Source organism: Aliidiomarina halalkaliphila (assembly GCF_007096385.1).
GTDB classification, from domain to species: domain Bacteria; phylum Pseudomonadota; class Gammaproteobacteria; order Enterobacterales; family Alteromonadaceae; genus Aliidiomarina; species Aliidiomarina halalkaliphila.
This window is the reverse complement of the sequence record NZ_VJWL01000002.1, coordinates 57,672-115,342: the sequence shown is the minus strand read 5'-3', so window position 1 is coordinate 115,342 and position 57,671 is coordinate 57,672. Positions and strand designations below refer to the sequence as shown.

The window sequence follows — 57,671 nt, the reverse complement described above, 5'->3', positions numbered from 1 at the left end:
CCGCGCTGCCGATTTTTACCAACCTGCTCTGAATATGCCATGGTTGCCCTAAAGCGCCACGGTCCGTTTAAAGGCAGTTTGCTCGCCATACGTCGCATAAGTAAATGTCATCCCGGGCATCCGGGTGGTTTTGATCCGGTTCCCGAGAATAAAAGCAACGCGGAAACCCCAAGAACGCAACGAGAGACAAAGTAACTATGGATTCGCAACGTACAATTCTGGTTATTGCCTTACTGGTTTTATCATTTTTTATGTACCAGCAATGGCTAATCAAAGACGCAGCTACAACCCCTGGGATTGACCCTACGTCTGCACCAGCAGAACAAATTCAGCCTCGTGACGCCGACGTGCCAATGGCCGACGCCGATGTTCCAGTTGCTGAAGGTGCTGACTCAAGCGTTCCTGGTGGTGTTGACACAACTGCCGTTACTGGCCGCAGCATTGTTGTAGTCACCGATACTCAGCGCTTTGAAATTAGCCTGCGCGGTGGTGACATCATTCGTACCGAGTTACTTAATCATGCAGAAACTCTGGGCGAAGACGAACGCTATACCATTCTTTTCCAACGTCCTGGTGAATTGCATGTTGCCCAAAGTGGCCTTATTGGCCCAGATGGCATCGATAATCGCGAAGAACGTCCTCTCTATCGTGTCGACCAAACCGAGTTCGCCCTACAAGGCGATACCTTAACGGTGCCCATGTACTACACCCTCGACGATGGCACCGAAATTACTAAATTTTTCACGTTCAATCGTGGCGATTATGCAGTGAAAGTTGGCTATCGTGTCGAGAACAATAGCGAAAATACAAAAACTGTATCGATCTATGGTCAGCTCAAGCAAACCATGCTCAACGGCGGCCGTGGCAGTATGTTTATGCCCACGTATCGAGGTGCTGCTTACTCGAGCGACGGGAACCGTTACCGCAAGTACAGCTTTGGCGATATTCGCGACCGGAATCTAAGCCAGAATACACCAGCCGGTTGGGTCGCTATGCTCGAGCATTACTTCGTAACCGCTTGGGTACCAGACCAAAACGTCACGAATCGTTTGTACAGCAACAGCAATGCCCTAAATGAAGCCATGATCGGCTTTATTGGCCCACAAACCACTGTGGCGCCAGGTGATGTGCTTGAACTCAACAGCGTGCTGTACACGGGCCCGAAAGACCAAGCCCGTTTGCGTGAAATTGCGCAGCATTTGAACCTTACCGTGGATTACGGCTTCTTGTGGTGGTTAGCGCAACCGATTTACTGGCTCCTCTCGTTCTTACAATCCTTTGTGCATAACTGGGGCTTGGCGATTATTTTGGTGACTATTGTTGTGAAGAGCTTGCTCTATCCGCTCACCAAAGCCCAATACGTGTCGATGGCGAAGATGCGAATGATCGCCCCGCGCATGAAAGAAATGAAAGAGCGTTTTGGCGATGATCGGCAAAAGATGTCGCAAGCCATGATGAAAATGTACAAAGAGGAAAAAGTAAATCCTCTCGGTGGCTGTTTGCCAATGTTGTTGCAGTTACCTATATTCTTGGCATTGTACTGGGTACTTCTGGAAAGTCCGGAAATCCGCCACGCTGATTTCATGCTGTGGATTAACGACTTGTCGAGCCGCGACCCGTATTTTATATTGCCGCTACTGATGGGCGCGAGCATGTATCTCATGCAACGCCTGCAGCCAACGCCAGTGACGGATCCGATGCAAGCGAAGATCCTACAGTACATGCCTGTCGTATTTACAGTATTCTTCCTGTTCTTCCCTGCGGGTCTGGTATTATACTGGTTAGTAAGTAACCTGATTTCGATTTCCCAGATGACGTACATCTATCGGCAAATCGATAAGAAAGGATTAGGAACAAAGAAAAAAGCCTGATCGGACGCAACTTAAGTAGTAGAGCCCGGCGGGAAGCCGGGCTTTTTTACATCAAGAGGATGAATGGGGTGAAACATACAATTGCAAATGGATTCATTGCAGGACTCTGTAGCCTGCTTATTGCTATGAGCGCGGGCTCAACTCATGCATCGGAGCGTGAAATTGTAATTGGTACGCTAAGTGACGTCGACTCGTCACATCCTACTTTCCAATTGGTCCAGGAAGCCTATCGCCGTATTGGCGTGAGCACCCGCCTGTTATCACTGCCTTATGAGCGCAGCGAATATGAAGCCAACCGCGGCCGCATTGTCGACGCTGAACTGGCTCGTACGTCTGAAGCGGAGACTCTGTTCCCAAATTTAGTAAAAATAGACGTACCACTGCAGCCCGTTACGGTTACCGTATTCACCAGTAACCCTAATCTGGTGGTGAATTCCTACCGAGATTTACAAAACCTTCGCATTGATACCGTACGCGGTATGCAAGTGGTAGTGAGCCGCTTGGGTGATTTGCCCTTCACCGAGGTGGCCACCATAGAGCAAACCTTTAAGCGTTTAGAAAGCGGTCGTAGCGACGTTGCCGTATTACCCGGCGACGTGGCGAGCACCGTACTTGAGCGCATGGACATTCGCGGTATATATAAGTTATCACCCAACCTCGAAGAGCTGTTGCTATATCATTGGTTACATCAGCAACATGCCGATTTAGCCGAGCCCTTGGCAAACGCTTTAAGAGAAGTGATTCAAGAACGCGATGCGCAGCAGCGTTTATCAAAATCGAACAAGCCATGAGTGAAATAGATTTACTCAACGACACCATTGTTGCCCAAGCGACCCCTCCTGGCAAAGGCGGTGTCGGCATCGTTCGGGTGAGCGGACCCCAGGCACAAACCATTGCCGAAACCTTGCTCGGCCATTGCCCTAAGCCACGTTACGCCGACTATACCGGCTTTCATGATGGCCAAGGCCAACTGATCGACCAAGGCATCGCTCTTTATTTTGCCGGCCCTAACTCCTTTACCGGCGAAGATGTGCTGGAGTTACAAGGTCATGGTGGTCCTGTGGTGATCGACATGATTATCAAGGCTATTTTAACCACCGGATTAGCTCGCCTCGCCCGCCCCGGTGAGTTTAGTGAGCGCGCCTTTCTTAACGACAAACTCGACCTCGCGCAAGCCGAGGCCATCGCCGATTTGATTGACACCACCTCTGAACAAGCCGCCCGTATGGCGCTGCAAAGTTTGCAAGGTGAGTTTTCCCATCGTATCGATCAACTCGTGGATGCGGTGATTCACTTGCGTATGTACGTGGAAGCCGCCATCGATTTCCCCGACGAAGAAGTCGATTTTCTCAGCGACGGTAAAGTCGCCGCTGATCTGCAAGAAATTATCGATTCGTTACTCCGCGTAGAAGCCGAAGCCAAACAAGGCAGCTTGCTGCGGGAAGGGATGCGAGTGGTGATTGCCGGTCGCCCCAATGCCGGTAAATCGTCGCTACTGAACGCCTTAGCGGGCCGAGAATCAGCGATTGTCACTGATATCGCCGGCACCACTCGTGATGTCTTGCGGGAACATATTCAAATCGATGGTATGCCGCTACATATTATTGATACCGCGGGATTGCGCGATAGCCCAGATAAAGTCGAACAAATTGGTATTGAGCGGGCCTGGGCGGAAATTGAACAAGCCGACCGCGTACTCTTTATGGTCGACAGTACGGAAACCGATGCCATTCATCCCGACGATATTTGGCCTGAGTTTTTTGCGCGCTTACCGGCACACCTGCCCTTTACGGTGATTCGTAACAAGATTGACCAAACTCAGGAAACTAAAGGTTTTCACGAGCACCAAGGCATCCCCGTGGTTGCCCTCAGCGCGTCTACCGGTGCCGGTATTGAATCTTTGCGGGAGCACCTCAAAGCCTGCATGGGCTTTAATAACAACATGGAAGGCGGCTTCATGGCGCGGCGTCGTCATCTCGATGCCATCGAGCGCGCTAAAGCCCACTTGCTCTCAGGCAAAGAACAGCTTGAACACTATATGGCCGGTGAACTCCTTGCCGAAGAGCTGCGCCTGACCCAGCACCACCTCAACGAAATCACCGGTGAATTCACCAGCGACGATCTCCTCGGCAAGATCTTTGGCTCGTTTTGTATCGGCAAGTGAGTTGTTTCCTGCCGTTCAGGTCGATGGAATGAGCGTCCTGCACACCACAGCCTTTTACTTCAAATTTATGCGTGATACCTAGCTTTCTGGGTTGTATCAGACCATAGTTATTATGAGCCTTGCGTTCATAGGTTGACGATGGAGTAATGGATGAAAGACTCTCGCCCACAAAGAAACCACCACAGCCTCGTTGTTGAAGGCGGCGCCATGCGCGGGATTTTCGCCGCAGGCGTGCTCGATGCCTTTGTTGAACGGGATTTCTATCCGTTTCATTCGGCAATTGGCGTATCTGCCGGCAGCACTAATTTGATTGGTTATTTGGCGGGCAACCACAAGCGCAGCTATCGAATTATTACCGATCATGCCCGCCGCGATGAGTTTATGAATATCCGTCGTTATCTACGCGGTGGTCACTTTTGTGATGTCAGTTGGTTATGGCACTGCTCCCTCGATGAGCTACCTCTGAATATTGGCAAATTTTTAGAGCGCGATATTCCACTAACCGTAGTGACCTGCAGTATCGTCACCGGTCAGGCCTGCTATTTTGAAGTCGACGAACATAATATGAATGATTTGTTTCCGGCGTCTTGCGCAATGCCCGTGGTATTTCGCGATTTCCCAGCCATTGATGATGAACCCATGACCGATGGTGGACTCGCCGATTCTATCCCCGTGATTCGTGCCTACGAGCAAGGAGCACGGGATATTACGGTGATTTTATCGCAACCTTTGGGCTTTAAGAAGCAGCCATCACGTTTTCCTAACCTCTTAAAACCGCTCTTTTCCGAGCACCCAGCTCTGTTTGATGCTGTCACGCGAAGAACCGATCAATACAACGCGGCGCTCGATTTTATTGCCTCACCTCCAAGTGATTGCCAGGTGCACATTATTGCCCCACCCGGAAATTTTCCCGTGTCGCGCTTTACCACAGACCTCGATTCCCTCAATATGGGCTACAACCAAGGCGTAAATGCGGGTAATCGTTACATCGCAGAAGCCTTAATCAGGTCGGATGCTGCACACGCGTGAACCATGCTATGATGCCAGCACTGACCTCAACACAATAACAACGAGATCTATCCATGGCACTTATCATTAAACTGCTTGCGGGTATCCTGCTCGGTACCTTTATCGGCCTATATGCCCCCCATTGGTTCACCCAATTACTGCTCACCTTTAAAGTTCTATTTGGTCAGCTGCTGTTCTTCACCATTCCCTTGCTGATTTTCTTCTTTATCACCAGTGGAATTGCCAGCTTGCCGCAAAACTCCGGCAGATTACTCGGGAAAACCTTAGGTATTGCCTATATTTCGACAATAATCGCGGGTATTTTGGCATTTTTCGCAGCAAGTGCGGTGGTGCCTATGTTGGCGCCGGAGCCTGCCGATGTCGCGGGCATGTCGGGCATCCTTCTGGAACCATTTATCCAGCTGGAAATCCCGCCTGTCTTTAACGTGATGACCGCTCTCGCTCTGGCTTTTATCTTTGGTTTAGGCATTGCTGCGACGCAAGCAACCGCTCTCAAGAATTTGAGCGATCAAGGGCGCGACGTGATCAAAGTCCTCCTTGAGAAAGTTATCATCCCCTTCTTGCCATTGTACATCGCTGGTGTGTTTGCCGAGATGGCCGCTGCCGGAACCGTATTTGAAACATTGAAAACCTTCGCGGTTATTCTGTTGCTGGCGGTAGTGCTGCATTGGCTCTATATCGTGGGTATGTTTGTGCTTGCAGGTATCAAAGCAGGTAAGTCACCGTTTGCTCTGATTAAGAACATGCTCCCTGCTTATTTCACAGCCTTGGGTACGATGTCGAGTGCAGCCACGATTCCAGTGACCTTACAAAGTGTGAAAAACAATAAAGTACGCGATGAAGTGGCGGATTTCACCGTCCCTCTTTGCGCAACAACACACTTAGCCGGCTCAACCATTACCATTGTGGCCACCACTGTAGCGGTGATGGTATTGCATAACGCGCTAGTGATTCCGTCCTTTATGACCATGCTGCCCTTTATTATGATGCTGGCCATCGTGATGCTTGCGGCCCCTGGCGTGCCAGGTGGGGCAGTGATGGCGGCTGTGGGCCTTCTCGGCTCTATGCTTGGCTTTGGCGAAACGGCCATTGCCTTAATGATTGCCCTGTACATGGCGCAAGATAGCTTTGGTACGGCGTGTAATGTTACCGGTGACGGTGCTATTGCCGTATTAGTCGACGACCAAGCCAAACAAGAAGAGTAAGCCCACCTTGGGAGCAGTACGGATGAAACACCCTAAATACCCGGTGAATATCGTGCTGCTCTTTGTTGCCCTCGGGCCACCACTGGGGGCGCTAACGCTTTGCGTTATCCTTGCCGGATGGATGCTCCTAAGTTACTCACTCACAGATGTTGCCACCTCGTTTTTGTTGATCATGCTTTTTGCGCTACCTATGAGCTATATTGTCGGTGGTATTCAAGCTCTGATCATAGGCATTATCGCGGGTTTCTACGTGCGCGAACGGCAAACCCTTTCTTATCGCTTTATGATCATACTTTCACTGCTTGCGGCGGCACTGTACTTCGGAAACTTCTACGGCAACTTGCTCGGGTTTGACCACACCGATGTTATTCTCATCGTTGCTCTATGCCTTGCCCATGTTCTGCCCACCATAGTGCTCACCCGCAGTGTTCGAAATAACTATAGGAGATCACATGCCCTTTGAAATTAAGCAACTAAGCTGGCATAAGCGCCGACGCCCAACTGAGGTTCCGCAGCCTGTCGATATTCAGGTCGACGATTTTCGCCAAGAAGTAAATCATGCCTGCGAGGTTACGGTCACCTTCGATAACGGTGAGGTTTTACAGATGCACGGACGGGTCATTCAGAACCCAATCACGGGTGTTTGGTCGGTGACTGCGATTAATGGTACGGGGCAGTCAGTATTAGCGAGATATGTAGGGGTTTAATATGTAAGTGATTACTCACTCTTACTTTGAGGCTTGATAACTGGAGGTTTATTCGCTTTACTTCGAATCCAATTGAGTGCCCGTAACACCCCTCGCTGACGTAATACCCACTTCTCCAACTCATATTTTCCAGGCACATCAGAGACCACCACAGCAATAAGAATCGTGAGCAGGCCCTGACCGGGCAGAATCAACATCGCCACCCCGGCAATAAAGAGTACAAAGGCCAATACATTGCGGCCCACATACAAGGCAACACGCGTCCAGGTCCAATGACGATGACGCTTACGATGAGCAAAGTAATCCGCGGGCATCCGAATGATGAGCAAAGGAATCGCGATCATCGACACCAATGCCATAACAAGACTGACACTGATTAGCCAAGGTAAAAAAGGCCTCACTAATTCAATCATACATTCGATGTATGCAAGCACTGTCGATACTCCAAAAAACTACTGTCTTAGGGTTTTCTTTCTCGTTCCGCCTGGCAGTCGATGCACACCATCGCTACCGGATCTGCCTCCAAGCGGCGCTCTGATATTGCCTCGCCGCAATCAATACAAATCCCATACTCCCCTTTTTCTAATCGCACTAATGCGGCTTTAATCTGTTTCAGTAGTAATTGTCGACGTTGCTCATTGGCTTGTGCCATTGCTTGTCCTTGCATGGCGTCCATGCGCGACAACCGACCTACGCTTTGCTGATCAAGCTGAACCGGCTTCTGCGAGTCTTCCGCAGATTCGCTCATAGCCGTGAGTTCCGCCTCCATAGCGCGCAGTTTTTTCTCTATGTTTTGCTGTTTCATCGTTCTGTACTCCAACAAAAAAGCCAGAGCATTACCCATGCTCTGGCTTTCTATCATAACAGAACTTACTGCAAGCTAGCGCAACAGCAATAAGGGTACCTTGGCACTAGAAATGAGTTTGTTGGTATGGCTACCCACAAAGAATTCACGAATACGCGAATGCCCGTAGGCTCCCATCACCATTACGCTCATATTCTGCTCTTGCGCATAGGCGTTAAGCGTCGTTTCTACGTCGCCAGATATCAGCGCCGTGGTCACATCGGTAAAGCCTTTATCACGCAATGCCTTAGCAGCGTTTTCTAACTGCTCCTGATGATCGCCAGTTTCCGCCGCCACCATCACCACATGCACTGGCATTCCAGCGAACAGTGGGCTTCCTGCCACCATATCTACCGCTTTTTGCGAGGTAGCACTGTGATCGTAAGCAATCATTACCCGTTCCGGTGTTTTAAAGGAATCGGAGATCACCCAAATTGGACGATGCATGGTGCGAATGACGCGCTCCACTTGATGACCAATATATTGACCAATTTGTGATGGTGTCTTCGTGGCGCGCTTGCCTTGACGGCCAATCACTAACAAACGAATATCGTTTTCGATATCCGCCAGTGTATCCACCAAGTCACCATGGCGTTGGCGTAGCAGTGGCTCGGAATACACGTCTTTAATGTGCTTTTCCGCCGCTTCTAAAAACAAATGACCTTGCTGACGCGCTAACTTAGCCCGCTTTTCTTCCAGGTCGGTAAACTCCGTGAGCAACCGTTGACGCTCGTCCATGCCAATCTGGCCACTGTAATCCGACTCATCCCCTTTACGCACGTCATCCAGTACATTTAATAATACCAGTTGATTATCTAAGCGCTTTGCCGACCACGCCGCATAATCGGCTACCGCGTCGGATAAGGCAGAACCATCGATACAACCTACCGTATGTTTTGTCATTGTTTCGATCTCCTAGTGGCCCATGAGCTTATCAGCAGCATCTGGTTTATCCGATACGCCAAACTTATCCACCACAGTCGCCGTTGCTTTATTCATTCCGATCACTTCAACCTCAGCGCCTTCACGGCGGAACTTGAGGATGACCTTATCTAAAGCAGCAACTGAAGTAATATCCCAGAAATGGGCCCGATCCACATCAATGGTTACCTTATCAAGAGCTTCTTTAAAATCAAAGGATTCCACAAACTTCTCAGACGACGTGAAGAACACCTGACCTATTACTTTATAGGTACGATGGGTACCTTCTTTGTTCAAGATTGAAGACACATGCATGTAGCTGCCCACTTTCGCGGCAAAGAACAGTGCCGCCAGCAACACGCCTACAAACACGCCAATCGCCAAGTTATGGGTCCATACCACCACAACCACGGTGGCAATCATCACGATATTCGTGCTCATTGGATGCTTCTTCAAATCCCGCACCGACTGCCAACTAAAGGTACCGATCGACACCATAATCATCACCGCCACCAAGGCTGCCATGGGAATTTGCCGCACCCACTCTGCTAGGAACACAACCATCACAATCAACACCACACCGGCTGCAAACATAGACAAGCGACCGCGTCCGCCTGATTTAATGTTAATCACCGACTGACCAATCATGGCACAACCGGCCATACCGCCCATTAAACCAGAACCTACGTTGGCGATACCCTGAGCACGACATTCTTTGTTCCGGTCTGATTTAGTATCGGTTAAATCGTCAACGATGGTTTGCGTCATCATCGATTCCAGCAAACCAACAACCGCCAATGGCAATGCATAAGGCAGGATAATCATTAAGGTTTCTAAATTCAGCGGAATGTCCGGCCATAAGAACACTGGCAAGCTATCGGGCAATTCACCCATATCACCCACGGTACGCACATCGACACCCATAAACATGACAAACGCGGTGATTACCACAATGGCCACCAATGGTGATGGAATTGCTTTGCTCACATAAGGTAGGCCATAAATAATACCTAAACCGGCAGCGGTAAGTGCATACACATGCCAAGTGACATTCGTCAGTTCAGGTAATTGCGCAAGGAAAATCAAAATGGCGAGGGCGTTTACGAAGCCGGTGACTACCGAGCGCGACACAAAGCGCATCAAGGAACCCAGCTTTAACAAGCCAAATACCAGCTGAATCAAACCCGTGAGTAGGGTCGCCGCAAGCAAGTACTCTAAACCATGGTCGCGTACTAGAGTCACCATCAGCAACGCCATAGCACCAGTAGCCGCCGATATTTGTCCCGGACGACCACCGACAAACGCGGTGATCACACAAATACAGAACGAGGCGTACAAACCAACCTTGGGGTCAACACCGGCAATGATCGAGAAGGCAATGGCTTCTGGAATCAGTGCCAAAGCCACCACCATCCCCGCCAAAATATCGGCCCGAATATTACCGAACCATTCGAGTTTCCACGTTTTACCCATGATTTAGTTCCTGTTTACTGATGCTTTACGCCCAAATTGTAGGCGTAAACTTGCAACTTGACGATTTTTTATACATAAAGGCTCCATGGCTCGCGTCAGTTAATCTGCTGCCTTCAGCAGATTTTCGACGTTCGTCATAGAGTATTTATGCGAAAATAAAGAATTCGAAATAAAAACTATATAAACCGCTTAGAATAACGACTTTAATAGTCGAAAAAGCGCTTTTTTTGCGATGAAATCGCGACGGATAGACTCCGAGAGGGCGAGATATTAACGGGATTTAGGCGATTTTTCAAGCGAATCTCTGGGAACTTTTTTGCGTTTTGCGCTCAAAGTATTAAAAGATACACTTTGAATTCCCCAACCAACCTATATGCTTCGATTACAGGGACCCTTATGCATTTCCATATCTTGATTGGTACTACGTCTGGCAACACGGAATACCTCGCAGACGAAGTCAGTAAAGCATTAATAGAGGAGGGCCATCAAGCCACCCTTCACGACCAACCCAGCGACACTGAAGTACCAATGAAAAATGCTCACTGGCTACTTTGCATTGCCACCCACGGGGCTGGTGAATATGCCGATTCCATTTATCCCTTTATGCAGTCCCTAACAGATAACCGCCCAGATCTATCGAGCATTCACTACGCATTAATCGGTATCGGCGACTCCAGTTACGATACCTTTTGCCAAGCGGCTCAAGATGCCGATGCATTGTTATCAGGCCTCGGTGCCCGCCGGATCTGTGAAAGCCTAACGATCGATATGTTCAACGATTTAGATCCTGAAGCCAACGCCGTGAATTGGCTATCCACATGGAAATCAGCCCGCAGTGAATAAGGTTATGCACCGCGCAACTCTGCTGTCTGCCTATCTAGAGAAAAGTTATCCGGATCTTATACACAGCTTACTGGGATCCTTACCCACCGATTTCAAAAGCTGGGGATAACCAGCGATCAATGCTGTGATCGGATCCGGGGATAGATCTGGGGATAACTTCCATTGTGGATAAGCACGAAGTTATCCCACTGTTTATGCGCCAATAAGATGCCTGTTTATGCACATCAATACGATCCTCTTAAGTGAATGATTTTATTAAATTAAAAATCACTATCCACAGATCTTGACCGAGCTAATAATAGACATAATAAAGAGATCTTAAAAAAATATAGATCTATATATTACCCAACCCCTGGCATGATCAAAGCCAACTGCAAATAGCCATCAAAAGCATTTTGAGAAGACCATAAAAGTGCTACAATAATCGGCTCTCTGTGGAAATTACTGATACACGAGATCCTTATGATCAGCATGGGATCCATATGCGGTACACCACAGACTAGATTTATTGACGCTTAAAGATCGAGGTTCAGATCGTCATGGCAACAGATTTACGGTTCGATGTGATTGTAATTGGTGGTGGACACGCAGGTACCGAAGCGGCACTTGCTGCTGCGCGTATGGGCAAGCAAACCCTTCTCATCACTCACAACATCGATACCTTAGGACAAATGTCCTGTAACCCCGCCATAGGTGGTATTGGTAAAGGCCACTTGGTCAAAGAAATTGATGCCCTTGGCGGTATTATGGGCCGAGCTGCTGACCGCGCTGGTATTCAATTTCGAACCTTAAACGCGTCCAAAGGTCCTGCAGTTCGTGCAACACGCGCCCAAGCAGATCGCCAACTCTACAAAGCCTTTATTCGGCAAACACTAGAATCACAACCGAATTTAAAAATATTCCAACAAGCAGCAGATGATTTAATTGTGGCAGAAACAGGCACTGGAGCTCGCGTAGAGGGGGTAGTCACACAAATGGGGTTGAAGTTTTATGCCCCAGCTGTCGTGCTCACAACCGGCACCTTTTTGGGTGGACAAATTCATATTGGTTTATCTAATTTTAGTGGTGGCCGTGCCGGTGATCCGCCATCCATTGCCCTTGCCCGTCGTTTACGTGAGTTACCGCTGCGTGTTGATCGCTTAAAAACCGGAACCCCACCCCGTATTGATGCCAATACCGTTGATTTTTCAGTGATGCAGGAACAACCTGGTGATTCGCCACGTCCGGTATTCTCGTTTATTGGCAGTACCGACGATCATCCTGAGCAAATAAGTTGTTACATCACTCATACCAACGATCAAACCCACGATATTATTAAATCTGGATTAGATCGCTCGCCTATGTATTCTGGGGTGATTGAAGGTATTGGTCCGCGCTACTGTCCGTCGATTGAAGATAAAGTGGTGCGTTTTGCCGATAAAAATTCTCATCAAATCTTTGTTGAGCCAGAAGGGTTGAATACCCACGAGCTGTATCCTAACGGAATTAGCACCAGCTTGCCGTTTGATGTGCAAATGGCCTTGGTGCATTCCATTCGTGGTTTTGAAAACGCACATATTACACGCCCAGGTTATGCCATCGAGTATGATTTCTTTGATCCGCGGGATCTGAAGCAATCGTTGGAAACCAAATATATTCAAGGCTTGTATTTTGCTGGTCAGATTAATGGCACCACCGGTTACGAAGAAGCTGCGGCTCAGGGATTAATCGCCGGTATGAACGCGGCGCTAGCGGTCTCCGGTCAAGAAGCTTGGACACCACGTCGTGACCAAGCCTATACCGGTGTTTTGATCGATGATTTAGCCACTTTGGGCACCAAAGAACCCTATCGGATGTTTACTTCACGTGCCGAATATCGCCTATTGCTGCGGGAAGATAACGCCGATATGCGCTTAACTGAGCAAGGCCGTAAATTGGGCTTGGTAGACGATGAGCGCTGGGCAAAATTTAACACCAAGATGGAAGCGGTGGAGCAAGAACAACAGCGCTTGCGCTCTACCTGGATTCATAAAGACCATGCGGCGGTAGAAGCAGTGAATCCATTGCTAAAAACACCTATTAGCAAAGAAGCCAGTTTGGAAGAACTATTGCGTCGCCCCGAAGTGACCTACGACGCCTTGATGAAAATTGAAGCATTGGGCCCAGCGTTAACGGATCCAAAAGCCGCGGAACAAGTGGAAATTCGGGTGAAATATGCAGGCTATATCAAGCGGCAGGAAGAAGAAATCGCCAAGCAGCTGCGCCACGAAAACACCAAGTTGCCGAAGGAATTCCAGTATCAAACGATTTCTGGGTTATCTAATGAAGTGATTGCCAAGCTTAATGAGCATCGCCCAGATACTATTGGTCAGGCGGCACGAATCAGCGGTATTACCCCAGCGGCTATTTCCATGTTGTTGGTACACCTGAAGAAGCAAGGCTTACTGCGTAAAAGCGCGTAGCTTTTTCGGTAACCGTTGGATAAAGGGATTGTTATGGCGAAATTACGGCCATTTCCGGAAACAGAATTAAAGAAAAAGCTATCTGAGCTGCTACAAGACACCGAATTATCCGTGAGCGACAGCCAGCAACAGCAACTTATCCAATTACTGGGCTTGCTGTACAAGTGGAACGGGGCCTACAACCTCACGTCGGTGCGCGACCCGAAAGATATGCTGATTCGTCACATTATGGACAGCATTGTGGTGGGCCCTTACTTACACGGCACACATATTATTGATGTCGGCACTGGTCCTGGGCTACCGGGATTACCCTTAGCGATTTGTAACCCCGATCAGCAATTTGTGTTGCTTGATAGCCTCACCAAGCGGGTAACTTTTATTCGTCAGGTGGTGCATACCCTTGGGCTCACCAATGTAACGCCAGTGTTGGCGCGGGTGCAGGATTTTCAACCGGGCGATGTGGGATTAACAGGTTTTGACTCGGTGATTAGTCGGGCGTTTGCGTCACTTGCAGATATGCTTGCCTGGTGTCATCATCTTCCTTCTGAGCAAGGGCGATTTTTAGCCCTAAAAGGGGCACCAACAGAAGAAGAATTAGAGAGCGTTCCCGCGCCATTTCGGATCCATGCAGTACATCAATTGCAGGTTCCAAATCTTGATGCCATGCGGCACATCGTTGATGTTCGCGTAACAAATTAAGCCCCGCACAAGGGGCCTACAAAACAATAAAATTGAGGAAACCTCGTGGGGAAAGTCGTTGCAATAGCCAATCAAAAAGGCGGCGTTGGTAAAACTACCACCGCAGTAAATCTTGCAGCCTCAATGGCCGCTACTCGACGCAAGGTGTTGTTGATTGATCTGGATCCCCAGGGCAACGCCACCATGGGTAGCGGTGTCGATAAATACGAAGTGCCTCACACGGTGTACGACTTACTCGTTGACGAGAAACCTGCCAGCATTGTGATTCAAACTGAAACGTCTGGAAATTATCATTTGATTGCAGCGAATGGTGATGTAACCGCTGCAGAAATCAAATTGATGGAAGTTTTTTCTCGGGAAACGCGCTTGCGTCGTGCTCTTGACCCTGTGCGCGACCACTATGATTTTATCTTTATTGATTGCCCACCTTCACTAAATCTTTTAACCGTGAACGCAATGGCGGCATCAGATTCGGTATTAGTGCCCATGCAGTGCGAATATTATGCGCTGGAAGGCCTTACTGCTTTGATGGATACCATCGATCAACTCGCATCTATTGTAAATCCTGGGCTGTATATCGAGGGCTTGTTGCGCACCATGTATGATCCGCGCAATCGCCTCGCAAACGACGTATCGGAACAATTGAAGAATCACTTTGGTGATAAGGTATATCGCACCGTGATTCCTCGTAACGTGCGCTTGGCGGAGGCTCCGAGTTTTGGTTCGCCCGCGATGTACTATGATAAATCATCCACAGGCTCAAAGGCTTATTTAGCCCTTGCCGGTGAAGTGATTCGCCGCGCCGAAACAAGCGCAAATGCTTCATAAGGAACTATGATTATGACTGCAAAAAAACGAGGTTTAGGACGCGGCTTAGATGCCCTGCTCGCCACTAGCGCAAATGCGGTAGCGCGACAAGAATCTCAGCGTGTTGATCTAGCGGAGGCGCTCGATAAAGGTGATTTGCGTAAACTTCCCGTCGAATTTTTACGCCCGGGCAAATACCAACCCCGTAAAGACATGTCGCCCGAAGCCCTTGAAGACTTAGCGAATTCGGTAAAAGCCCAGGGGATTATTCAACCCATCGTGGTGCGCCCGTTGGCAGAGAAAGACAGCTTTGAAATCATTGCTGGTGAACGTCGTTGGCGTGCTGCGCAGTTGGCTCAGCTCGATACGGTTCCTTGCTTAATCAAAGATGTGCCCGACGAAGCGGCAGTAGCTATTGCCCTGATTGAGAATATTCAGCGTGAAGATCTTAATCCACTGGAAGAAGCCAATGCGCTAAAACGCCTTATGGATGAGTTTGAAATGACCCATCAAAGCGTGGCTGAAGCCGTGGGTAAATCGCGCACCACCGTGACCAACTTATTACGCCTAACCCAACTCAACAGTGATGTGAAGATCCTGCTCGAGCGAGGAGACATCGAACTTGGCCATGCCAAAGTTTTGCTTGGCGTAGAAGGCGAAATGCAAAGTGAGTTGGCGCGTATCATTGCCGCCAAAGGGATGACCGTTCGTGAAGCCGAGCAATTAGTGGCTCGCGCACTCAATCCGGTGAAAAAAGAAGAGAAGAAAGTCGACCCGGATGTGCAGCAGCTTGAGCAAAAGTTGAGTGAGACCTTAGGCGCGAAAGTTGCGATTAGTCATAATCGTAAAGGACGTGGGAAGTTGGTGATCAACTACGCCTCGCTCGACGAACTCGACGGAATTCTAGCCCATATTAAATAACTGGTCGGATGCTTATAACATCTGCAGTAGAGCGAGGTAGCATTCCTGTTCACTTCGCTCTAGTTTTCCACCGACTTCATTTGCAATTTCAGGCGAAAACTTTATAATCTGCGCAGCTTTTGCTGGGGGGCTTGTGAGCCTCGCCCATCAGAATTTTTAAAACATCGCTACTCGACCGTTCGAAAGCGGTGTTTTTTGTCAGGAAAATGAAAGGTTTCGGATATGGCGGCCCAACATCACCATGAGATGACGCATAAAGGCCGGATCCTTGCTAAGCGCCTACTACGGCTGCAAGCCATTAGCGCTGCCCTATTAATTTTCATTTTTGGCCTGACCATGGGAATGTCCGCGGGAATTACCGCCACAGCCGGTGCAATTATTGGCTTACTTCCCAATATCGTATTTGCCGCGTTCGCGTTTCGAACCGGAGGCGCCCGCGCCGCACCCGCAGTGGTGAACAGTTTCTACGTGGGCGAAGGTTTAAAGATTGCACTCACCATGTGCTTGTTTGTATTGGCTTTCGTTACGCTCGAAGGCCCTTGGTTACCGCTCTTTGTCGTATTTGCCGTAATCACACTCATGCACTGGATAGCACCAATTTTACATTTGAAAATTAACTAACTTGGGTTACTTAACATGGCTGCTGATGGAAAAATGACTCCAACGGAGTACATTTCGCACCACTTGCAGAATGCGCAGATCGGTGAAGGTTTCTGGACCGTGAATGTGGATTCTCTCGGGATGGCGATTGTACTTGGGACCTTCTTCGTATGGCTTTTTGCTTACGTTGGGCGCAAGGCAACAACAGGCGTTCCGGGAAAACTGCAATGTTTTATTGAAATGGTCGTGGAATTCGTCGATACCTCGGTGAAAGAAACTTTCCATGCCAAGAGTAAGTTGATTGCGCCATTAGCCCTCACCATTTTCGTCTGGATCTTCTTGATGAACTTGATGAAGCTGATTCCTATCGACTTCTTCCCATTGTTCTGGGGCTTGCTTGGTATCACCGTAGCTAGCGGTTTGGGCAAAGGCGAAGTATCCGAAGGTGCTGGCGTCATCGCACGGGCCATGGATCACCCATGGAGCTACATGAAAGCGGCCCCGACCACCGATTTGAACGTCACCTTGGGCCTCGCCCTCGGTGTGTTTGTTCTTATTATCTTCTACTCAGTGAAGCACAAAGGCTTAGGCGGGTTTGTAAAAGAGCTCACCTTTACGCCATTTAATCACTGGGCATTGATTCCGTTTAACTTGGTTCTCGAGCTCGTGACCTTGATTGCAAAACCAATCTCGTTGTCATTGCGTTTGTTCGGAAACTTGTATGCCGGTGAGCTGATCTTCATTCTGATCGCGATGATTGGTCTGTTCCAGCTGCCACTTCACTTCGCATGGGCGGTATTCCATATTCTGGTTATTATCTTGCAGGCGTTCATCTTTATGATGCTCACGATTGTGTACCTGAGTATGGCGAGTGAGAAACATTAGTGACGAATTTGGGCGTGGTATCACGCCCAGTGAATCCAAAGGTTTATTTGTACTTTTAACTTTAACTATCTGAAAAACTGGAGATATCAATGGAAACTGTAGTTTCGTTTACAATCTTAGCTGTAGCAATCATCATCGGTTTAGCTGCTCTGGGTACAGCAATTGGCTTCGCCATCATGGGTGGTAAGTTCTTAGAAGCAACTGCTCGTCAACCAGAAATGGCTGCGCAACTGCAAACTAAGATGTTTATCTTGGCAGGTCTTATCGACGCGATCTCAATGATCGGTGTTGGTGTGTCTCTGTTCTTCGTATTTGCGAATCCTTTTGTTGGCTTATTAGGCTAATTGAAACTCGACGGTCACCAACTTAGAGGAGATCCGTTGTGGATATCAACGCAACTCTACTAGGTCTTATGATCGCGTTTGTGGTCTTCGTACTGTTTTGTATGAAGTTCGTATGGCCACCTCTGAACAACGCTATCGAAGAACGTCAGAAGAAAATTGCTGACGGTCTGGCAGCATCAGAGCTCGCAGAGAAAGATCTAGAGCAAGCGCGCAAGCAAGCAGACGACGAGTTAAAAGCAGCAAAGCTAGAAGCTGCCACCTTAATCGACCAGGCCAAGAAACGGGCCGCTAAATTGGTTGAAGAAGAAACTCAGCGTGGCCATGCAGAGCGCGAAAAGATTATCGCTTCCGGTTATGCAGAAGTGGAAGCTGAGCGTAACCGCGTTCGTGAAGAACTGCGCAAGCAGCTGGGCGTTTTAGCCATCGCTGGTGCGTCGAAAATCATCGAGCGGGAAGTTGACGCGCAGAAGCAAAGCGACATTGTTGAAAAACTTGTCGCTGAATTGTAATCACGGGGGTAGAGCAGATGTCGGAACAAACTACGATCGCTCGCCCCTATGCCAAAGCAGCTTTTGATTTTGCTGTTGAGCAGGGTGCGATCACCGAGTGGCACGACATGTTGGAATTTGCGGCAGCAGTTGCAGTTCAAGAAGACATGCACCACTTCCTAAAAAGCGCCACTAGCCGTGACCAAGTCACCAACGTATTTGTTGGTGTCTGCGGTGAACAGCTCAACGCGAACGGCCAGAACTTAATTAAAGTAATGGCAGACAACGAACGCTTGGTAGCCTTACCTGAAGTAGCGCGTTTATTCGCCCTGCTGCGGGCAGACTACGAAAAAGAGGTCACTGTGGATGTTGTGTCTGCAGTTGAACTCAACGACGCCCTTGCGGCGAAGTTAAGCGCAGCGTTAGAAAAACGTCTCGCACGCAAAGTTAAGCTCAATTGCAGTGTAGACCCGTCTGTTATGGGCGGATTGTTGATCGAGGCCGGTGATCTGGTCATCGACGGCACACTGAAGAGTAAGCTGACACGGCTTGCCAACACACTGCAATCATAATCGGGGACGAGAGCATGCAACTGAATTCAAATGAAATTGCAGAACTGATCAAAAAACGAATTGAGAAGTTCGAAGTTGTCAGTGAAGCTCGCAATGAAGGTACTATCACCGCTGTAACAGACGGTATCATCCGGATTACCGGATTGGCCGATTGTATGCAGGGGGAGATGGTCGAGCTTCCTGGGAATCGTTATGCCATCGCACTAAACCTTGAGCGCGACTCAGTAGGTGCGGTAGTAATGGGTCCATATGGCGACCTACAAGAAGGCACTAAAGTTAAATCAACCGGTCGTATCTTAGAAGTTCCAGTAGGACGTGCGCTGTTAGGCCGCGTTGTGAACACACTAGGTATGCCAATTGATGGTAAAGGCGCAATCGACGCAGAAGGCTTTGAGCCAGTTGAGAAAATTGCACCGGGTGTAATCGAGCGTAAATCGGTAGATCAGCCAGTACAAACAGGCTACAAATCAATCGACTCGATGATTCCAATCGGCCGTGGCCAGCGTGAGCTGATCATCGGTGACCGTCAGACCGGTAAAACAGCGATGGCTGTTGACGCCATCATCAACCAGAAAGGCACTGGCATTAAGTGTGTGTACGTTGCAATTGGTCAGAAAGCATCGACCATCGCTAACGTGGTACGCAAGCTTGAAGAGCACGGCGCCCTTGAGCATACCATCATTGTTGCGGCATCTGCGTCTGAATCAGCCGCGCTGCAATACTTGGCTGCGTACTCTGGTTGTACTATGGGTGAATACTTCCGCGACCGCGGTGAAGACGCGCTAATCGTATATGATGATTTGTCGAAGCAAGCCGTTGCTTACCGTCAAATTTCATTGTTGCTGCGCCGTCCGCCAGGCCGTGAAGCATTCCCTGGTGACGTATTCTATCTACACTCGCGTTTGTTGGAGCGTGCTGCTCGCGTTAATGCTGATTACGTTGAGAAGTTCACCAATGGCGAAGTGAAAGGCAAAACCGGTTCATTAACGGCATTGCCAATCATCGAAACACAAGCAGGTGACGTATCTGCGTTCGTACCGACCAACGTAATCTCGATTACCGATGGTCAGATCTTCCTGGAAACTGACCTGTTCAACGCAGGGATTCGCCCAGCGGTAAACGCGGGTATCTCGGTTTCACGGGTAGGTGGTGCTGCGCAAACTAAGATCATCAAAAAGCTGGGCGGTGGTATTCGTCTTGCGTTGGCTCAGTATCGTGAATTGGCCGCGTTCGCGCAGTTCGCTTCTGACCTCGACGAAGCAACACGTTCACAGCTTGAGCATGGTCAGCGCGTTACCGAGCTGATGAAGCAGAACCAGTATGCGCCAATGAGCGTTGCAGAGATGGGTATCTCTATCTATGCAGCTGAAAAAGGTTTCCTGAAAGGCATTGCCATTAACAAGATTCAGGATTTCGAAGCCGCCCTGCTCTCTTACTTTAAGAGCGAGCATGCGGAGCTTATGGCGAAAATCAACGAAACAGGCGATTACAACGACACTATCGATGCGGAAATCAAAGCCGGAATCGAGAAGTTCAAATCAACTCAGAGTTGGTAAGAAGCGGGCCGCAGGAAACTGCGGCCTTCAGTCGTTGTAACGCAGGAGATTAATCATGGCCGTTGGTAAAGAGATTAAAACTCAGATCGCGAGTATTAATAATACTCAGAAGATCACCAGCGCGATGGAAATGGTCGCTGCGTCCAAAATGAAGAAGGCGCAGGAACAGATGGCGTTAAGCCGTCCGTACGCTGAGTCCATTCGCAAAGTGATCGGCCATATTGCTCAAGGTAACCTCGAGTACCGCCATTCGTGGCTGGAAGATCGCGAGGTAAAACGCGTTGGTTACATCATCGTTTCCACAGACCGCGGTTTGTGTGGCGGCTTGAACAGTAACGAGTTCCGTAAAGTAATTCGTGATGTGCAAGTTTGGCAAGAGAAAGGCGTTGATGTCAGCTTCGCTGCTTTGGGTAGTAAAGCGTCAGGCTTTTTTAAACGGTTATCTGGCAGCATCCTGTCACAAGCGTCAGCTTTCGGTGATCGTCCGAAAGTAGAAGACGTGATTGGTACGGTCACTGTTATGCTCAAGGCCTTCGAAGAAGGTGAGCTCGACAAGATCTACTTGGTGTACAACAAGTTTGTAAACACCATGACTCAGGAGCCGGTGATCAACCAGCTGTTGCCGTTGCCAAAATCAGAGACTGCCAAGCGTGAACACGCCTGGGATTATCTGTATGAACCGGATGCTAAGTCTATTCTGGACACGCTGTTGCGTCGGTTTATTGAAAGCCAGGTATATCAAGGCGTGGTAGAAAACCTCGCTAGCGAGCAGGCCGCTCGAATGGTGGCAATGAAATCCGCTACTGATAACGCTGGCCAGCTTATTGACGACCTTCAGTTGGTTTACAACAAGGCCCGTCAGGCTGCGATTACCCAGGAAATTTCAGAGATTGTTTCGGGTGCCGGTGCAGTTTAAGGCAACAGTCAGAAAGATTTGCAGAGTTAGAGGATAAGTCATGAGTCAAGGTAAGGTCGTCCAAATCATTGGCGCAGTTGTGGATATCGAATTTCCACAAACTGACGTTCCAAAGATCTACGACGCACTCCGCATCGCTGAAGGCGATCTGAAAGGGTTAACCCTGGAAGTTCAACAACAGCTTGGTGGCGGTGTTGTGCGTTCGATTGCACTAGGTACTACCGACGGTCTGCGTCGTGGTCTGAGTGTAGAAAATACAGGTGAATCAATTTTGGTTCCAGTCGGTAAAGCCACGCTAGGACGTATTATGAACGTTCTCGGTGACCCTATCGACGAAGCAGGTGATATCGGTGAAGAAGAGCGTATGTCTATTCACCGTGAAGCGCCTTCTTATGAAGAACAGTCAAGCTCAATTGAACTACTGGAAACAGGCATCAAGGTTATCGACTTGATTTGTCCGTTCGCCAAAGGTGGTAAAGTGGGTCTCTTCGGTGGTGCCGGTGTAGGTAAAACCGTAAACATGATGGAGTTGATCCGGAACATCGCGATCGAGCACAGCGGTTACTCAGTATTCGCCGGTGTTGGTGAGCGTACTCGTGAAGGTAACGACTTCTATCACGAGATGAAAGACTCTAACGTACTCGATAAAGTAGCGCTCGTGTACGGTCAGATGAATGAGCCTCCTGGAAACCGTTTGCGTGTAGCACTGACCGGTTTGACCATCGCTGAGAAATTCCGTGATGAAGGCCGCGACGTACTGTTCTTCGTTGATAACATCTATCGTTATACCCTAGCCGGTACCGAAGTATCAGCACTTCTGGGCCGTATGCCATCTGCGGTAGGTTATCAGCCTACGTTGGCAGAAGAGATGGGTGTACTGCAGGAGCGTATTACGTCAACCAAGACGGGTTCAATCACATCAATCCAGGCGGTATACGTACCTGCGGATGACTTGACTGATCCATCGCCAGCGACCACGTTTGCTCACTTGGATGCAACCGTTGTATTGTCGCGGGACATCGCGTCTTTGGGTATCTACCCAGCGGTTGACCCGTTGGACTCAACGTCACGTCAGCTGGATCCACAGGTTATCGGTTCTGAGCACTATGAGACGGCCCGTGGTGTGCAAACGGTTCTTCAGCGTTATAAAGAGCTGAAAGACATCATTGCTATCTTGGGTATGGACGAATTGTCTGAAGAAGATAAGCGCACGGTAGCGCGCGCTCGTAAGATTCAGCGCTTCTTGTCTCAGCCGTTCTTCGTAGCCGAAGTATTTACGGGCTCGCCAGGAAAGTACGTATCCCTGAAAGATACCATTGCCGGCTTTAAAGGCATTCTTGACGGTGACTACGATAGCTTACCAGAACAGGCGTTCTACATGGTTGGTACCATCGACGAAGCAGTCGAAAAAGCCAACAAAATGTAATCGAACGGGAGGTTTGTAATGGCGGTATCCACAGTACATCTGGACGTAGTAAGCGCTGAAGATCGTTTGTTCTCCGGCGACGTTCGCTCGATCCAGGTGACGGGTAGTGAGGGTGAGCTTGGTATTTTACCGGGTCACACTCCATTGCTGACCGCCCTGCAACCTGGCATGGTTCGCGTAGTAACCGCAGACGGTGAAGAAGAGTTTTTCTACATCGCCGGTGGCGTTATGGAAGTTCAACCAGAATCAGTTACCGTGTTGTCGGATACGGCAGTACGCGGTGGTGAGCTGGATGAGCAGGCAACTGAGAAAGCCATTAAAGAAGCGCGCGAAGCGCTGGCCCACTCATCGCCTGATATGTCCTACGCCGAAGCTGCAGCAGAGCTTGCCCGAGCAGTTGCCCAGTTGCGTGTATTGCAGCAACTGAAAAAGCGCAAAGGCAAATAACAGGTTCGCAAAGGCGATCAACCGATCATAAAAAAACCCGGCTGCAGTTAGCGCCGGGTTTTTCTTTTTTGCTGAAGAGCAGCATTCACTAGAAACGAAATCCGAGAGTGACGCCCCCTGCGGTAACAGAGTCAGGACGAAATGCGCCGGTATCGTATGCGGAGCGTTCACGGCCGCTCACCCATACATCTAAGCCTACATTCGACCAGTTATATCCGAGGCCACCGGTAAGTTGACCACCGCTCACGTTGCGGGAGCGCTCAAAGCCCTCTAACTGCACCCGATCTTGAAACACACCACCGCCGACATACCATTTAAACCCGGTACGGTTTAGGTTGCTTCCCCAGAGCAATAAAGCTTCTCCGGTATCGTTGCTTAACGAGCTGAAATCCTCGTGCTCGAGCTGCGCATAGTTAACGCGCAAGGCAAGCTGGGATCGGCCGGAGTCTGCCAGTGCGGCCTGAAAATTGACACCTGGGCCGCGAAATTTATTGTCGCTGTCGCCATTTTCAACATTTACACCAAAACCACCGAATCCAACTTGAAAAGGCTTTACCGTGTCTGGGAGTGCGGGCATGGCAAACATGGCCGTTGCAAACGCTGTACTGAATATCATCAATTTACGTGTCTTCATAACTACTCCTTATGTGGCTGAACTTAGACCGCCTTACTCAAAGGGTTGATGTTGAGTGGGCGTGTATTGCAAGTTCAGTGTTAATAGCCACTATTGATGGTTCAGTATTGATACTATGCGGGCATGACATGAAGTAAAGTCTCTTTGCGTTTTGTTGTCATTTCTTAGGCTTTCGAAGCCTGCTAGAATAGACGCCAATTTAGTGAAGATTAGTGAATACAAGGAATCAGGCTTTTATGACCCAGCCTTCTCTTAATGTTGTGATTCTAGCGGCAGGCAAAGGCACTCGGATGCGCTCGAGCCTACCGAAAGTGCTGCACCCAGTGGCGCAAAAACCGATGGTGGCCCATGTGCTTGATACCGCGTTGGCCCTTGGCGCTGATCACCTGCAGTTAGTGTATGGCCATGGCGCCGAACAACTCAAAGCGGCCCTGAACGAGTACGATGTTAACTGGGTGGAACAAGCCAAACAACTAGGAACCGGACACGCGGTTCAACAAGTGATTCCCCATATCCAAGATAATGAAACAGTGTTGATTTTATATGGCGACGTGCCTCTGACGCGCCCAGAAACCCTACAAGGCTTACTTGCAGCCAAGGGTAATAATGCGTTGGCACTACTCACGGTCACCTTGCCTGATCCCACCGGTTACGGTCGCATTGTGCGCACCGAGAATGGTGAGATTTCGGGTATTGTTGAGCACAAAGATGCATCGCCAGCGCAACACCGTATTCAAGAAGTAAACACCGGCATGATGGCGGCCAATGGTGCCGATCTTAAACGTTGGTTAAAAAACCTTGATAACAATAATGCCCAAGGTGAGTTTTATCTCACGGATGTCGTGGCTATGGCTGCCGCTGAAGGTGTACAAATTGCCAGTGCCCAACCAAAAGATATTCCCGAAGTGGAAGGGGCGAACAATCGCCTACAATTGGCAGGCTTAGAGCGAGCCTATCAACTTCGGCAAGCGGAAGCCTTGATGATTGCTGGCGCCACCCTACTCGACCCAGCGCGCATCGATGTTCGCGGTATGGTTCGAGTAGGTGAAGACGTAGTGATCGACGTAAACGTCGTGCTGGAAGGCAATGTATTTATCGGCGATGGTGTGGTTATCGAACCAAACTGCGTAATCCGAGATAGTCATATTGCCAATGGTGCGCGCATTAAAGCGAACTCGGTTGTGGAAGGCGCAAAAATCGGTGAACAGGCCCAAGTGGGTCCGTTCGCGCGATTACGTCCAGGCGCGGAATTAGCAAAAGATGCCGCCGTAGGCAACTTTGTGGAAATGAAGAAATCATACTTAGGTGAAGGCGCAAAAGCGGGACACCTTACCTATTTAGGTGACGCCACGATCGGCGCCGGCGCAAACATCGGTGCAGGCACCATTACCTGTAATTACGATGGCGTAAACAAACATAAAACCCAGATAGGGGCAGGTGCCTTTATCGGTTCCAACAGCTCGCTGGTTGCACCGGTGAACATCGGTGCAGGCGCCATTACCGGTGCCGGTTCAGTAATTACCACGGAAGTGCCCGACCATGCTTTAGCGGTAGGTCGCGCAAAACAACGGAATATTGAGGGCTATAAACGCCCCTCCAAAAAGGGAGAGAAGTAATTATGTGCGGTATCGTTGGAGCCACAGCTGAACGGCGGGTAGCCGGAATTTTACTCGAGGGCTTACGCCGCTTAGAGTACCGTGGATACGATTCAGCGGGGATGGCGTTACTCAACGACGATGGCTTGCAACAAGTGCGCCGCGTGGGGAAAGTACAAGCCTTGAGCGAAGCGCTGCAAGAAACCGGCGTGAACGGTATGAGCGGTATTGCCCACACCCGTTGGGCGACCCATGGCGGTGTAACCGAAGCAAACGCGCACCCACACTTCTCCAATGGCACTCTTGCGGTGGTGCATAACGGGATTATTGAAAATCACGAAAGCCTGCGTAAAAAATTGCGCGGCTTAGGCTATGCCTTTCAGTCACAAACGGATACCGAAGTGATTTCACATCTGATGCATCACGAGCTGGAAAAAGGCGTGAGCTTACTGGATGCCTTAAAGACGACCGTAAAGCAGCTTGAAGGCGCTTACGGCACCGTGATTATGGATAAGCGCTTCCCAGGCGAACTGGTTGTTGCCCGGTCAGGTAGTCCGCTGGTGATTGGCTTAGGTATTGGCGAGAATTTTATCGCTTCCGATCAGCTCGCCTTGTTGCCGGTCACGCGTGATTTTATCTATTTAGAAGAAGGCGACGTAGCTTCGGTGACCCGTGAGAGCGTGACTATTTTCGCCGCTAACGGTGAGCAAGTGGAGCGCGACATCGTGACTTCCGATTTGCAATACGATGCTGGCGGTAAAGGCGAATACCGCCACTACATGCTCAAAGAAATCCATGAGCAGCCGTTTGCTGTGCGCAACACTTTAGAAGGACGCGTGGATGGCGAGTCGATTCACGTAAACGCCTTTGGTGAAGATGCCCAAGCCATTTTCAAAGATATCCGTCATGTGCAAATTGTCGCCTGCGGCACCAGCTATCACGCTGGCATGGTGGCACGGTATTGGCTCGAGCAATACGCAGGCGTGTCGTGTAACGTGGAAATCGCCTCGGAGTTCCGCTATCGCAAATCCCATGTGTTCCCCGGAAGCTTGCTGGTTACTATTTCGCAATCGGGAGAAACGGCCGATACCTTAGCGGCACTGCGCTTAGCGAAAACGCTGGGCTATCGCTCTACCCTGACGATCTGTAACGTGGCGACGTCCTCCATGGTGCGTGAGTCCGATCTCGCATTCTTAACGCGAGCGGGTGCTGAAATAGGCGTGGCGTCGACTAAAGCCTTCACCACGCAATTGGCGGGCTTGCTCATGCTCGTGGCGGCCCTTGGCCGTTACAACAGCATGGCGGAAGGTGTAGAGGCCCGTATTGCCCATGCGTTATCGGTTCTTCCAAATCATTTAGAGCACGCGCTGAAGATCACCAAAGAAATCGAAGCCCTCGCAGAAGAATTCGCGGATAAAGAACACAGCTTGTTCTTGGGCCGCGGTGAGCAATACCCGATTGCTATGGAAGGTGCGCTTAAACTCAAAGAAATCAGCTATATTCACGCGGAGGCCTATGCCGCCGGTGAATTAAAGCATGGTCCGCTGGCGTTGATCGACGCAGAAATGCCGGTAATCGTGGTGGCACCAAACAATGAGTTGCTGGAAAAGCTGAAATCAAACGTAGAAGAAGTACGCGCCCGGGGCGGCATTATGTATGTATTTGCCGACCGCGACGCGGAATTCGCCAGCGACGAAAGTATGCGCGTGATTAACCTCGATCACGTCGACGAAATTGTCGCCCCTATCGTGTACACCATCCCGCTTCAGCTTCTGAGCTACTACGTCGCCATCATTAAAGGCACCGACGTAGACCAGCCACGGAACCTGGCGAAGAGTGTGACGGTGGAGTGATTGCCGGTTGTGAACATTAAAAGGGTGTGGTGTAGTAATAAAGTTTCATACTAAGTAATAAAGTGTCATACTAAGTAATAAAGTATCATACTGAAACCCCATTACGAACTTTGTTTGGGATGGGGTTTGCTGGTTGGCGGTAGTTTTTCTTTTTGAGCGATATCGGTGTCCAGGCGGGTAGCTATTGATGCATGTCTAAATCAAGAACAAATACCGTAATCCTCTCTCGCTGCTCATCAGTGAGTTTTTCCTCGATGGAGGAGCGTAGTTCATCGGCTGTGGAAATTTCGCTAGCAACCTTACCCGCAATTTTCTCATTGCGTCCGAACCAATATACTAAATAGATACCATATCCGCCCGCATCGGGATGTTTAGTATACAAACGTTCTAGCTGTTCTGAGCTGGCCGTGTAAAGTTCCCTATGCCACTGCCCCTTAGCTTCAATAGGAACCATTAAATTACAATTACCATCGATATACGTTACTGTAATATCACAGCGCTTCTCGTCACTCATCCGAGACTCTAGATCAATCTTAATACGGCGCGGCTGTAATGAAACTTGCATCTTGTTAGCTACTTCACGTGAGCAATCTTCCTCGTCACAGTGGCGTAGATGCGCGGTTTTTTTTCCGTCGTCAGAGTTTATTTCTTTATCATAAAAAGATTTCTTGCTATGAAGCTCCGATCCATTAAGCCTCTTTTGTAAAGCCTGTAGTTCATCAATAACAATCTCCTTTAATTGCTCCACGGAGATGATGGATTTTGAGCTAAGAAAGTCATTAAGCCTCGCTATACTCGGGGGAGTATATGAAGCATGAGCAACATTTAATCTTACTCTAGCAATAATTGATTGTATGGTTTCTTTTTCCTCTTCAAATCGAGAGTCTTTCAATAATCTTTGTAGCTCGATCAGGGTCGTACTTTCTGAAGCATCGCTCAGAGAGTGCAGTAGTTTGCGAACGCGCCGGTAGCCTTGTTCATTTTTAGGGCTTCCGGTTCCGTAGGAAAGAGGAAGCTTGCAATACGGCCAGATATCAATCAAATCACAAAGCATTTTAATCCGAAGATCAGCTGGAAGAGGTCTGGAAACATCTCCAGTATCGTTCGAACCAAAGTCATCAAGTTCAGAAAGATGAAAAATAGCAGTTTCGTCTTTTACTAATGCACTCCAGTATTTCTCTGGCTCTTGAAGGTGTTGCAAACCTCTTGTTAGCCAAAGCCGACTCTCTTTGCTTGGTTCAAAATCCTGACCGGAAGACAGGATTACATAATGGTCGGCCCGTTTTTTAATCAAAGTTATGAGCTGGGGATACACGGATACATCAAGAGCTGCTGTAAATAATTGCTGCTCAGGCCAATCGGCAGGGAGCTCAACCTGGGTCATCCATTCAATGGCTAATGCACCAAACACTTTCGCATCACTTATGATGTCTCGTATTACGTCGACATACTGCAACTGATAAGAAAGCTTGGAAAGTTGCGGTTCAATGACTTGGCGAGCAAAACGGGTTCTATCTTTGATATCAATAAATAGAAAACTTTCGATTGCGTGGATAGCGTCCAGTGTAAGCTGATCATCATCATACGTTTCGTTCGCTGAAAACGAAAGGCGTGCGTATTTGAGCGCTTCCAGAGGAATGTTATCAAACGATACTGCTCCCTTATGAGCTAAGATGACCAAGGCTCTAAGAATTAAAAGTTCCGAGGTGTCATTTAGGGCTACAAGCGCTCGCCTATCCGTCCGATCAAGCTCTGGAAATGAAGCAGCTCTGCGTAACGCGCCACTTAGAAAGCTGGCCTGGTGCGTGAGCAAACTAAAGTCATAACCATGGTCACCGAAAGGCAAATTCAATATTTTTCCAGCGACTAGTAGCAAAGCATCGCGGTTTTTGCCCGATGCGAGAGTGTTAAGCGGAAGGGGTTTGCGTTCTTGTTTAACGCAGTTCTCATCCTTAAGGTATCCCTTGCGATAGTAATATGAATATTTAGAAATATTTCTGGAGCTCCGCTCCAGCCGATACCAAACTCTGGCAAACGCAGGATCCTCTTTTGCGTGTTCCCTCATCAGGCTCCGAACTTGACTGTACTCTGGGTTCGGCCGGTTAAAATGGCGATAGACTTTCTGATACAACGCTTCCCAAAGCAAAAAATTACGGGTCTCAAACGCGGCCTGAACTAGGAATTTTTTGTCGCCCACTATCAGGCAGATGCCGCTATGGCGATGGTGGATTGAAAATGACCAAATATCACTTATTTCATCGACCGAAGAGCACTGAGAACTTGCGTAAAGAATAAATCGGCGCCGATAATCATCATTACTATTGAGTAAATTGACTGAACTCGAATTAACAATCGAGCTTTTGAAAGTATTATTAAACCGTAATGGAGAAATCCAACGAAACAGAGTTTCAAGCGGAAATGTGGTGCTGGGATCATCGTCGATACAACGATCGACAAGAATAGCAATGACTTTACTGAGACCATAATAGTCCGCTTTTTGGGCCTCGTCTTTGAAATCACGGGTTGATAACTCAAGTAGAAAATATTCTATTAAGAACTCTGCCTGCGAACGTTCTATAACATTAGCTATTTCTTTAACATAATAATGTGAGGTGGACGGTTGCCACGTCCATTTGGCATTTGAGCCATATGATCGCGCTGATTGATGAAAAAAGATGCAAAGTATCTCAAATGTGCTTAATTGAGGGTGCTCAATAATGCACTTTGCTGATAATCGTAAAGCGATGTGGGACCCTTGCTGCATCAATTCAATTGTAAAGTTTGCTAGATTGGATGCTGCGGAAGTCGAGAGTGCTCTATATGCGAGAGTACGGAAATGATCTGAGTAAGCATTAGATAAAGCAATACTTTGCAACTCACATATCAACTCAGAGCTAGCCTCTGTGCCAACAAGTAACTCCAGAACTACATCAAGCAAATGAGTTTTTCGAGACTCTGGATCAAGTAATATTTTTCGTACAGAATCTACTAGCCCAACATTTATGAAATCAAAGCTTTGTAGCTGTTTCCATCCATCAGAAGCTCGAAAATAGGGATCCTCTTTTGATAACTGCTCAATACGATTAAGTAATGTGATGCGCTCGCACGTTGAAAACAAACTAATATCGCCATCCGTTAGGATTGAATATGGTAATAGCTCTACAAGTTGTGTGCGAATGTCAGAGTCTCCTAAGCTAGCAAGCCAAGCTACTAAGCCTCGAAGATCAGGACGTACTACTTGATTAGGCGCAATTACGGTCAGGAGTTCACGGATTTTGAGGTGGGGGTTTGGAGAACTAGTGATAACGCTAACAAGGTAAGACGCTGCTCCGTACTCAGCTATGGTTCGGTGAGCTGGGCGGAATGAACCCGGCTGCGGGCCTGGGCTAAATAGAGCAGTTTTCAGAACTTCGCTTTGTAACAGTTCAGTAGTCGAAACTGATTCAACGGGTGTGAAACCTGAAAGCTGCGATGAGCTGGTTACAACGACACCTGTTTTTGCAGCAAGTAAAAGTTTAGCGAAAATCTCATGAGCATTCTGAATTCGTGCAAAAAGAGATGACTTTAGAGTATTTGTGTAGTCTTCACGTAATTCTTTAGCCATCTGTTCAGTGGCTTTTTTGAATGCATCTGTTTTTGTCGTATACGTTTCTCCTTGAGCCCAAGCTGCCGCCAAAATCAAGAGTAATTGCGGGTTATCAGTGAGCTCCCAAACGCCAGCAGTTAAGAGTTCATCTTTAAAGGTTAGATAACCTGAAACGCTTTCGACCGCATTAAATATGGCGCGCTTGTCCTCTTCGGATAGAGGTTTGAGCGTCACTGTTATAAGTTTGGCGTATTGGGCCTTCATTACGTGAGTATGTGCCATGCCCCATTCACTCGCCCGACTTGAAATAACTAGTCGATTTGGTTTTGATTTCATAGCGAAATGAATTATTTTTCGAAGCTCATTTGGATGACTTGAAGGTAATTCATCGAAGCCATCTATAAGTAAAAGGGGGCAATAGTCCTGTACAACAGAGTACTCAACGCCAGCAGCCTCAAACATTTTACCATCATGCAGATTAGCTATGTTCTTCAACAACGAGCTTTTGCCGGCACCAGGCTCTCCAAGAACTACCAAGCAGTCCCATTGCTGGTTAAAGATCTCGCTTTCAGAATGTGATTCATCTGATGTTTTGTCATGGATCAGAAGTTGTCGAGCGCAATAAATACCCAATTATGAAGTTCCCTTTATCACCTTTGCGGGCCTTTCTTAGATTGTGCGATATTACACATAATCCCGCAAACAAGTCTTAGTCATTCCGGATTGTTTGTGCTCTCTTTGTAGAACAAATATCCTAAGATATAGATCCTATGAGTAATAAAGTTGCATACTCATAACTCACTGACTAACATAGCTTAAATGCTGAGTCGGGAATAATGTATGCCCAAGAAAAACCACCATATATCCGAAAAAACGCTTCTCAAATGGGTCAACGAGGGGCGTGGCAGTGGGCACGGCTCGGAATATCGACCATGGCTCACGGTTCGAGATCTCCCCTCTCTGGGTCGAGTTCACCGCATTTTTGGCCATAAGTCAAAACGTACCCACCATCTCCTTTCTGATCTTGAACTTGCCGTATTCCTCCTACTCGAATGGCTACCTGAAGTCACCGATATTCGCGAGCAATTTCCGCTTGATAGAACGCTTACTAAACAGTTAGCGCGAGATGCAGGTATACGCCACCCTGCTCAGCAAGGCGTTGAGCATTTTATGTCGACCGACTTTTTAGTTGATACAACCGATGATTCAGAGCCCAAATACGCGCTTCAGGTGAAGTACTCCAATGCACTTGATGATGAACGCACGGTAGAAAAACTGGAGCTCGAGCGTCGCTTCTGGCTTGAAAAAGGAATCCCTTGGTACCTAGTTACTGAGCAGCAGATACCAAAAGCAGTGTTGGCCAATGTCGAATGGTTGTACCCTGCAGGTCGTCGGGATGACGAAGCCGAATTACAATTAGAGCAAATAGAGTTCTACCAACATCACTTTAGTGAAGCTGGTAATACAAAGATTATTGAAGTGTGTAAAAGACTGGATATGGCTTACGACCTTGAGCCAGGTGAGTCGCTGGGCGAAGTCAGAGTGCTTCTGGCCAAGCGCTATTTCGATTTTGATTTTTTTACGCCAATTAGAAAGTTAAAAGCTAATGAGATAAAGGCAGCGAATAGTAAACATATTCAGGAGGTGTACCGTGTTTCGAATCAATGAGGTACTACTATTCCATGAAGTTCGCTATCGAGTGTTAGAGGTACTGCCGAGACATCTGGTCTGGATAAACCTCGATAATTCAAAAGCGTTTCCTGAACTTATCACTCAAGACGAAATTCCTGAGTACATTGACAGTGGTGTTCTCGAGCGCGTTGAAGACCCATATTCAGAGCTGAAATATCAATCGCCCGCTGAAGGCACTGTTTCACGTCAAAAGCGGGACAAAAATCTTGAAATACTTGCACCGTTAATCTCGCTATCTGAATTTTACGAGCCTAAACGTCGCGGACCGATTGTTGAAAAAATCGTTTCGGATCATCAGACAACTAAACAGACGGTGTATCGACTTGCTCGTCAGTACTGGCAGCGTGGGCAAATACCAAACGCCTTACTGCCCGGCTATAAGAATTCCGGCGGTAAAGGTAAAAAGCGAGTAGCAAAAGGCAAAAAACTCGGTCGCCCCAGAAAACACCAACCAGGTGTGGGTGCCATTATCGATCAAGAAACGGAACGCCTATTCAGAATTGCCATTGATAAGTTCATTCTTAATGATAAAGAGCATTCATTTCCTTATGCACATCGTCGTCTTGAGTCGATGTACCGAACCTACTTCCCTGAGGTACCAGAGGAAGATTTTCCCAGCATTTGGCAACTGCGGCACTTTTATCAGCGCGAATACTTACAGCCAGAAATACTGAAAAAGCGGGCGTCAGCAAAAGATTTTAGTAAAGACATACGACCGCTTCACAGTACTGCAAATACTCAGGTTCAGGGGCCAGGCTCTCGTTATGAAATAGATGCTACGATTGCTGATATTTATCTAGTATCTGACTCAGATCGGCGAAATATAGTGGGTCGTCCGGTGGTGTATTTTATCATGGATGTGTTCAGTCGTATGGTTGTAGGTATGTATATCGGGTTTGAGAACCCGTCATACGCAGCGGCAATGCAAGCACTGTTCATGGCCGCAACGAGTAAGGTTGAGTATTGCCAAAAGCTTGGGTTTGAGATTACCGACGAAGATTGGCCTTGTATTGGCCTCCCAGATGCGATTTTAGCAGACCGGGGTGAATTGTTAGGTCACCAGATTGAAAACCTTGAGAACAGTCTTGCGGTGCGCCTTGAGAACACTCCACCTTACCGAGGTGATGCCAAAGGTATCGTCGAACGACATTTCAGGACCATGCATGCCTCATTCGGTGCATTTATGCCCGGTCACGTTACCGGCAACTTGGTTAAAAAGCGTGGTGGTGTTGATTACAGATTAGATGCGAAGTTAACCGTGACGGATTTCACTCAAATTGTGTTGTCGTCCGTACTTCAACACAATCAGTTTGCTGTTTTGGAAAAATACGATCGTGATAGCGATATGCCAACGGAACTTCCAAACACACCTTTGCAGCTATGGCGTTGGGGTATTCAAAATCGTACGGGTCGACTTCATCAGATAGATGGTGATGCTCTTCGTATTGCATTGCTGCCAAGAGCTCAGGTATCGGTATCAGAGCACGGCATTAGTCTTTTTGGGTTGCACTACACCTCGCAAGAAATACTTCGAATGGGCTGGACTCATCGTGGGAAAACAGTGAAACGGCCAGGCAAAATGATGGCGGCCTATGATCCGTTAGTTGCGGACCACATTTACCTGTTTTACGAAACTGGCAGCAATAAGTATTGGACATGTAGTTTGACGGACCGTTCTCGAGAGTTCAGAGGAGGCTCATTTTGGGATGTCTGGTACATTCAGGAAGAAAAGAAGAAAACTGCGGCTGAGGCAAAAGTTGTTGCTAAACAGAGCCGTCGGCAACACGAAGAGTTTGTTCTAAAGAAGCTCGCAGAAGCACAGGCTAGCAGTCCTGCAGACTCAGGCACCCCGAAAAGTGAAAAAGTTCGAGCGATTCGTGAAAACCGCGCAAATGAAAAACAGTTAGAGCGCCAGAGCAAAGCAGTTCGGACCGAGCCGCTGCAACAGAAGCCAGCAGATGTAATACCGCTGAAAGAAAGCGCACCAGAATTGGATTACCCAGACTACGTTGACGAGCTTTTTGGAGATGATGATTGATGCCGTTACCTGATAATTTCGTCGCCGCAGTTTACAAAGACCCAGGTGTTTCGCGGTATCGGGGGAACCCGCTCATTGAAGCGTTACCACCTATTATGGATTTGAAGGCACTGAAGTCTCAGTTAACGGGTACGGTCAGCTTTGATCCCAAGGATTGTTTCGCCGAGCCACATCAGCGGGCACACGAAATAGCCTCCCTGCTCGATGATTTCTTTCAACCGTTGTCGATACACCGGCAACTCGAAGAAAAACTCTCAGTGATGATAAGAGCCGGTTACGTGGGTCGAAACCCGAAGGACGGTAGCCTAAACAGTAAGATGCAAGATGGTTATCAACGAATCATGGATGGTGCTACGAACAACTTCAGGTTTGCTCAGACTAACTCCACTGCCAAATGCCTTTCTTTAATTGGCTGTTCAGGCAGTGGCAAAAGCACCACGGTTAATCGAATTTTATCAACCTACCCCTCAGTTATTTTTCACTCTGATATCAACTTTGTGCAGTTACCTTATTTGCGAATCGAATGCCCAAGCGATGGCTCCTTAAAAAGTTTGTGCTTGAATTTTTTTAGGGAGATTGATCGCACCTTGGATACAAATTACGAGCAAAAATATGCCCGAAAACGTCACAGCACAGAAGTGCTCCTTTCCTTAATGGGGCAAGTTGCAACGCAAAAAGCATTGGGTGTGCTGGTGATTGATGAAGTACAGCGCTTGGGCTTGAAGCGCTCGATAAGCAAAGAAGCGATGTTGGAGTTCTTTGTTGCTCTTGTTAACGTTATAGGCGTGCCGGTAGTGCTAGTGGGAACTCCTAAAGCCCGCCCAATCTTTGAAATGGAACTGCAAGCGGGCCGCAGGAGCGCAGGCTTTGGTTCTTTGTTCTGGGAGCCTATGCAGCGGCCGAATAAGGCACGAGTAGATAGCAATGGCAAGGTTCGTTTAAGTGAGTGGGAAGCCTTCACCAATAAGCTTTGGAAGTATCAGTGGCTTAAACAGAGAAGCGAAACGCTTGATGATGCAACTCGAGATCGCTGGTATAGCCTGTCTCAAGGGGTGTTGGATATTGTGGTTAAACTTTTTGTGCTTGCGCAGCTTCGGGCAATAGCTACTGGTATCGAGCGGGTTACCCCTGAGTTGCTGCAAAAAGTGTACGACGATGAGTTAATTCCCGTACATCCGATGCTTGATGCTCTGCGGCGTAATGATGCTGATTTAATCGTTAAATACTCTGATTTGCACCTTCCTTCAATAGATAAGCGTTTACTAGAACTGCGTCACTTAATTGAACAGCAACAAGAACAAAAGAAAAAAGAAGTGTCGTTCGGTAACAATGAAAAAGCACTGCGGTTATATAACTTGTTGCAAGCCATGGAGTGCGACTCTAGCCTACTAGCACCTCTGATAGAGCGAGTGTTTAAAGAGCATCCAAGCCTTGGGCTACCTGAACTAACGAAAATTGTACTGGCTTGGTACTCGGAATCTCAGTCGTCGCCGACGCAAACTCGATCGACTACGACGAAAAGCATTAAGCCAAATAAGTGGCATGAACTCGGCTCTGATGACTTGCGTTTTAAGTACTCTCAGAAGAGCACGAGTTTTTACAACGAGTTAAAGTTAGGTGCGGAAGTTTTTGATATTCATTCTAGGCTTAAACAGGTGAGTTAGATGCTTGGATTCCCGCTGCCTTACGAAGGTGAACTTGTCTACAGCATAATAGCCAGACATGGAGTTCATAGCGGGATAACGTCACCCAAAGAACTCCTTCAGGAAGTGTTTGGTAATACGAAAATCATTGCTACCACCGATCTTCATGGGCATTTAACCCAGATTAGCCGGCTCTACCCATCAGCGCTTGCGATCCCCCCTCGTTCGCTACTGTACAAAAACACTTTATTCCCCTTATACGCATGGTTTAATGGCGAAACCAGGCGACAAAAACTGGCTAAGCAACTAACTAGCAACGTTAAGACCACCGTGCATTTGAGTACGGGCTTTGCTGCTTCACGGGTGCGCCAGCCTGTATTTTTACGCTACTGCTCAGTGTGTATTCAGAAGCAAATTGCGCACCATGGTGAGTGTTATTGGCATCGTGAGTGGCAAATTGCTGGTGTCGATTGCTGTCCTAAGCACGGCGAATTGCATTCAAGCCTTGTACCCAGAACCAGTAGAATGCGACACAGATATTGGCAGGCATCTAATGATTCATGTCCAGAGCAACAGCAAGCACTCACCTTATGGCAAAGCCAGGTTTTACAGTCTAGCGTTCACCAACTAATGGATATGGATGAATCTAAAGTTCCGTCGCTTGAGCAGTGGGGCTGCTATTACAAGTCGCTGGCGTGTGATTTTGGCATGAACAGAGGGCAACATGTTTCACACGAGCAAATCGCCGACCGCGTGCATAGTTTTTGGTCCCAGCACTGGCTTGGTTCCCATAACTTGCCGCTCACTGATACTGAATTCTGCTGGCTCCGAGCAATTTTCCGAAAGCATCGAAAAGCTTTTAGCTACTTGGAGCACCTTGTTGTTTTGCATGCTTTTCTTGGTAGGCAATTTAGTATTCAGGATATCTTGGCTCATGTGGCTAAGATTACCCCACCAAAGCCAATGTTCAAGCGCTTGGTTGGTTCTACAGCGCCTATATTACTCCGCGAAAATCGCAGAAAATGGTTAAGTGGACTCAAACGTTTAGGTACGAAGGAAGCCCGTAGAACGGGGTTAGCGGCGGTTTACGCATGGCTTTATCGAAATGACAGGGATTGGCTATTGGCAGTTAACAGAGTTTTTTCACGGCGTAAAAGTTCTGTTCAATGTCGAATAGATTGGCGTGAGCGCGATAAAGCAGCGGTGAAAATCCTTTTTCGTATTATGAATAGTGCTGAGAGAGAGCTAAACGGTCCAAGGCGTTCAACGGCTTGGTATCTGAATCCATTATCTAATAAAGCAACTATTGAGAAAAATTTAAACAAGCTACCCCTCTGTAAGCTATTTTTAGCGGTTTATTCTGAATCGGTATGGGAATATCAGGTTCGACGCATAACGGCTGTTGTAGCGGATTTGGTGAACGCTCATGAGGATATCAAACGTTGGGTAGTGATGAGACAGGCAGGTTTGAGTGAGGATCGTTTAACACCCCAGGCTAAGTGCTTTCTTGAGGAGGTCATTGAAAATTGAACATACAAGATAACCTGAAAGGTTTTGCTGACGATACATGGATCAATGGCATTGGTTCTCTATTTCGCAAAAAAGGCCATAAAAACTGGGGGATTAACTTGAGTGTGTATCCCCATGATCAAGAAAAAAGGACTTTGCTTCTTTCTCAGGCACCGATAGCAGTTCGAAAAAATGTTCTTAGACCGACAAAAAATTACAGCCCTCAAGGTGAAACGTTATCTTTCTCTGTTGATAATGCTCAAAACTGGACAGTTGAGGTTATTAGTAATTGCTCTGCTTGGCCGAGAAAACTGAAAAAAGAAGCAGAACAATGGTGCTTTAAGGTACCGCTTGAAGGCGGAACTACGGTTTTTATTCCACAGTTCGAAATGGCGCGAGCGCTTTTTTTCAAAAACGTATACCTATCACGTAGCTGCCTTGATCACGGAATTCTAGATCGCGAATTCGGAATTGAATACGATGAGTTCGATCCAGAGCATGTTACGGTGCGAGTTAGAGAGCTCACTACCTGTGCAGATAACATGTTTAAAGATTACAGCTATCGTCGCTTTTTAGCTTGGGTGCTTCTTGACCCTGAAGCACGACGCTCATATGAAAGTATCAGTCGGCTACAAATTAATACCGGCAATAGCCTAGGATTATATCAAATTTGGGACTTCCAATTTGAGCCGCCATCCATGAGAGGAGCAATGCTCAAGGTGAGAGGTAACTGGGATCGAGACACAAATACATTTTTCGTTTATGAAGTTTCGGGCATTGGAAATATCGCCGCCAATGTCCCTGAAGAGGTAGACTTCGTTAGTCCTAAGTTCTTTACTTTGGAGTCAGGTGGCGGCTCAAGTGGCGGCGGCCCAGCTGAGCGCCCACCTGAACATGAAGTTGAAGATGAAAGCGGTGAGAGCAAAGAGAATTACCCAGTGATATTGCAGGGTAATGCCACGATCTTTGAGTTCGCGAAGTCATTTAACACCCGTAAAGCGGCTACAAAAACGAAGAAATCGGGTAACCGAGGTGATGGTGAGAGCACTCAGGCTCCAAATGAAGTAAGCACCGAGGAGCAAGGGCCAGACGGGATGTTACCGAGTGCGGATTGGGATGGGCTTGATGACCAAACTGAAGACACTAATTTGTATGAAAGCCGGTTTGCTAGTTTCTTCAAAATGCTTGAGATTCTTGAATCGAAGCATGACTGTGAAGTAGTCAAGTTAGGCACGCGAAAGCTGCCAAAAATTGGTCGTTGCAATGGCCATACGATGCGAGATGATTGTACCCCTAGAGTTTGGACTGCAGTGAAAGTCAGTTTTGATCGAGCAAGCTTCTACTTGTTAGAAGTAGACATGTCAGATGCAACAAAACCGTTATCAACTAAGGTGATAAACGCTACCGTTGGGGATAAGCTCATTGAACAACGAATTGATTTTGAAACCCGTCTGCTAAAGAACTCGTTAAATTGGCCAAAGGCATATCTGGATGAAGTATGCGGTGCTTCAAATCACTTTTTCATTGTGCACCCCAAGACGAAAAAAACGGGGCAAATTGCGATGGATGATATAGAGAGATGGGCTGCTAATGTTTATCGTAATTTACTTAGGCAAAGGTGAATGAAGACGTACTTAAGCGATTGAATACCTTTAAGGATCCGCTAATGAGATGTATGTACACATTTGAGCTTGTCGGGGCGTTACGCCCAGAAAGACTCCTAGCGTTCGAGCTTGACGACTTTCGTTTCGAGTTTGGAGTTGATAAGGATTCGGGAGAAGTACGGGAGTTAATGATATCTTTTTCTGTGCATGCAAATGACGTTGCAACTTATTCTGATAGTTCGAATGATAAGATAAAGGCACACATAAACTTGAGCCAACCTCGTTGGGAACGCGTGGTCGAGATGGTGCATCACATCAGTGGGATGTGGGGAATTTGGGGGCTCCAAGACGTTCTAGTCAATGAAGCGACAACTACGTTTATACCGGAATCGGACAAGGATAAGCTTGCTATAACTGTAAACAACTTCAAAGTGAAGCGAGCGAGGCAGCCTTTCTTGGGCGACTTGCCTCGACTAAAGCCCGAATATGTAGTGATGCCAATAATCACTGCCGTTAAAATGAAGAATCATGACGTCAGGCTGTCGTTTTATCGTCGAGCACTTCAGGACGTACTGAATGGCGAGTACATTGAGGCCTTCTACGATTACTACTTTATGCTAGAGTCGACTTATGGTGAGGGAAAAACCAAGAACACTCATATTCAGAAAAAATTTTTAGAATCAGAACTCTTGAGCTCGACGATCGAAGAGACAGTGCTTTCCAAGCAGTACAAGTATAGCCTTCCTGCTGAGCTTAGAAGTAGATATCAAGTTGATTATGCAGGCCTGACAGTATCCACCTTTATAGAGAAAATTGTTAAGCTTAGGGGATTTTTACATCATCACAATAATAAGCGGTGTGATGGTTGGAAGCCGACAAAACAAGACGATTATCGGCTCGAAGCATTTATGTTGCAAGACATCTGTTGCAGAGTTGGTGTTGAGCTTTTCTACGAAAGTGTCGAGGAAAGTAACGCAAAAGCTGTCTACCAAGAGTTGGTTGAAAAGTACATAAGGAATGAAGAACCAACAGTAAGCCTAAAATTCTAATCCTAGATTCAACTAATAACTGCAACACTCGCTTTGCGCGTACTGCAATTGCTCTTTAAAAATCACATCTGGTTACTTAAACCCTAAAACCTTGCGTGGTCTATGGTTTATACGCTGCTGTATTTTTGCCAGCAAATCATTGGTCAATGTCCGCAAGCTGGTGCCTTTCGGTACATATTGACGCAACAGACCATTTGCATTTTCGTTTGCGCCTCGCTGATAAGACGCATACGGGTCAGCGAAGTAAACATCTGCATCTAAAGCCTTGGCTATACGCTTGTGCTCGGCGAATTCCAATCCGTTGTCAGCCGTAATCGTGTGCACAAGTGATTGAAAAGGTTATAACATTTCAATCAAAGCATCCGCAACTTCGTTTGCATTTTTGCTAAATACCTTACGGGTAACATAGAAGCGGCTTTTTCGCTCTAGGGCTGTCACGATGACGCCAGTTCCGCGCTTACCTATGACCGTATCGATTTCCCAGTCGCCGTAACGCTCGCGTGTTCCAACAATCTCTGGTCGGTCATGAATAGAGCGTCTATCGACAATCCGCCCTCGTTGTTTGTGTATTCGCTTTCTGTATCGCTTTAATCGATGTCTCAGATTCAGATGCTGATGAAGTTCGCCACCGCGCCGAAAATCGCGAATGATGTGGCTGTAAATCCACTCATGACTTACAGGACGTCCAATAAGTTTGCACACTGCGGCAATTTGCTCTGGACTCCAGTCCGCTGAAAGAAAGAGCTCGACAGCAATTACTGTGCGTTTGCAAATGCCTCTCTTTCGACCCTGAGCACGTCTTTTGCTCGTTTTTTGATGAGCTTTGCTAGGCTCATAGCAACCCGATGTAACTGAGTTTCTCCGAAGCTCTCGGCTTACGGTTGATGGCGAAACGTCTAATTTTTCTGCAATCTTTCTGAGTGAAAATTTCTCTGAGAGAAGCAACGAAATCTGGTATCGTTGTCCCTCGGTCAGCTGCCGATAACTCATGTTGGAACTCACTTTTTTTGGTCGAAAAGTAAGACTACCACATGTCGGTAGCTGACCTCCTTTTGACCTATCCCATTACATGAGTGTTGCGGTTATTATCTGAATTCAGGATCGCTCACTCATTTGACGGGCCGCGTAAACCACAGCAAAAATCACAAGCGCAATTGCCCCACCAAAGTAGAGGGATTCTATAGCTGCTCCAATCTCCACCGCTTGCTCAAGGAACAAGATAGTAAGAATCACGATTGAGACGTGCAACAGGGTAACTTTCAGGTCGTGGAAATTTGAGATATTAAGCACACGTAAAAACAACGACTTTTCCGTTGAGTTTTTCTTAATAAATAACCGATACAGCGAAATAGCAATAATTTGAAAAGTTAATGCAATCAGCAAGGTATCGAGTATTTTTAATAGTTTTACCGCCAGTCGTTTGCCATCGTCAGCGCTGGTAGGCAATCCCGAGAATAAATCGAGGAACAAGTGGAATACGATACTGATTGTGGAAACATAGATAGCGATTGCAGCAAAAATACAAATCAAAATCGTGATAAACACCAAGAACCGGCTCGAGTTAAACATATTTTCAATCATAGCTGCTCCAAAACGCTGACCATCTGAGAAGGTTTATAGCCCCTTGCGCAAATTAGCCTATTGGGAATCCCGAAACCAGTTTTTTCGAAATGTCGCATTTAAATTATCTAGATTCAACTAATAACTGCAACACTCGCTTTGCGCGTACTGCAATTGCTCTTTAAAAATCACATCTGGTTGCTTAAACCCTAAAACCTTGCGTGGTCTATGGTTTATACGCTGCTGTATTTTTGCCAGCAAATCATTGGTCAATGTCCGCAAGCTGGTGCCTTTCGGTACATATTGACGCAACAGACCATTTGCATTTTCGTTTGCGCCTCGCTGATAAGACGCATACGGGTCAGCGAAGTAAACATCTGCATCTAAAGCCTTGGCTATACGCTTGTGCTCGGCGAATTCCAATCCGTTGTCAGCCGTAATCGTGTGCACAAGTGATTGAAAAGGTTATAACATTTCAATCAAAGCATCCGCAACTTCGTTTGCATTTTTGCTAAATACCTTACGGGTAACATAGAAGCGGCTTTTTCGCTCTAGGGCTGTCACGATGACGCCAGTTCCGCGCTTACCTATGACCGTATCGATTTCCCAGTCGCCGTAACGCTCGCGTGTTCCAACAATCTCTGGTCGGTCATGAATAGAGCGTCTATCGACAATCCGCCCTCGTTGTTTGTGTATTCGCTTTCTGTATCGCTTTAATCGATGTCTCAGATTCAGATGCTGATGAAGTTCGCCACCGCGCCGAAAATCGCGAATGATGTGGCTGTAAATCCACTCATGACTTACAGGACGTCCAATAAGTTTGCACACTGCGGCAATTTGCTCTGGACTCCAGTCCGCTGAAAGAAAGAGCTCGACAGCAATTACTGTGCGTTTGCAAATGCCTCTCTTTCGACCCTGAGCACGTCTTTTGCTCGTTTTTTGATGAGCTTTGCTAGGCTCATAGCAACCCGATGTAACTGAGTTTCTCCGAAGCTCTCGGCTTACGGTTGATGGCGAAACGTCTAATTTTTCTGCAATCTTTCTGAGTGAAAATTTCTCTGAGAGAAGCAACGAAATCTGGTATCGTTGTCCCTCGGTCAGCTGCCGATAACTCATGTTGGAACTCACTTTTTTTGGTCGAAAAGTAAGACTACCACATGTCGGTAGCTGACCTCCTTTTGACCTATCCCATTACATGAGTGTTGCGGTTATTATCTGAATTCAGGAATCAAGGAGGGTATTTTAATGGTTAACGAAGGATTAAATGCATTTGCTCAAGTGTCATGGGCTGAAGTGGGAATATTTTGGACAAGCATTGTGCTAGCCTTGATCACAGTAACTGCCACGGCACTTAACTACTTGTTGCTGAGAACTCAAAAAGACCCTGAAGTTATCGTTTATGCGACACCAGATGACAAACGCCCTTCTATTATTAACTTAGTTATTGAAAATATTGGCCCAGGTATGGCAAAAAGTGTGACGTTTAAGATGCCAGACTACTTTCCTGCAAATGCCTTTGGATTCGAAAGTGCAAAAAAGCCCGAGAATATGATTACCGGACCATTGATCTTTGGAATTCCTTCATTAGGGCCCGGTGCGAAGAGAGTGATAACTTGGGGGCAGTTTGGAGGGCTTAAGAAAGGTCTTGGTGACGAGGTTAGTTCAGTCGTTTGTCATTACACGGGAGATAGAATAGGACTGCCAGGACAGAAGAGCCTCCAAACAGAGTGTTTATTAGATATAAAGTCATTTGAAGCTACGGATGCTTCGGATAACAATTGGGACAAAAAGACTGCAAAAGAGCTTGAGAAAATTGCGAAGGTGTTAACTCAGTCTGCAACTGGCTTTAAATCAATAAAAATAGACTGCTCAATTAGTCGTGGCCATGCAGGCAATAATCTGGCATGTTTTCGCCATGTCGCACTAAATCAGATACGGCGTGAGAATACAGTAATCGCCAGCGTGAATCGCAAACAAAAAATGGCAACCATGAGCGAAGAAGTACTGGACTTAATCGTAAATGCTTAAAAAACGTTCACGCTCTTGCCTTGGTAGCTTATGGACTCAAACTATGGCTGAAAAGATGTGGTTCCTGCTACACTTACTTTTGTTATTGATGGTTGTGGAAGGTTTCGGCGGTATGATTACGTTGCATCCTAACCTGGGATTGAATTTAGCTTAAATAAAGCGAGCTAATATTATTAGTATTTAAACTTGTGGAACGCTGGCAAGTTAAAGAGAATAGCCATGACCTGTCGTCATCTTGGGCAAAGAGCGAGGAAATATAAGCAACTTTTTCTTTCTTGAACAACTCCCGAGTAACCAAGGAGCAGCTTAATGGCATCAGAAGCAGATACCAGAGCAAACTATATCGACCCAGCACTAAGAGCCGCGCATTGGCAACCGGGCAATATCATTCGGGAGCACTACTTTACCGATGGCCGTAAGCTTGCTGGCGGTGTCCGTGGTCGTCGTTGTTTCGTCGATTATCTGCTCCACAAAGACAATCGTTACCTTGCAGTTGTTGAAGCAAAAAAAGAATCTGAGCATCCAACCAAAGGCCTTCAACAAGCCATCGACTATGCTAAGAAGCTACTCGTTCGTTTTGTCTATTCAAGCAACGGCAAGCAAACCTATGAGTTTGATTTAGAAACCGGCAAAGGCGACTACATCGAGTTTTACCCAACACCACAAGAGCTTGAAAACCGCTACGCGGGTGTTAATTCGGATCTAGGCCAGCAGCTTCGTAATGTGCCTTTCCATTTAGAAGGCGCAATGCAGCCGCGTTATTACCAAGAATTAGCGGTCCATGCCGCCACAGATGCCATTGGTAAGGGTAAGCCACGCGTGCTGTTAACGCTGGCGACTGGCACAGGTAAAACCTTTATTGCCTTTCAAATCGTCCATAAACTGTTTCAGTCCCGTTGGAACAAAGAATCTCCGGGTACACGTAGGCCTAGAATTTTGTTTTTAGCCGATCGCAATATTTTGGCCGATCAAGCCATTAACACCTTCAATCCATACGAAAAAGATCTCATAAAAATAAACGGTGAAGAGGTACGCAAGCGGGGTGGAGTCGTGCCAACCAATGCACATATCTTTTTTGCCATTTACCAAGCCATTGCTGAGCGTGAAAATATTGAAGGCTACTACAAAGCGTATCCAAGTGATTTCTTTGACCTAGTAATGATTGACGAGTGTCACCGTGGCAGTGCTAATGAGACAGGCTCTTGGCGAGCCATACTCGATCATTTTGGCAGCGCTGTGCATGTCGGCCTAACAGCTACACCAAAACGTGAAGCTAACGTGGATACCTATGATTACTTTGGAACCCCCGCTTTTGAATACTCATTAAAAGATGGCATCAACGATGGTTTCTTAACGCCATATCGAGTTAAGCGCGTACGTACCAACTTAGACGAGCTTGTGCTAACCAAAGATGACCAAGTAATTGAAGGTGAATCAGGGCAAGACGTCTATCAGGTAGAAGATTACGACAAAAAAATCGTCGTAGATGAACGTACCGAGCTGGTCGCAAAAGCCATTTTAGACAATATCAATCCACTAGAAAAAACCATCGTCTTTTGCGAAAACCAAAATCATGCTCTCACCATGCGCGACATGATCAACAAACACAAAAAGCTGAAAGATCCGCACTACTGCGTGCGCGTGACCAGTGATGAGGGCAAAGTCGGCCGCGAGCTACTGGAAAAATTCCAAGATAACGACAAAGATATCCCCACCATCATTACCTCATCGCAAATGTTAACAACGGGGGTAGATGCCCGTAATGTGCGTAACGTAGTGCTGGATAGAACCGTTGGCTCAATGGTGGAGTTTAAACAAATTGTCGGTCGCGGTACCCGTGTTTTTGATGGCAAAGACTATTTCACCATTGTCGATTTTCGCGGTGCAACCAATAAGTTTTATGACAAAGATTGGGATGGTGAACCTGAAGCACCAGAGCCAGGAGGTATTGGTGAGCCAACACCACCCTACACACCAGAACCACCCGGAGGAACAGATGGCCCAGAGCCTGAACCGGGTGAGCCAAAACCTCGGTTGAAAGTAAAGTTAGGCAAACACCGTGAACTGAAAGTCATTGACGTTGAAACTCGTTATATCGATGAAAACGGCAAACCTCTCACGGTGCAAGAATTTGTTGAGCGCTTGATCACCCAATTACCAGGGTTGTTTAAATCGGTTGAGGAATTGCGGCAGATATGGTCAGACCCAGACGAACGCGAAACCTTGCTCGGTAAACTCGTACAAGCAGGCTTTGATAAAGAGCAACTCGCCACCCTACGACGCATGTTTGAAGCAGAAGAGTGCGATATCTTCGATCTGCTGGCTTTTTTAGCCTTTGAGCAGCCTATGGCAACCCGCAAAGCTCGTGCCGATCAAGTACGTACTAACAGTGCTTTCTTTAATCAGTACCAACAAGAAAAGGCACAGCAGTTTTTGCACTTTGTGCTTAACCGGTATGAGCAAACTGGCAGCACTGAGTTATCACGCGAACGCTTGCCTGCTCTTATCGAACTTTCAGGGTTGGGGACAGTGAAAGACGCCTCAACTGCATTCGGTGGCAAGCCAGCCTATTTACTGGCTGCTTTTAAGCAATTGCAACAACAGCTTTACCACGTGAATTAAAATGGAAATAACTTTATCTCCAAACCACCTTCATCCGGATGAGCAATCATTTAAGCTCAATAAATTTTCAGCTTTAATCGGCGAAAATGGGTGTGGGAAGTCGTCTATTCTTCAAACTATTTTTGAAGGGCGTATGTCGGACGTAATGCTATCTGATTGGAAAGTTGTTTGCTTTTCCTCTGGGCATAACGAGCGGTATTCAAGAGCTTTCTCTAACTATCTTAAAAAGGCTAGAAAATCAAAATCTGGGTTATCGTTACACTGTTTTTACTATGACAAAACCTGGTCTCCTTTATTAATCTTTTTGGCTTCTGTACTCAAAAAGCAAGGTAAAGTAAGGAACTTACTAAAATCGTTAGGGCTCGTTCAAGAAAGTGATGATTTAGGGGATGATATTAGTTCAATATTATCTTGTGGATTCAGAATTGATCGGCCATACATTAACAAAGTTGCAGCGGCTTTAAAACAAGAAGAAACTGGGGCAACAGATACCATTCGCTCAACCCCTTTTTTTAGAAGTCTTTCAAGCTTCATCGAAAATGTTATCGATGGAGTATATGATTTTGAAGATATTATTTCAAAACAAGACATTAAAATAACTAGCAGAGATATCTTCAATACATCTTTCGAGTCTGCTCACGTCGAAGGCGAGACTGACATAATTATGGACGATCCTGCAGTTACTTTTTTAACTCAAGCAATCGATGCCAACAACCCAATAACTAAAACAAGCCTCCGTTTAAAATTTTATAATGATCTTTCACTAGATGAAGTGAGTGATGGTGAATATCAGCTGTTGTTTGTTTATGCTCTATTAGACCTTTTCGATAACGAGAAAACGCTATTTCTTTTTGATGAAGCTGATAGCCACCTCCACTACAGAAATATCAATAAGCTCTGGGCAAGTATTGACAATGCAAAAGGCAGAGCCTTGATGACAACTCACCTATTGGATTCCATATCTGAAATCGGAGTTGAGAATATTCATGTAGTAAAGAAAGGCCGTGTTTTGCCTTTCACTGAGAGAAAAGAGCTGCAAGAACGCTTAGAGCAACTGTCAAATATAAATAAAGCAAAGCTAAAGACTTATGCACTTCATGAGCTCATCGTGCTTATGGATAACGAAAACGATTGGGAGATTTTTACTCGCCTTGTCATAAGAAAATTGGGACAAGAAACACATGGGGAGATCAAATCTCAATTTCGGAAGATATGCTGTATTTCCGTAGAATCAGGCTGGAACTCCCATACTTCATCTTTTGCAGCAAAAAAACTCAAATGGCTAGAGTCCTTTGTAAGCTACATTGATGGAAGTAATCACAAAGCCAAAAATGTTTACTTGATTTGCGATAGAGATAGCCTGCCATTAGCAAGCATAGACAACGAAAACTTACAGCTAAATGGCGGCAAAGATCTTACATCTTCTATAACAGGAAAATCCGAAATCAATGCTCAAATTCTTGTTTGGAGAAGGCGCGAAATGAAGCATTATCTTCTTTCATATACGGCATTGAAGCATCACCAACTACTCACAAAAATTAATAATGACTCTTTAGGGTTGGCCTGCCATCTCCATCAGAATATGAATGGCGACCATCAGTGCTTGGTAGATGAAGAAACTGGCAACAAAGCTCCGTTGGCAACTCAACACCTTGGAGAAAACTTAGAATTTAATGAAGGGCTTGGTCAACTTGCATCAAGTAAAGTAAAAAGCATTCTAGATCCGTTAATTAACACCGATGGAAATGGATTAGACATTGACAAGCTACAAGCCTATATCGATCTGATTCCGCCCGCAGAAATCAGCGAAGATATCACCAATATGTACAATTTTATTATCGGAAAACTATAAGCCATGTCATTACAACAAAAAATTGACCGAATTACCGACATACTGCGCCGCGACGATGGCATTAGTGGTGCTATGCACTATACCGAGCAAACCTCGTGGGTACTTTTCTTAAAGTTTTTGGATGATTACGAGTCTGAAAAAGAAGATGAAGCGGTACTATCAGGTAAAGATTATCAACCGGTGTTGGATGAAGCGCACCGCTGGTCAAATTGGGCCTGCCCAAAAAATGCTGAGGGCAAGCTAGATATTAACAAAGTTCGCACGGGCGATGACTTAACCGAGTATGTGAATAACGAGTTATTCCCCTACTTAAAAAGCTTTGCCAATGCCGCCGTTACAGGTTCAGACCCAAAGTCCTTCGCCTATAAAATTGGTGCCATCTTCCAGTATTTAGACAACAAGGTGGCGTCTGGCCATACTTTGCGTGAAGTGTTGGATATTATCGACACACTGAATTTCCAGTCCAGTGATGAAATGTTTGAACTCTCGCTGGTCTATGAAGGCTTATTGCAAAACATGGGCGATGCCGGTGGTTATGCGGGCGAGTTTTATACGCCGCGCCCCGTGGTACGAGCCATGATTAAGACCATTGACCCACAAGCCGGGCAAACCATTTACGATGCAGCGGCAGGCTCGTGCGGATTTTTAGTGGAAGCCTTTGAGCATCTAAAGGGCAAAAAGAACCAACTATCTACCGAGCAGTGGGATTTTATTCAACGCGACACCTTCTTCGGTTACGAGAAAACCTCGCTGGCGTACGTGATGGGTATGATGAACATGATTTTGCATGGCATCGAGTCACCAAACCTATTTCGTGGAAATACACTGACCCAAGATATCCGAAATATTCAAGAGAAAGACCGTTATGACATCATCCTTGCTAATCCGCCTTTTGGTGGAAAAGAGAAAGACCAGATCCAACTGAACTTTCCCATTAAAGCGAATGCCACCGAATTGCTGTTCATGCAGCACTTTATGAAAACTCTGAAAAGTGGCGGCAAGGCAGCCATCGTCGTACCAGAAGGTGTGCTATTCCAAACCAACAATCAGTTTAAACAAGTCAAACAAGATCTGCTCGAAAACTTTAATCTGCACACCATTTTAAGCCTGCCTGCAGGGGTGTTTTTGCCGTACTCGGGTGTTAAAACTAACGTGCTGTTTTTTGAGCGTAGCGGCGGCACCAGCGATGTGTGGTATTACGAATGTGAGCCCGAGCAAAAACTCACCAAAAACAAGCCCATCACCGATGAGCACCTAAAAGAGTTTGTCGAGCTGTACAGCAGCCGCGAAACCACAGAGCGCTCTTGGACGGTATCCGCCAGCAAACTGGCTGAAGATTATGACCTATCCGCCAAAAACCCAGCCAAACAAAAAGATGCAGAGCATTTAGCGCCAAGCGATATCCTCAAGCAAATTCGAACCAAGGAAAAACTGGTGTCAGGCCTATTAGATGAAATTGAAGGCCTGTTGGCGGAGAAATAAGAATGGAACAGGTTTTGTATAAATTACCGGATGGTTGGAAAAGGGTTTGTGTAGATGATGTCTGCACAAAAATCACTGATGGAGCACATAAGACTCCAAAATATACAGATGATGGTGTTCCATTTCTATCTGTAAAAGATGTCAATAAAGGCCTTATCGATTTTTCAAATACTAGGTTTGTGAGCCAAGAAACACATGATGATCTGTATAAACGTTGCAATCCTGAGCGCAATGACATTTTGTATACGAAAGTTGGCAGTACAGGTGTTGCAAAGATCGTTGATACTGATAGGGAATTTAGCTTATTCGTAAGTGTCGCACTACTAAAACCTAAGTCTGAACTAATCGATTCAAAGTACTTTGAATACGCTTTGAATTCTCCCGAATCTTATGCTCAAGCGCAGGCATTAACACGTGGCGTTGCAAACAGAAATTTGGTTCTAAAAGATATAAAGTCGATTACATTTAATTTTGCTCCTATCAAGGAACAAAAACGCATTGTCGAAAAACTCGACGCACTGCTCACCCGCATCGACACCGCCATTGAGCATTTGCAGGAAAGCGTCACACTGGCTGATTTGCTTTATGCGAGTGAACTGAATGAGATTTTTAATCCAAGATCCTTACCAATAAACCAAAATGGAATTTATGAATTGCCACATGGATGGGAGTGGCAAGAGCTAGCAGATGTTGTTGTTAAAACGGAAAATTTGAACCCGTTAAAGCATGCTGATCAAATATGGACGTATATTGATATATCCTCAGTAGATCGTGATCGATTTGCGATTAAAGACCCAAAGGAAATTCTAGGAAAAGATGCTCCATCACGTGCGAAAAAGCATGTACAGCTAAACGACGTGATATTTGCGACGACACGACCAAACTTGAAGAACATAGCGCTGATTCGGGATGAATATAGCTCACCAGTGGCATCGACAGGTTTCTGTGTACTCAGGGCTAACGAAAAGGTTTTACCTGCCTATTTGTTTTATTTTGTTACTACAGATTTTGTTCAAGCGCAAATTGAACCCTATGTTGGTGGTGCTTCATACCCTGCTATTACGGATGGAAATCTTAAAAAGGCACTAATACCAATTCCGGGCTGCGAAGAACAAAAACGCATTGTTGAAAAAATAAATAGTATTGGAAAATTGCATGTAGGTTTGAAAGAACAGTTGCAATTTAAAATAACAAGTCTTAGACAGTTAAAAGCATCAATTCTCGATTCTGCCTTTAAAGGCGAGCTCTAAGGAGGGAGTATGGCATTCGATACCACAGTTTTTGAACAAAAAGAGTTCAGAGCAGCAATAAACAAACTCGAAGAATTGCTCTCTCATTCAAAAGCGGTTTTGTTAGGTGCTGGGGCGAGTAGATGCGCGAATTTACCACTGACAGATCAGCTAACGGCTGAGGCACTAAAAAGTGAAAAGCTCTCAGCTGATTCAAAGCAGATATTGACTGCCATACAAACGTCTTTTTCTGGCGCAAATCCAGCTTCACACATAGAAGATTACCTAAGCGAGCTAGTCGATTGGCTTGCTATTACAGCTCGTAGAGCAAATCGCAATGTAACCGCTAGCGATGTATCTATTGGAGGTACTGAATATAGTAATGATCAGCTATTAGCAGCGATAAACGAGATAAAACTCGCTATTTTTGACGTAATTAATGTTGAAGTAGATTCGGCTGTACATGAGCGTTTTGTTCAGGCACTGCATCGACCAATGCGACCAGGAAAAGACAGCTTACCAAGCACCATCGATTATCTAGTGATGAACTACGACACGCTAATTGAAGACTCACTCGCACTATCACAGTTGAGATATGCCGATGGTTTAGAGGGCGGTGTATCAGGATGGTGGAACCCTTCAACGTTTGAACAGAACAATCTAGATGCCCGAGTATTTAAGCTACATGGTTCCATCAATTGGGCTGAACATGCTTCTTCATCAACACCATTGCGTATTGCTCCGCATTTGAAGCGCAGTCAAGATCAAGCTGCAAAGATTATGATTTGGCCTGCATCTACTAAATACCGTGAAACACAACTCGATCCATATGCGAACTTAATGCATAGAGCGAGATCAGTTTTGAACCCGCGAGGTGGTAGCCAACGAGTTTTGTTGATCGCCGGTTATAGTTTTGGTGATACACATATCAACCTAGAGATCGAACGCGGTTTAAGGGCTTCAAATGGCAATTTAACCGTAATTGCGTTTACGAGCGACTCTGTGCCTAGTGGCGCGCTGCAAACTTGGTATGAAGACAACGCGATCAACGAACAAGTACTTATTTTTGCTGATAAAGGTTTTTATCACGCCGATCACAAGGCAACAGCAGAAAATAGCATTGAATGGTGGAAGTTTGAAAACCTAACCCAGATCCTTGAAAGAGGTATTTGATATGGATAACAAATACATAAAACCTATCGAGAATCTCTCTATCGGAAAAATTATTGAGGTAGATGGATCGCGCATTATCGCCGAGCTCGACCCTACTATTTCAGACTTATCCCGCGTATTTGCTGGTGAAAACTATCCAATTGGCCAATTTGGATCAATCATCAAAGTTCATTTTGGCCGCCGCTCTATTTATGGCTTAGTCAGTCGATTACGTATGAAGGCTGACTACCAGCTAGAAAAGGGCTTGCCTATTGCCTCTTCTGATGAACGCATTATTGAAGCGGATTTATTTGGTGAGGGTGAATGGCGCAAGAAGGGAGATAATGAATTTGCCCTTGAATTTGAACGCGGTGTCGCCACTTACCCACTTCCTCAGCAAACTATTTACCTGACGCCTAAATCAGAACTCAGATTTATTTACGGTGATGCCAAAGGGGCCGTTATTCAACTGGGTGAGCATGTTGGTTCTGGTGGTGCCCCTTGTTACGCAGAACTGAATGAATTGCTAGGTAAGCACACTGCCATTCTTGGCTCCACCGGTGCCGGTAAATCAGGAACCGTTGCGGCGGTTATTCACAGTATTCTTGAACGAGGTCAGATAGCGAATCATGAGCATTGGCATCCGCAAATCATTATTCTTGATCCACATAATGAATATGGAAAAGCGTTCCCAGATCACCAAAGGTTGTCTACCGATGAAGGGTCACTGAAACTACCGTATTGGCTCCTCGATTTAGAGGAGTCACTGAGTTTGTTTATCGGCAAGACCGAGTTTGCAGCAACATCACAATCAAATATTGTTAAAAATGCGCTAATAGCGGTTCGTGAGGCAGCAGCTGGACAGCTTGGTCTTGATAAGAACCAATTAACGGTTGATTCGCCGATTCCTTACATTATTGGAAGTGCAGAAGGCTTAGATCATTTCGGATTCAAAGATGGAGTACGCTACGAAGAAGGATTAATCGGCGCCATCAACGCACAGCGACCAGAAAACAAAGATAAAAAGCAGCATGAGGATTTTAGTCGAGTTATTCGAAAAATAGATTCATTGCTAAAAGATGGTCGACTTAAATTTATGATGGAAAGTTGGGATGGCGACAAAGATCCGTTACCTACAGTCGTCAATCAGTTCTTAACGCAGCAAACCACAGTGCAAATTGTTGACTTGTCTGGTGTACCTAATGAAGTGGCAGGGGTAGCTAGCGCTGCAATCGCGAGAATCGTTTTTCAACTCAAAGTCTGGCAAACCGAGGCTGAGCGGCAAAATAGCCCAGTACTTTTGGTGTGTGAAGAGGCACACCGATACGTACCGAATAGAGGTGAAGCTCAATATGAGGCTGCTCAATCTGCAATTCGTCGAATTGCAAAGGAAGGTCGAAAATATGGCGTTGGTCTGTTATTAGTTTCGCAAAGACCGAGTGAAGTTGAAGCAACAGTGTTGTCGCAATGCAATTCATGGATTGTACTTCGAATAACCAATGATGCCGACCGCGAGCATGTTCGTAGTGTGTTACCTGATTCGATGTCCGGTTTAACCAAAATGCTTTCTGGCTTAAGGCGTCAAGAGGCTATCTTTGTTGGTCAAGCAGCAACCCTGCCAACTAGAGTGATGATTCGTAGCTTATCAGAAGAGCAACTACCTCGTTCAAATGATGTGGATTTCGATAAAGGCTGGCAGCAACAGGCGATGACAATTGAGCAAATTAGTGTTGTGGCAGCAAAATGGCGGTATCAGTCAAAATGAAACAACAGTTAGAGATTTTACTTCGTTGCAATAGCGAAAACGAAATCGTTGAGTTCAAAGAAGCGAAAAGAAACTATGATTTCAACAAGCTGGGAAGGTATTTTTCAGCTTTAAGCAACGAAGCAAACTTGAAACGGGTTAAGCAAGCTTGGTTGGTTTTTGGGGTTAAAGACAATCAAACTGTTGTTGGAACCAAGTTCCGAGCAAGCCCCAAAGAGTTGCAATCTCTCAAAAAAGAAGTCGCAGACAAAACCACTAATCGGCTGACCTTTGTAGCTATACACGAGATCGATCACTCCGAGGGTCGAGTTTTAATGTTTGAAATACCTGCAGCGCCACAGGGCATACCCATAGCTTGGGATGGTCACTACTATGGTAGAGATGGCGAATCTCTCGGACCATTGAATTTGGAGGAAATTGAGCGAATACGCTCTCAAAGTCGTTTGACAGATTGGAGCGCAGAAGTTGTGCCATCGGCTTCTGTTTATGATCTTGCCCCAGAAGCTATTAAGGTAGCTCGCGAGAAGTTTTTTCAGAAGAATCCTAAACTGGTCAATGAAGCCGAGCATTGGGATGACATTACATTTTTAAATAAAGCAAAGCTTACGATAAATAATCAGATAACACGCACAGCGATTTTGTTATTAGGTAAGAGTGAATCGTCCTACTTTCTCAACCCTGCTTCGGCAACAGTTACTTGGATTCTTAAAGATAGAGACGGGCTTGAGCGCGACTATCAGCATTTTGACTGCCCATTATTGCTAAGCGTAGATGAAGTATTCCATAAAATACGGAATCTGAAGTACCGGTATATGAAAGAAGGCACGCTGTTCCCCGAAGAAATCGACCAGTACGATCCGTACATTATCCGAGAAGCATTGAATAATGCGATTGCCCATCAGGATTACGAACTTGGCGGGAAAGTTTCGGTAATTGAATTTGAAGATGGTCGTTTGTGTTTCAGCAATTTAGGCCTGTTTATTCCTGGTTCGGTTGAGTCAGTGATCCAATCAGATGCTCCGGAGAGTCGATATCGAAATCGCTTTTTGGTAGACGCCATGGTGAATCTCAATATGATCGATACCATTGGTAGCGGTATTCGGAAGATGTTTCTTATTCAAAAGAAGCGATTCTTTCCTTTGCCTGAATATGAGCTCGGTAATAATCGGGTTCAGGTAACTATTACAGGTAGAGTCATTGATATTGCGTACGCAAGGAAGTTAGCTGAGTATCCTGAGTTGACCTTGGAAGACATCATCTTGATGGACCGGGTACAAAAGCGAAAGCCTTTAAAAGAAGAGCAGGCCAAGCATCTAAAAGCCCTTGGAGTTATTGAAGGTCGCAAACCCAACTATCATATATCAGCCCAGGTTGCAGACCATAGCGGAGATCGGGCGCAATATATTCGTAATAGAGCCTTTGACGATCAACATTATAAGCAGTTGATTATTGAGTATATTGGAAAATTCGGAACTGCAAAACGTGTAGACATTAATGGATTGCTTTTAGACAAATTACCAGATGTTCTGGATCCGAACCAGAAGGATAATAAGATCAAAAACCTTCTGCAAGCGATGAGAAAAGAGGGATTGATTGAGCCAGAGGGGAAGTCTTGGCGAAAGTCTAAAACCGGATAGTTTAGACATTTTTAGATATTTTTAGACATTTATTCTTGTCTTGGGTGTGGGTGCGAGCAAACTTAATACTCTTCCTAATAGGGCTCTACCTCGCACGCGCTGATAGCTGAATTTGAACAAAGCGATCTCAGCCAGTAAGTCGACAAGCCCTGTAAATTGGCCACTTTAAGAGCATCAATAGGTAGGAGTTGCTGTAAGATTGCAAAATAAATGACAATGGGAATCGCTGAAACTAGCGGCCTGTTGATCAGTGATTCGTGTTCTCGGCACAGTGAACTCCTCCTTTCTGCTGTACCGAACCTTATCAGATCAACCGGGCAAGATGATTGTCGCTAGACCGGCCACCGTAATTGTCGCTTAATAGAGGAGACTTATCCAGACTCGTCCGTGATAAGTTTACGCATGATTTTAGGTGGCTTTAATACCCCTAAAGAAGGGTATTCAATTTTGAGTATGATACTTTATTACTTAAGTCTGGGTGGATTTAGCCCGAATATTGCCATTCAGTATGATACTTTATTTTTTCAGTGCTAAATCTCGATAACGAAAAATCAGTAACTTACGGCTCGACGAGTATGAAACTTTATTACTACGCCACAAAGGGCCGCATCAAGCGGCCCTTTTTATTAGTACGGTTTTCTCGGCGGATCATGGATCACCACTGTGCCGGCGAGTTTATCGTGCCAGCCTTGTTTTCTATTATCGATGCCCACCCAAATGATGCCGAGCAGCAGCGGAAGCGTGGAAACGTAATAGCCCAAGTAACGGCCAATTAACCTGGCAGTGGGCACGGGCAGTCCTGTTTCTGCATCGACTATTTTTAGGCCAAGCAACATCTTGCCCGGCGTTGCGGAGCGATAGACCCAAAATAAAATAATCACAACAGCAGGGAAAATATAATTAAACAGTAGATCCCAAAAGCCGAGAACACGGGCATCGCTGCGCCAATAATCAAATCCGTAAATCGCGAATAAGACGGGCAATACAACCATCATTAATAGTACGGTATCAATTAATGCGGCGCCAACGCGCACCCAAAAACCTGCATAGTGGATATCGTTCATTCCATGCCCTTATAGTGATGTGGATTTTGGCTTTATAAGTCATCCAACGACATCGAGTTACCGACCTGTCTGCCGGGTGGCTTGTTCTCTCAACGATAGTATTTCCGATTGTGAAAATAGCCAAATGGGTTCATATGCTTTGCGGCATTCTGCGCGTGTTTATCGACCATTTCCTTAACACTCATGTCTGATTTATACATAAATTGAATACGATAAATGCGGCGCTCTAATGAACGGAAATCAATCAAGAATCGCTTTGCTTTTTTTGTGTAGGCCACTAGTTATGCCACACTTTCCAAAGGCTTAGCAACACGATTCAGCACTCGATATCAGTCGTCTTTACCAAATAAGTGACAATCGGAGGTTTTATTGTGATCTCACCGGAGTACAATCACGAAGGCGAAATACAACATGATTCAGAGATCCTGACAGCATGAATTCATACATTCTTGATATTCAAAATTTAAGCAAACAGTACCCGTCGGGGCACAAGGCGCTAAACGATGTAAGCTTGCAAGTCGAACGCGGTAAAATTCTCGCGCTGTTGGGGCCCAATGGCGCGGGTAAAACCACACTAATCAGCATTGTGTGTGGGTTGGTAAAGCCAGGCCCGGGAAGCATCCAAGTGGATGGTTTAGATGTAATTCGTGACTATCGGGAAGTGCGCAAGAAAATCGGCTTGGTGCCTCAGGAACTCTCGGTCAGCATGTTTGAGACGGTGTGGGATACCGTGACTCTGAGTCGGGGAATGTTTGGCAAGCCTGCCGATCCCGTGTATTTGGAAAGCTTACTGCGCGAGTTATCGCTATGGGATAAGCGCAAGAGCAAGATTATGACCTTATCCGGCGGCATGAAACGCCGCGTTCTGATTGCTAAAGCGCTGTCACACCAGCCGGATATTCTGTTTTTGGATGAGCC

General features: G+C 46.5%; 48 protein-coding genes and 2 pseudogenes (2 of these 50 cut by a window edge). 39 read left to right on the top strand and 11 right to left on the bottom strand.

All coding sequences use genetic code 11. The annotated features are described in order from the left end of the window. From yidD to FM042_RS07080, 8 genes are all read left to right on the top strand, one after another. A protein-coding gene (gene yidD / locus FM042_RS07115; protein ID WP_143235733.1) for a membrane protein insertion efficiency factor YidD crosses the window boundary here: on the top strand, positions 1-195 show its 3' portion. Its footprint begins 96 nt before the window's first position; 195 of the gene's 291 nt are visible here — the last part of the coding sequence; its start codon lies off the left edge, out of view; its stop codon occupies positions 193-195. Positions 196-197: 2 nt separating this feature from the next. After that, on the top strand, positions 198-1,871 hold the full coding sequence (yidC, locus tag FM042_RS07110) for a membrane protein insertase YidC (RefSeq protein WP_143235732.1): 1,674 nt from the start codon (positions 198-200) through the stop codon (positions 1,869-1,871). A gap of 68 nt (positions 1,872-1,939) precedes the next feature. Next, the gene (locus FM042_RS07105; protein ID WP_143235731.1) at positions 1,940-2,662 is read left to right on the top strand and encodes a type 2 periplasmic-binding domain-containing protein; all 723 of its coding nucleotides are present in this window, start codon (positions 1,940-1,942) and stop codon (positions 2,660-2,662) included. Next, the gene (gene mnmE, locus FM042_RS07100; protein WP_143235730.1) at positions 2,659-4,035 is read left to right on the top strand and encodes a tRNA uridine-5-carboxymethylaminomethyl(34) synthesis GTPase MnmE; all 1,377 of its coding nucleotides are present in this window, start codon (positions 2,659-2,661) and stop codon (positions 4,033-4,035) included. Before FM042_RS07105 ends, mnmE begins: the two co-directional genes overlap by 4 nt. A gap of 150 nt (positions 4,036-4,185) precedes the next feature. Continuing rightward, entirely contained in the window at positions 4,186-5,064 is an 879-nt protein-coding gene (locus FM042_RS07095; protein WP_143235729.1) for a patatin-like phospholipase family protein, read from the top strand. A gap of 53 nt (positions 5,065-5,117) precedes the next feature. Then, entirely contained in the window at positions 5,118-6,269 is a 1,152-nt protein-coding gene (locus FM042_RS07090; protein WP_143235728.1) for a dicarboxylate/amino acid:cation symporter, read from the top strand. Positions 6,270-6,291: 22 nt separating this feature from the next. Next, positions 6,292-6,732, top strand: a complete 441-nt coding sequence (locus tag FM042_RS07085; RefSeq protein ID WP_143235727.1) for a hypothetical protein — start codon at positions 6,292-6,294, stop codon at positions 6,730-6,732. Next, positions 6,722-6,976 carry a hypothetical protein gene (locus tag FM042_RS07080; RefSeq protein WP_143235726.1) on the top strand — a complete coding sequence of 85 codons (255 nt, stop codon included), beginning with the start codon at positions 6,722-6,724 and terminating at the stop codon, positions 6,974-6,976. The genes FM042_RS07085 and FM042_RS07080 overlap by 11 nt, the downstream gene beginning before the upstream one ends. A gap of 11 nt (positions 6,977-6,987) precedes the next feature. On the opposite strand, the gene FM042_RS11940 is transcribed toward FM042_RS07080, so the two are convergent. The 4 genes from FM042_RS11940 to FM042_RS07060 form a co-directional block, all read right to left on the bottom strand. Then, positions 6,988-7,389, bottom strand: coding sequence for a hypothetical protein (locus FM042_RS11940; protein WP_143235725.1), 402 nt, complete (start codon positions 7,387-7,389; stop codon positions 6,988-6,990). Positions 7,390-7,436: 47 nt separating this feature from the next. After that, a complete protein-coding gene (locus FM042_RS07070; protein ID WP_143235724.1) occupies positions 7,437-7,781 on the bottom strand; it encodes a TraR/DksA family transcriptional regulator in 345 nt (114 codons plus the stop codon). A 75-nt stretch (positions 7,782-7,856) separates the two neighbouring features. Beyond that, positions 7,857-8,723: a universal stress protein gene (locus tag FM042_RS07065; RefSeq protein ID WP_143235723.1), complete on the bottom strand. Its 867-nt coding sequence runs from the start codon at positions 8,721-8,723 to the stop codon at positions 7,857-7,859. Positions 8,724-8,735: 12 nt separating this feature from the next. After that, positions 8,736-10,214: a SulP family inorganic anion transporter gene (locus tag FM042_RS07060; RefSeq protein WP_143235722.1), complete on the bottom strand. Its 1,479-nt coding sequence runs from the start codon at positions 10,212-10,214 to the stop codon at positions 8,736-8,738. A 396-nt stretch (positions 10,215-10,610) separates the two neighbouring features. Here FM042_RS07060 and FM042_RS07055 point away from each other — a divergent pair, with 396 nt between their 5' ends. From FM042_RS07055 to FM042_RS06990, 14 genes are all read left to right on the top strand, one after another. Continuing rightward, positions 10,611-11,057: a flavodoxin domain-containing protein gene (locus FM042_RS07055; RefSeq protein ID WP_143235721.1), complete on the top strand. Its 447-nt coding sequence runs from the start codon at positions 10,611-10,613 to the stop codon at positions 11,055-11,057. A 539-nt stretch (positions 11,058-11,596) separates the two neighbouring features. Further along, a complete protein-coding gene (mnmG, locus tag FM042_RS07050; protein ID WP_143235720.1) occupies positions 11,597-13,498 on the top strand; it encodes a tRNA uridine-5-carboxymethylaminomethyl(34) synthesis enzyme MnmG in 1,902 nt (633 codons plus the stop codon). A gap of 33 nt (positions 13,499-13,531) precedes the next feature. Beyond that, positions 13,532-14,197, top strand: a complete 666-nt coding sequence (gene rsmG, locus FM042_RS07045) for a 16S rRNA (guanine(527)-N(7))-methyltransferase RsmG (RefSeq protein WP_143235719.1) — start codon at positions 13,532-13,534, stop codon at positions 14,195-14,197. Positions 14,198-14,242: 45 nt separating this feature from the next. Next, positions 14,243-15,025: a ParA family protein gene (locus FM042_RS07040; protein ID WP_143235718.1), complete on the top strand. Its 783-nt coding sequence runs from the start codon at positions 14,243-14,245 to the stop codon at positions 15,023-15,025. 12 nt (positions 15,026-15,037) lie between these two features. Continuing rightward, positions 15,038-15,925 carry a ParB/RepB/Spo0J family partition protein gene (locus tag FM042_RS07035; RefSeq protein WP_143235717.1) on the top strand — a complete coding sequence of 296 codons (888 nt, stop codon included), beginning with the start codon at positions 15,038-15,040 and terminating at the stop codon, positions 15,923-15,925. Between the two features lie 222 nt (positions 15,926-16,147). Next, the gene (locus FM042_RS07030; protein WP_143235716.1) at positions 16,148-16,546 is read left to right on the top strand and encodes an ATP synthase subunit I; all 399 of its coding nucleotides are present in this window, start codon (positions 16,148-16,150) and stop codon (positions 16,544-16,546) included. A gap of 15 nt (positions 16,547-16,561) precedes the next feature. After that, positions 16,562-17,410, top strand: a complete 849-nt coding sequence (atpB, locus tag FM042_RS07025) for a F0F1 ATP synthase subunit A (protein ID WP_143235715.1) — start codon at positions 16,562-16,564, stop codon at positions 17,408-17,410. 89 nt (positions 17,411-17,499) lie between these two features. After that, a complete protein-coding gene (gene atpE / locus FM042_RS07020) occupies positions 17,500-17,754 on the top strand; it encodes a F0F1 ATP synthase subunit C (protein WP_143235714.1) in 255 nt (84 codons plus the stop codon). Between the two features lie 38 nt (positions 17,755-17,792). Beyond that, positions 17,793-18,263, top strand: a complete 471-nt coding sequence (gene atpF, locus FM042_RS07015; RefSeq protein WP_143235713.1) for a F0F1 ATP synthase subunit B — start codon at positions 17,793-17,795, stop codon at positions 18,261-18,263. A 17-nt stretch (positions 18,264-18,280) separates the two neighbouring features. After that, complete coding sequence (atpH, locus tag FM042_RS07010) at positions 18,281-18,814, top strand: F0F1 ATP synthase subunit delta (RefSeq protein WP_143235712.1); 534 nt, start codon at positions 18,281-18,283, stop codon at positions 18,812-18,814. Positions 18,815-18,828: 14 nt separating this feature from the next. Further along, complete coding sequence (gene atpA, locus FM042_RS07005) at positions 18,829-20,370, top strand: F0F1 ATP synthase subunit alpha (RefSeq protein ID WP_143235711.1); 1,542 nt, start codon at positions 18,829-18,831, stop codon at positions 20,368-20,370. 55 nt (positions 20,371-20,425) lie between these two features. After that, positions 20,426-21,286: a F0F1 ATP synthase subunit gamma gene (gene atpG, locus FM042_RS07000; RefSeq protein ID WP_143235710.1), complete on the top strand. Its 861-nt coding sequence runs from the start codon at positions 20,426-20,428 to the stop codon at positions 21,284-21,286. A gap of 40 nt (positions 21,287-21,326) precedes the next feature. Then, entirely contained in the window at positions 21,327-22,712 is a 1,386-nt protein-coding gene (atpD, locus tag FM042_RS06995) for a F0F1 ATP synthase subunit beta (RefSeq protein WP_143235709.1), read from the top strand. Between the two features lie 18 nt (positions 22,713-22,730). Continuing rightward, positions 22,731-23,159 (top strand): F0F1 ATP synthase subunit epsilon, encoded by a 429-nt coding sequence (locus tag FM042_RS06990; RefSeq protein ID WP_143235708.1) that lies wholly within the window; start codon positions 22,731-22,733, stop codon positions 23,157-23,159. A gap of 88 nt (positions 23,160-23,247) precedes the next feature. Here the strand turns inward: FM042_RS06990 and FM042_RS06985 are convergent, their stop codons facing one another. Then, complete coding sequence (locus FM042_RS06985; RefSeq protein WP_143235707.1) at positions 23,248-23,793, bottom strand: hypothetical protein; 546 nt, start codon at positions 23,791-23,793, stop codon at positions 23,248-23,250. Between the two features lie 236 nt (positions 23,794-24,029). Between FM042_RS06985 and glmU the strand changes: the two genes are divergently transcribed. Together glmU and glmS are read left to right on the top strand one after the other, a co-directional pair. Continuing rightward, positions 24,030-25,409, top strand: coding sequence for a bifunctional UDP-N-acetylglucosamine diphosphorylase/glucosamine-1-phosphate N-acetyltransferase GlmU (glmU, locus tag FM042_RS06980; RefSeq protein WP_143235706.1), 1,380 nt, complete (start codon positions 24,030-24,032; stop codon positions 25,407-25,409). A gap of 2 nt (positions 25,410-25,411) precedes the next feature. After that, entirely contained in the window at positions 25,412-27,241 is a 1,830-nt protein-coding gene (glmS, locus tag FM042_RS06975; RefSeq protein WP_143235705.1) for a glutamine--fructose-6-phosphate transaminase (isomerizing), read from the top strand. 181 nt (positions 27,242-27,422) lie between these two features. Here the strand turns inward: glmS and FM042_RS06970 are convergent, their stop codons facing one another. Then, positions 27,423-31,460 (bottom strand): NACHT domain-containing protein, encoded by a 4,038-nt coding sequence (locus FM042_RS06970; RefSeq protein ID WP_143235704.1) that lies wholly within the window; start codon positions 31,458-31,460, stop codon positions 27,423-27,425. A 207-nt stretch (positions 31,461-31,667) separates the two neighbouring features. Here FM042_RS06970 and FM042_RS06965 point away from each other — a divergent pair, with 207 nt between their 5' ends. From FM042_RS06965 to FM042_RS06940, 6 genes are read left to right on the top strand one after another with little or no spacing between them, the layout of a single operon-like run. Continuing rightward, the gene (locus FM042_RS06965; RefSeq protein ID WP_143235703.1) at positions 31,668-32,495 is read left to right on the top strand and encodes a TnsA endonuclease N-terminal domain-containing protein; all 828 of its coding nucleotides are present in this window, start codon (positions 31,668-31,670) and stop codon (positions 32,493-32,495) included. A gap of 31 nt (positions 32,496-32,526) precedes the next feature. Then, positions 32,527-34,557 carry a transposase family protein gene (locus tag FM042_RS06960; RefSeq protein ID WP_232366397.1) on the top strand — a complete coding sequence of 677 codons (2,031 nt, stop codon included), beginning with the start codon at positions 32,527-32,529 and terminating at the stop codon, positions 34,555-34,557. After that, positions 34,557-36,221 carry an AAA family ATPase gene (locus tag FM042_RS06955; protein ID WP_143235701.1) on the top strand — a complete coding sequence of 555 codons (1,665 nt, stop codon included), beginning with the start codon at positions 34,557-34,559 and terminating at the stop codon, positions 36,219-36,221. Before FM042_RS06960 ends, FM042_RS06955 begins: the two co-directional genes overlap by 1 nt. Further along, entirely contained in the window at positions 36,222-37,730 is a 1,509-nt protein-coding gene (locus FM042_RS06950) for a TnsD family Tn7-like transposition protein (RefSeq protein ID WP_143235700.1), read from the top strand. It begins immediately after the preceding gene. Continuing rightward, complete coding sequence (locus tag FM042_RS06945; RefSeq protein ID WP_232366396.1) at positions 37,727-39,331, top strand: Tn7-like element transposition protein TnsE; 1,605 nt, start codon at positions 37,727-37,729, stop codon at positions 39,329-39,331. The genes FM042_RS06950 and FM042_RS06945 overlap by 4 nt, the downstream gene beginning before the upstream one ends. Before the next feature lie 53 nt (positions 39,332-39,384). Continuing rightward, positions 39,385-40,362 (top strand): hypothetical protein, encoded by a 978-nt coding sequence (locus tag FM042_RS06940; RefSeq protein ID WP_143235699.1) that lies wholly within the window; start codon positions 39,385-39,387, stop codon positions 40,360-40,362. A 72-nt stretch (positions 40,363-40,434) separates the two neighbouring features. Here the strand turns inward: FM042_RS06940 and FM042_RS06935 are convergent. The 3 genes and pseudogenes from FM042_RS06935 to FM042_RS06925 form a co-directional block, all read right to left on the bottom strand. Beyond that, positions 40,435-41,352: pseudogene (locus FM042_RS06935) on the bottom strand (IS30 family transposase). A gap of 105 nt (positions 41,353-41,457) precedes the next feature. Next, positions 41,458-41,943, bottom strand: a complete 486-nt coding sequence (locus FM042_RS06930) for a YqhA family protein (RefSeq protein WP_221931505.1) — start codon at positions 41,941-41,943, stop codon at positions 41,458-41,460. A gap of 117 nt (positions 41,944-42,060) precedes the next feature. After that, a pseudogene (locus tag FM042_RS06925) lies at positions 42,061-43,038 on the bottom strand (IS30 family transposase). A 129-nt stretch (positions 43,039-43,167) separates the two neighbouring features. Here FM042_RS06925 and FM042_RS06920 point away from each other — a divergent pair. From FM042_RS06920 to FM042_RS06885, 8 genes are all read left to right on the top strand, one after another. Next, complete coding sequence (locus FM042_RS06920; RefSeq protein WP_143235698.1) at positions 43,168-43,950, top strand: hypothetical protein; 783 nt, start codon at positions 43,168-43,170, stop codon at positions 43,948-43,950. A gap of 309 nt (positions 43,951-44,259) precedes the next feature. Continuing rightward, positions 44,260-46,572, top strand: a complete 2,313-nt coding sequence (gene hsdR, locus FM042_RS06915) for an EcoAI/FtnUII family type I restriction enzme subunit R (protein ID WP_143235697.1) — start codon at positions 44,260-44,262, stop codon at positions 46,570-46,572. Between the two features lies 1 nt (position 46,573). Continuing rightward, positions 46,574-48,424 (top strand): AAA family ATPase, encoded by a 1,851-nt coding sequence (locus FM042_RS06910; RefSeq protein WP_143235696.1) that lies wholly within the window; start codon positions 46,574-46,576, stop codon positions 48,422-48,424. A gap of 3 nt (positions 48,425-48,427) precedes the next feature. Then, entirely contained in the window at positions 48,428-49,906 is a 1,479-nt protein-coding gene (locus tag FM042_RS06905; RefSeq protein ID WP_143235695.1) for a class I SAM-dependent DNA methyltransferase, read from the top strand. A 2-nt stretch (positions 49,907-49,908) separates the two neighbouring features. Beyond that, on the top strand, positions 49,909-51,156 hold the full coding sequence (locus FM042_RS06900) for a restriction endonuclease subunit S (RefSeq protein ID WP_143235694.1): 1,248 nt from the start codon (positions 49,909-49,911) through the stop codon (positions 51,154-51,156). Positions 51,157-51,165: 9 nt separating this feature from the next. Further along, the gene (locus FM042_RS06895) at positions 51,166-52,308 is read left to right on the top strand and encodes an SIR2 family protein (protein WP_143235693.1); all 1,143 of its coding nucleotides are present in this window, start codon (positions 51,166-51,168) and stop codon (positions 52,306-52,308) included. Between the two features lies 1 nt (position 52,309). After that, entirely contained in the window at positions 52,310-54,052 is a 1,743-nt protein-coding gene (locus FM042_RS06890; protein ID WP_143235692.1) for an ATP-binding protein, read from the top strand. After that, positions 54,049-55,689, top strand: coding sequence for an RNA-binding domain-containing protein (locus tag FM042_RS06885; RefSeq protein ID WP_143235691.1), 1,641 nt, complete (start codon positions 54,049-54,051; stop codon positions 55,687-55,689). Before FM042_RS06890 ends, FM042_RS06885 begins: the two co-directional genes overlap by 4 nt. Before the next feature lie 626 nt (positions 55,690-56,315). On the opposite strand, the gene FM042_RS06880 is transcribed toward FM042_RS06885, so the two are convergent. Together FM042_RS06880 and FM042_RS06875 are read right to left on the bottom strand one after the other, a co-directional pair. After that, complete coding sequence (locus FM042_RS06880; RefSeq protein ID WP_143235690.1) at positions 56,316-56,753, bottom strand: RDD family protein; 438 nt, start codon at positions 56,751-56,753, stop codon at positions 56,316-56,318. An 89-nt stretch (positions 56,754-56,842) separates the two neighbouring features. Further along, a complete protein-coding gene (locus FM042_RS06875) occupies positions 56,843-57,031 on the bottom strand; it encodes a hypothetical protein (protein WP_143235689.1) in 189 nt (62 codons plus the stop codon). Between the two features lie 155 nt (positions 57,032-57,186). Here FM042_RS06875 and FM042_RS06870 point away from each other — a divergent pair, with 155 nt between their 5' ends. Further along, positions 57,187-57,671, top strand: the 5' portion of a protein-coding gene (locus FM042_RS06870; RefSeq protein ID WP_143235688.1) for an ABC transporter ATP-binding protein. The gene runs 442 nt beyond the window's last position; the window shows 485 of its 927 coding nt (coding positions 1-485); it begins with the start codon at positions 57,187-57,189; the stop codon falls past the right edge of the window.

What these genes read in the sequence shown, in the direction of transcription:
- FM042_RS06940 (WP_143235699.1), top strand. Translation starts at nt 39,385, where the DNA reads ATGTACACATTTGAGCTTGTCGGGGCGTTACGCCCAGAAAGACTCCTA.
- FM042_RS07090 (WP_143235728.1), top strand. Translation starts at nt 5,118, where the DNA reads ATGGCACTTATCATTAAACTGCTTGCGGGTATCCTGCTCGGTACCTTT.
- FM042_RS06905 (WP_143235695.1), top strand. Translation starts at nt 48,428, where the DNA reads ATGTCATTACAACAAAAAATTGACCGAATTACCGACATACTGCGCCGC.
- atpH (WP_143235712.1), top strand. Translation starts at nt 18,281, where the DNA reads ATGTCGGAACAAACTACGATCGCTCGCCCCTATGCCAAAGCAGCTTTT.
- FM042_RS07095 (WP_143235729.1), top strand. Translation starts at nt 4,186, where the DNA reads ATGAAAGACTCTCGCCCACAAAGAAACCACCACAGCCTCGTTGTTGAA.
- atpG (WP_143235710.1), top strand. Translation starts at nt 20,426, where the DNA reads ATGGCCGTTGGTAAAGAGATTAAAACTCAGATCGCGAGTATTAATAAT.
- rsmG (WP_143235719.1), top strand. Translation starts at nt 13,532, where the DNA reads ATGGCGAAATTACGGCCATTTCCGGAAACAGAATTAAAGAAAAAGCTA.
- atpB (WP_143235715.1), top strand. Translation starts at nt 16,562, where the DNA reads ATGGCTGCTGATGGAAAAATGACTCCAACGGAGTACATTTCGCACCAC.
- FM042_RS06920 (WP_143235698.1), top strand. Translation starts at nt 43,168, where the DNA reads ATGGTTAACGAAGGATTAAATGCATTTGCTCAAGTGTCATGGGCTGAA.
- FM042_RS06930 (WP_221931505.1), bottom strand. Translation starts at nt 41,943, where the DNA reads ATGATTGAAAATATGTTTAACTCGAGCCGGTTCTTGGTGTTTATCACG.
- FM042_RS06880 (WP_143235690.1), bottom strand. Translation starts at nt 56,753, where the DNA reads ATGAACGATATCCACTATGCAGGTTTTTGGGTGCGCGTTGGCGCCGCA.
- FM042_RS06895 (WP_143235693.1), top strand. Translation starts at nt 51,166, where the DNA reads ATGGCATTCGATACCACAGTTTTTGAACAAAAAGAGTTCAGAGCAGCA.
- FM042_RS06890 (WP_143235692.1), top strand. Translation starts at nt 52,310, where the DNA reads ATGGATAACAAATACATAAAACCTATCGAGAATCTCTCTATCGGAAAA.
- atpA (WP_143235711.1), top strand. Translation starts at nt 18,829, where the DNA reads ATGCAACTGAATTCAAATGAAATTGCAGAACTGATCAAAAAACGAATT.
- hsdR (WP_143235697.1), top strand. Translation starts at nt 44,260, where the DNA reads ATGGCATCAGAAGCAGATACCAGAGCAAACTATATCGACCCAGCACTA.
- mnmE (WP_143235730.1), top strand. Translation starts at nt 2,659, where the DNA reads ATGAGTGAAATAGATTTACTCAACGACACCATTGTTGCCCAAGCGACC.
- FM042_RS11940 (WP_143235725.1), bottom strand. Translation starts at nt 7,389, where the DNA reads ATGATTGAATTAGTGAGGCCTTTTTTACCTTGGCTAATCAGTGTCAGT.
- FM042_RS06950 (WP_143235700.1), top strand. Translation starts at nt 36,222, where the DNA reads ATGCTTGGATTCCCGCTGCCTTACGAAGGTGAACTTGTCTACAGCATA.
- FM042_RS07035 (WP_143235717.1), top strand. Translation starts at nt 15,038, where the DNA reads ATGACTGCAAAAAAACGAGGTTTAGGACGCGGCTTAGATGCCCTGCTC.
- atpE (WP_143235714.1), top strand. Translation starts at nt 17,500, where the DNA reads ATGGAAACTGTAGTTTCGTTTACAATCTTAGCTGTAGCAATCATCATC.
- FM042_RS06965 (WP_143235703.1), top strand. Translation starts at nt 31,668, where the DNA reads ATGCCCAAGAAAAACCACCATATATCCGAAAAAACGCTTCTCAAATGG.
- FM042_RS06990 (WP_143235708.1), top strand. Translation starts at nt 22,731, where the DNA reads ATGGCGGTATCCACAGTACATCTGGACGTAGTAAGCGCTGAAGATCGT.
- yidC (WP_143235732.1), top strand. Translation starts at nt 198, where the DNA reads ATGGATTCGCAACGTACAATTCTGGTTATTGCCTTACTGGTTTTATCA.
- FM042_RS07085 (WP_143235727.1), top strand. Translation starts at nt 6,292, where the DNA reads ATGAAACACCCTAAATACCCGGTGAATATCGTGCTGCTCTTTGTTGCC.
- FM042_RS06900 (WP_143235694.1), top strand. Translation starts at nt 49,909, where the DNA reads ATGGAACAGGTTTTGTATAAATTACCGGATGGTTGGAAAAGGGTTTGT.
- FM042_RS07065 (WP_143235723.1), bottom strand. Translation starts at nt 8,723, where the DNA reads ATGACAAAACATACGGTAGGTTGTATCGATGGTTCTGCCTTATCCGAC.
- atpD (WP_143235709.1), top strand. Translation starts at nt 21,327, where the DNA reads ATGAGTCAAGGTAAGGTCGTCCAAATCATTGGCGCAGTTGTGGATATC.
- glmU (WP_143235706.1), top strand. Translation starts at nt 24,030, where the DNA reads ATGACCCAGCCTTCTCTTAATGTTGTGATTCTAGCGGCAGGCAAAGGC.
- FM042_RS07055 (WP_143235721.1), top strand. Translation starts at nt 10,611, where the DNA reads ATGCATTTCCATATCTTGATTGGTACTACGTCTGGCAACACGGAATAC.
- mnmG (WP_143235720.1), top strand. Translation starts at nt 11,597, where the DNA reads ATGGCAACAGATTTACGGTTCGATGTGATTGTAATTGGTGGTGGACAC.
- FM042_RS07070 (WP_143235724.1), bottom strand. Translation starts at nt 7,781, where the DNA reads ATGAAACAGCAAAACATAGAGAAAAAACTGCGCGCTATGGAGGCGGAA.
- FM042_RS06985 (WP_143235707.1), bottom strand. Translation starts at nt 23,793, where the DNA reads ATGAAGACACGTAAATTGATGATATTCAGTACAGCGTTTGCAACGGCC.
- glmS (WP_143235705.1), top strand. Translation starts at nt 25,412, where the DNA reads ATGTGCGGTATCGTTGGAGCCACAGCTGAACGGCGGGTAGCCGGAATT.
- FM042_RS07080 (WP_143235726.1), top strand. Translation starts at nt 6,722, where the DNA reads ATGCCCTTTGAAATTAAGCAACTAAGCTGGCATAAGCGCCGACGCCCA.
- FM042_RS07030 (WP_143235716.1), top strand. Translation starts at nt 16,148, where the DNA reads ATGGCGGCCCAACATCACCATGAGATGACGCATAAAGGCCGGATCCTT.
- FM042_RS06910 (WP_143235696.1), top strand. Translation starts at nt 46,574, where the DNA reads ATGGAAATAACTTTATCTCCAAACCACCTTCATCCGGATGAGCAATCA.
- FM042_RS06885 (WP_143235691.1), top strand. Translation starts at nt 54,049, where the DNA reads ATGAAACAACAGTTAGAGATTTTACTTCGTTGCAATAGCGAAAACGAA.
- FM042_RS06955 (WP_143235701.1), top strand. Translation starts at nt 34,557, where the DNA reads ATGCCGTTACCTGATAATTTCGTCGCCGCAGTTTACAAAGACCCAGGT.
- FM042_RS07060 (WP_143235722.1), bottom strand. Translation starts at nt 10,214, where the DNA reads ATGGGTAAAACGTGGAAACTCGAATGGTTCGGTAATATTCGGGCCGAT.